52 protein-coding genes and 1 pseudogene (2 of these 53 running past the window's edge) are annotated in these 55,766 nt (G+C 70.2%); 31 read left to right on the forward strand and 22 right to left on the reverse strand.

Features of this window, described 5'->3' with window-relative positions:
• From IF655_RS08615 to IF655_RS08625, 3 genes are all read left to right on the forward strand, one after another.
• Positions 1-528, forward strand: partial view of a hypothetical protein gene (locus IF655_RS08615; RefSeq protein ID WP_199583514.1) — the end only. Its footprint begins 825 nt before the window's first position; only the last 528 of its 1,353 coding nucleotides appear in the window; the start codon falls outside the window, past its left edge; the stop codon is at positions 526-528.
• Positions 529-667: 139 nt separating this feature from the next.
• Positions 668-1,588, forward strand: coding sequence for a zinc metalloprotease HtpX (gene htpX, locus IF655_RS08620; protein WP_199583515.1), 921 nt, complete (start codon positions 668-670; stop codon positions 1,586-1,588).
• Between the two features lie 2 nt (positions 1,589-1,590).
• Positions 1,591-2,187 carry a hypothetical protein gene (locus tag IF655_RS08625; protein ID WP_199583516.1) on the forward strand — a complete coding sequence of 199 codons (597 nt, stop codon included), beginning with the start codon at positions 1,591-1,593 and terminating at the stop codon, positions 2,185-2,187.
• A gap of 37 nt (positions 2,188-2,224) precedes the next feature.
• Here IF655_RS08625 and IF655_RS08630 read toward each other — a convergent pair whose 3' ends face one another.
• Positions 2,225-3,106, reverse strand: a complete 882-nt coding sequence (locus tag IF655_RS08630; RefSeq protein ID WP_199583517.1) for an alpha/beta fold hydrolase — start codon at positions 3,104-3,106, stop codon at positions 2,225-2,227.
• An 83-nt stretch (positions 3,107-3,189) separates the two neighbouring features.
• Between IF655_RS08630 and IF655_RS08635 the strand changes: the two genes are divergently transcribed.
• On the forward strand, positions 3,190-4,824 hold the full coding sequence (locus IF655_RS08635; RefSeq protein WP_374100223.1) for an alpha/beta fold hydrolase: 1,635 nt from the start codon (positions 3,190-3,192) through the stop codon (positions 4,822-4,824).
• A 211-nt stretch (positions 4,825-5,035) separates the two neighbouring features.
• Here IF655_RS08635 and IF655_RS08640 read toward each other — a convergent pair whose 3' ends face one another.
• From IF655_RS08640 to IF655_RS08655, 4 genes are all read right to left on the reverse strand, one after another.
• Positions 5,036-5,350: a hypothetical protein gene (locus IF655_RS08640; protein ID WP_199583519.1), complete on the reverse strand. Its 315-nt coding sequence runs from the start codon at positions 5,348-5,350 to the stop codon at positions 5,036-5,038.
• A 210-nt stretch (positions 5,351-5,560) separates the two neighbouring features.
• Positions 5,561-6,214: a bifunctional 2-polyprenyl-6-hydroxyphenol methylase/3-demethylubiquinol 3-O-methyltransferase UbiG gene (locus tag IF655_RS08645; RefSeq protein ID WP_199583520.1), complete on the reverse strand. Its 654-nt coding sequence runs from the start codon at positions 6,212-6,214 to the stop codon at positions 5,561-5,563.
• A gap of 23 nt (positions 6,215-6,237) precedes the next feature.
• On the reverse strand, positions 6,238-6,741 hold the full coding sequence (locus IF655_RS08650; protein WP_199583783.1) for a hypothetical protein: 504 nt from the start codon (positions 6,739-6,741) through the stop codon (positions 6,238-6,240).
• A gap of 278 nt (positions 6,742-7,019) precedes the next feature.
• Positions 7,020-7,226 (reverse strand): hypothetical protein, encoded by a 207-nt coding sequence (locus tag IF655_RS08655; protein WP_199583521.1) that lies wholly within the window; start codon positions 7,224-7,226, stop codon positions 7,020-7,022.
• A 173-nt stretch (positions 7,227-7,399) separates the two neighbouring features.
• On the opposite strand from IF655_RS08655, the gene IF655_RS08660 reads away from it, so the two are divergent.
• The 4 genes from IF655_RS08660 (at position 7,400) to IF655_RS08675 (ending at position 10,274) form a co-directional block, all read left to right on the forward strand.
• Entirely contained in the window at positions 7,400-8,158 is a 759-nt protein-coding gene (locus tag IF655_RS08660) for a DUF6879 family protein (protein ID WP_199583522.1), read from the forward strand.
• Positions 8,159-8,173: 15 nt separating this feature from the next.
• Complete coding sequence (locus tag IF655_RS08665) at positions 8,174-9,025, forward strand: helix-turn-helix transcriptional regulator (protein WP_199583523.1); 852 nt, start codon at positions 8,174-8,176, stop codon at positions 9,023-9,025.
• Between the two features lie 32 nt (positions 9,026-9,057).
• The gene (locus IF655_RS08670; protein WP_199583524.1) at positions 9,058-9,441 is read left to right on the forward strand and encodes an ArsC/Spx/MgsR family protein; all 384 of its coding nucleotides are present in this window, start codon (positions 9,058-9,060) and stop codon (positions 9,439-9,441) included.
• 116 nt (positions 9,442-9,557) lie between these two features.
• Entirely contained in the window at positions 9,558-10,274 is a 717-nt protein-coding gene (locus tag IF655_RS08675; RefSeq protein ID WP_199583525.1) for a hypothetical protein, read from the forward strand.
• 12 nt (positions 10,275-10,286) lie between these two features.
• Here IF655_RS08675 and IF655_RS31755 read toward each other — a convergent pair.
• Positions 10,287-10,633, reverse strand: a pseudogene (locus IF655_RS31755) (alpha/beta fold hydrolase); the annotation flags it as partial.
• Between the two features lie 286 nt (positions 10,634-10,919).
• Here IF655_RS31755 and glnII point away from each other — a divergent pair.
• The 4 genes from glnII to IF655_RS08690 all read left to right on the forward strand — a co-directional run bounded on the left by glnII (position 10,920) and on the right by IF655_RS08690 (position 14,947).
• Positions 10,920-11,951 carry a glutamine synthetase gene (glnII, locus tag IF655_RS08680; protein ID WP_199583526.1) on the forward strand — a complete coding sequence of 344 codons (1,032 nt, stop codon included), beginning with the start codon at positions 10,920-10,922 and terminating at the stop codon, positions 11,949-11,951.
• A 332-nt stretch (positions 11,952-12,283) separates the two neighbouring features.
• Positions 12,284-12,406, forward strand: coding sequence for a hypothetical protein (locus tag IF655_RS31450; RefSeq protein ID WP_277952664.1), 123 nt, complete (start codon positions 12,284-12,286; stop codon positions 12,404-12,406).
• A 121-nt stretch (positions 12,407-12,527) separates the two neighbouring features.
• Positions 12,528-13,169, forward strand: coding sequence for a winged helix-turn-helix domain-containing protein (locus IF655_RS08685; RefSeq protein ID WP_199583527.1), 642 nt, complete (start codon positions 12,528-12,530; stop codon positions 13,167-13,169).
• Between the two features lie 212 nt (positions 13,170-13,381).
• Positions 13,382-14,947: a DUF1996 domain-containing protein gene (locus IF655_RS08690; protein WP_199583528.1), complete on the forward strand. Its 1,566-nt coding sequence runs from the start codon at positions 13,382-13,384 to the stop codon at positions 14,945-14,947.
• A gap of 109 nt (positions 14,948-15,056) precedes the next feature.
• Here the strand turns inward: IF655_RS08690 and IF655_RS08695 are convergent, their stop codons facing one another.
• Positions 15,057-15,461, reverse strand: a complete 405-nt coding sequence (locus tag IF655_RS08695) for a hypothetical protein (protein ID WP_199583529.1) — start codon at positions 15,459-15,461, stop codon at positions 15,057-15,059.
• A 141-nt stretch (positions 15,462-15,602) separates the two neighbouring features.
• Between IF655_RS08695 and IF655_RS08700 the strand changes: the two genes are divergently transcribed.
• The 5 genes from IF655_RS08700 (at position 15,603) to IF655_RS08720 (ending at position 20,884) form a co-directional block, all read left to right on the forward strand.
• A complete protein-coding gene (locus IF655_RS08700) occupies positions 15,603-16,103 on the forward strand; it encodes a tetratricopeptide repeat protein (protein WP_199583530.1) in 501 nt (166 codons plus the stop codon).
• 48 nt (positions 16,104-16,151) lie between these two features.
• The gene (locus IF655_RS08705) at positions 16,152-18,071 is read left to right on the forward strand and encodes a hypothetical protein (protein WP_199583531.1); all 1,920 of its coding nucleotides are present in this window, start codon (positions 16,152-16,154) and stop codon (positions 18,069-18,071) included.
• A gap of 86 nt (positions 18,072-18,157) precedes the next feature.
• Positions 18,158-19,063 carry a metal-dependent hydrolase gene (locus IF655_RS08710; RefSeq protein ID WP_199583532.1) on the forward strand — a complete coding sequence of 302 codons (906 nt, stop codon included), beginning with the start codon at positions 18,158-18,160 and terminating at the stop codon, positions 19,061-19,063.
• Positions 19,060-20,118: a PDR/VanB family oxidoreductase gene (locus IF655_RS08715; protein ID WP_199583533.1), complete on the forward strand. Its 1,059-nt coding sequence runs from the start codon at positions 19,060-19,062 to the stop codon at positions 20,116-20,118. The genes IF655_RS08710 and IF655_RS08715 overlap by 4 nt, the downstream gene beginning before the upstream one ends.
• 67 nt (positions 20,119-20,185) lie before the next feature.
• Entirely contained in the window at positions 20,186-20,884 is a 699-nt protein-coding gene (locus IF655_RS08720) for a TetR/AcrR family transcriptional regulator (RefSeq protein ID WP_199583534.1), read from the forward strand.
• Between the two features lie 13 nt (positions 20,885-20,897).
• Here the strand turns inward: IF655_RS08720 and pulA are convergent, their stop codons facing one another.
• The 6 genes from pulA to IF655_RS08750 form a co-directional block, all read right to left on the reverse strand.
• Positions 20,898-26,294: a pullulanase-type alpha-1,6-glucosidase gene (gene pulA / locus IF655_RS08725; RefSeq protein WP_199583535.1), complete on the reverse strand. Its 5,397-nt coding sequence runs from the start codon at positions 26,292-26,294 to the stop codon at positions 20,898-20,900.
• Between the two features lie 218 nt (positions 26,295-26,512).
• Positions 26,513-27,901, reverse strand: coding sequence for an alpha-amylase family protein (locus IF655_RS08730; protein ID WP_199583536.1), 1,389 nt, complete (start codon positions 27,899-27,901; stop codon positions 26,513-26,515).
• Positions 27,902-28,045: 144 nt separating this feature from the next.
• A complete protein-coding gene (locus tag IF655_RS08735; RefSeq protein WP_199583537.1) occupies positions 28,046-29,728 on the reverse strand; it encodes a glycoside hydrolase family 13 protein in 1,683 nt (560 codons plus the stop codon).
• A gap of 58 nt (positions 29,729-29,786) precedes the next feature.
• Entirely contained in the window at positions 29,787-30,695 is a 909-nt protein-coding gene (locus IF655_RS08740; protein ID WP_199583538.1) for a sugar ABC transporter permease, read from the reverse strand.
• 19 nt (positions 30,696-30,714) lie between these two features.
• Positions 30,715-31,719 (reverse strand): carbohydrate ABC transporter permease, encoded by a 1,005-nt coding sequence (locus IF655_RS08745; RefSeq protein ID WP_199583539.1) that lies wholly within the window; start codon positions 31,717-31,719, stop codon positions 30,715-30,717.
• A 115-nt stretch (positions 31,720-31,834) separates the two neighbouring features.
• On the reverse strand, positions 31,835-33,106 hold the full coding sequence (locus IF655_RS08750; RefSeq protein ID WP_199583540.1) for an extracellular solute-binding protein: 1,272 nt from the start codon (positions 33,104-33,106) through the stop codon (positions 31,835-31,837).
• A 456-nt stretch (positions 33,107-33,562) separates the two neighbouring features.
• On the opposite strand from IF655_RS08750, the gene IF655_RS08755 reads away from it, so the two are divergent.
• The gene (locus IF655_RS08755; RefSeq protein ID WP_307814890.1) at positions 33,563-34,606 is read left to right on the forward strand and encodes a LacI family DNA-binding transcriptional regulator; all 1,044 of its coding nucleotides are present in this window, start codon (positions 33,563-33,565) and stop codon (positions 34,604-34,606) included.
• 90 nt (positions 34,607-34,696) lie between these two features.
• The gene (locus tag IF655_RS08760; RefSeq protein ID WP_242488625.1) at positions 34,697-35,596 is read left to right on the forward strand and encodes a phosphatase PAP2 family protein; all 900 of its coding nucleotides are present in this window, start codon (positions 34,697-34,699) and stop codon (positions 35,594-35,596) included.
• 13 nt (positions 35,597-35,609) lie between these two features.
• On the opposite strand, the gene IF655_RS08765 is transcribed toward IF655_RS08760, so the two are convergent.
• Entirely contained in the window at positions 35,610-38,603 is a 2,994-nt protein-coding gene (locus IF655_RS08765) for a bifunctional [glutamine synthetase] adenylyltransferase/[glutamine synthetase]-adenylyl-L-tyrosine phosphorylase (RefSeq protein WP_199583542.1), read from the reverse strand.
• Positions 38,604-38,951: 348 nt separating this feature from the next.
• Here IF655_RS08765 and IF655_RS08770 point away from each other — a divergent pair, with 348 nt between their 5' ends.
• Both IF655_RS08770 and IF655_RS08775 read left to right on the forward strand, forming a co-directional pair.
• On the forward strand, positions 38,952-39,458 hold the full coding sequence (locus IF655_RS08770; protein WP_199583543.1) for a pyridoxamine 5'-phosphate oxidase family protein: 507 nt from the start codon (positions 38,952-38,954) through the stop codon (positions 39,456-39,458).
• Positions 39,455-39,865 carry a VOC family protein gene (locus tag IF655_RS08775; protein ID WP_199583544.1) on the forward strand — a complete coding sequence of 137 codons (411 nt, stop codon included), beginning with the start codon at positions 39,455-39,457 and terminating at the stop codon, positions 39,863-39,865. Before IF655_RS08770 ends, IF655_RS08775 begins: the two co-directional genes overlap by 4 nt.
• Positions 39,866-40,108: 243 nt before the next feature.
• On the opposite strand, the gene IF655_RS08780 is transcribed toward IF655_RS08775, so the two are convergent.
• Together IF655_RS08780 and IF655_RS31070 are read right to left on the reverse strand one after the other, a co-directional pair.
• Positions 40,109-40,345 carry a hypothetical protein gene (locus IF655_RS08780; RefSeq protein ID WP_199583545.1) on the reverse strand — a complete coding sequence of 79 codons (237 nt, stop codon included), beginning with the start codon at positions 40,343-40,345 and terminating at the stop codon, positions 40,109-40,111.
• A complete protein-coding gene (locus tag IF655_RS31070; protein ID WP_307814895.1) occupies positions 40,345-40,527 on the reverse strand; it encodes a hypothetical protein in 183 nt (60 codons plus the stop codon). Before IF655_RS31070 ends, IF655_RS08780 begins: the two co-directional genes overlap by 1 nt.
• Between IF655_RS31070 and IF655_RS08785 the strand changes: the two genes are divergently transcribed.
• From IF655_RS08785 to IF655_RS08805, 5 genes are all read left to right on the forward strand, one after another.
• On the forward strand, positions 40,522-41,217 hold the full coding sequence (locus IF655_RS08785) for a DUF6879 family protein (protein WP_199583785.1): 696 nt from the start codon (positions 40,522-40,524) through the stop codon (positions 41,215-41,217). The genes IF655_RS31070 and IF655_RS08785 overlap by 6 nt on opposite strands.
• Positions 41,218-41,229: 12 nt before the next feature.
• On the forward strand, positions 41,230-42,081 hold the full coding sequence (locus tag IF655_RS08790) for a helix-turn-helix transcriptional regulator (protein WP_199583546.1): 852 nt from the start codon (positions 41,230-41,232) through the stop codon (positions 42,079-42,081).
• A gap of 632 nt (positions 42,082-42,713) precedes the next feature.
• Entirely contained in the window at positions 42,714-43,973 is a 1,260-nt protein-coding gene (locus IF655_RS08795) for a nucleotide sugar dehydrogenase (RefSeq protein ID WP_199583547.1), read from the forward strand.
• A gap of 26 nt (positions 43,974-43,999) precedes the next feature.
• Positions 44,000-44,158: a hypothetical protein gene (locus tag IF655_RS08800; RefSeq protein WP_199583548.1), complete on the forward strand. Its 159-nt coding sequence runs from the start codon at positions 44,000-44,002 to the stop codon at positions 44,156-44,158.
• Entirely contained in the window at positions 44,148-45,422 is a 1,275-nt protein-coding gene (locus IF655_RS08805; protein WP_199583549.1) for a glycosyltransferase, read from the forward strand. Before IF655_RS08800 ends, IF655_RS08805 begins: the two co-directional genes overlap by 11 nt.
• 38 nt (positions 45,423-45,460) lie before the next feature.
• Here the strand turns inward: IF655_RS08805 and IF655_RS08810 are convergent, their stop codons facing one another.
• From IF655_RS08810 to IF655_RS08825, 4 genes are all read right to left on the reverse strand, one after another.
• Positions 45,461-45,898: a type II toxin-antitoxin system VapC family toxin gene (locus tag IF655_RS08810; RefSeq protein WP_199583550.1), complete on the reverse strand. Its 438-nt coding sequence runs from the start codon at positions 45,896-45,898 to the stop codon at positions 45,461-45,463.
• Positions 45,895-46,164 (reverse strand): CopG family transcriptional regulator, encoded by a 270-nt coding sequence (locus IF655_RS08815; protein ID WP_199583551.1) that lies wholly within the window; start codon positions 46,162-46,164, stop codon positions 45,895-45,897. Before IF655_RS08815 ends, IF655_RS08810 begins: the two co-directional genes overlap by 4 nt.
• A 40-nt stretch (positions 46,165-46,204) precedes the next feature.
• Positions 46,205-47,032 carry a M55 family metallopeptidase gene (locus IF655_RS08820; protein WP_199583786.1) on the reverse strand — a complete coding sequence of 276 codons (828 nt, stop codon included), beginning with the start codon at positions 47,030-47,032 and terminating at the stop codon, positions 46,205-46,207.
• Between the two features lie 126 nt (positions 47,033-47,158).
• Complete coding sequence (locus IF655_RS08825) at positions 47,159-48,520, reverse strand: glutamine synthetase family protein (protein WP_018545441.1); 1,362 nt, start codon at positions 48,518-48,520, stop codon at positions 47,159-47,161.
• A gap of 374 nt (positions 48,521-48,894) precedes the next feature.
• On the opposite strand from IF655_RS08825, the gene IF655_RS08830 reads away from it, so the two are divergent.
• Positions 48,895-50,079 carry a globin domain-containing protein gene (locus IF655_RS08830; RefSeq protein WP_199583552.1) on the forward strand — a complete coding sequence of 395 codons (1,185 nt, stop codon included), beginning with the start codon at positions 48,895-48,897 and terminating at the stop codon, positions 50,077-50,079.
• A 10-nt stretch (positions 50,080-50,089) separates the two neighbouring features.
• Here IF655_RS08830 and IF655_RS08835 read toward each other — a convergent pair whose 3' ends face one another.
• Positions 50,090-50,536: an Rrf2 family transcriptional regulator gene (locus IF655_RS08835; RefSeq protein ID WP_199583553.1), complete on the reverse strand. Its 447-nt coding sequence runs from the start codon at positions 50,534-50,536 to the stop codon at positions 50,090-50,092.
• A 105-nt stretch (positions 50,537-50,641) separates the two neighbouring features.
• Positions 50,642-51,046, reverse strand: coding sequence for a hypothetical protein (locus tag IF655_RS08840; protein ID WP_199583554.1), 405 nt, complete (start codon positions 51,044-51,046; stop codon positions 50,642-50,644).
• Between the two features lie 193 nt (positions 51,047-51,239).
• Here IF655_RS08840 and IF655_RS08845 point away from each other — a divergent pair, with 193 nt between their 5' ends.
• From IF655_RS08845 to IF655_RS08860, 4 genes are all read left to right on the forward strand, one after another.
• Positions 51,240-51,947 (forward strand): DUF3105 domain-containing protein, encoded by a 708-nt coding sequence (locus IF655_RS08845; RefSeq protein ID WP_199583555.1) that lies wholly within the window; start codon positions 51,240-51,242, stop codon positions 51,945-51,947.
• An 11-nt stretch (positions 51,948-51,958) separates the two neighbouring features.
• Positions 51,959-52,570 (forward strand): DUF305 domain-containing protein, encoded by a 612-nt coding sequence (locus IF655_RS08850; RefSeq protein ID WP_199583556.1) that lies wholly within the window; start codon positions 51,959-51,961, stop codon positions 52,568-52,570.
• Positions 52,571-52,773: 203 nt separating this feature from the next.
• The gene (locus IF655_RS08855) at positions 52,774-54,741 is read left to right on the forward strand and encodes a protease pro-enzyme activation domain-containing protein (protein ID WP_242488626.1); all 1,968 of its coding nucleotides are present in this window, start codon (positions 52,774-52,776) and stop codon (positions 54,739-54,741) included.
• 83 nt (positions 54,742-54,824) lie between these two features.
• On the forward strand, positions 54,825-55,766 hold the 5' portion of the coding sequence (locus IF655_RS08860) for an NAD+ synthase (protein ID WP_199583557.1). Its footprint extends 813 nt past the window's final position; the window shows 942 of its 1,755 coding nt (coding positions 1-942); it begins with the start codon at positions 54,825-54,827; its stop codon lies off the right edge, out of view.

Here is a 55,766-nt window from a genome sequence, read left to right on the forward strand (position 1 = left end):
CCGCCCGGCGCCGTGATCGGGCTCGCGGAGTGCGGGGAGCGGGCGGACGCCGGGCTGTTGTGGCCGCTGCTGGACCATCCGGAGGCGCGGGTACGCGCGCGGGCCGTGGCCGGGCTGCGGGTGCTGGACGTGACGGACGTACCGCGGATGCGGCGGCTCCTGGACGATCCGGCACCCGGCGTGGCCGGCGCGGCCACGCTCGCGCTGCTGCCGTCGGCCGGTGCGCTGCCCGAGGAGTGGCTGCTGGAGCGGCTGGGCGCGGACCGTCCCCGGTGGGAGCGGGTGTCGGCGTGGCGGCTGCTGGAGGCGCACGGTGGGGTGGCCCGGCTGCGGGCGGCGGTGGCACTGCTGGAGGACGGGGACGTACGGCTGCGGGCGCGGGCCGAGCCGGTCGTACGGCGGGGGATCCGGTGGGGGACGTACTGGCCGGGGATGTCCGGCCGGTCGGTGGCGGAGGCAGCCGGGCTGCTGGAGCGGGGGCGGCTGATCCTGGACGCGGCGGCCCGACGGCAGGACACCCCGGCCTGACGGCAGTACGGCCCTCGCCTGACGGCAGCGCGCCCCCGCCCGACGGCTTTGCCCGTTCCGGGTCGTATCGCGGCTCCCCCATGGCCCGCCCCGGGTGCACACTGGACAGCACAGGGCGCTGAGTGCGGGGTGATGCGAGATGCGGAGCCGCTTTCGGAGTGATCGGCGGCTGACCGTGCGGATGACGGTCACGCTGTTTCTGCTCGGGCTGCTGTACGTGGGGTTCGTGGCCGCGCTGATCGTGCTGCTGAAGTCGTGGCTGCTGGTCGTCGTGCTGGTGGGTGCGCTGTTCGTGGCGCAGTTCTGGTTCTCCGACAAGATCGCGATGTTCGCGATGCACGGGAAGGTCGTGGAGCCGGAGGAGTATCCCGAGCTGCACGCGGTGGTGGACCGGCTGTGCGCGATGGCGGACATGCCGAAGCCCGTGGTGGCCGTGTCGTCCATGGACATGCCGAACGCGTTCGCGACCGGGCGGAACCCGGATCACGCGGTGGTCTGTGTGACCACGGGGCTGCTGCGGCGCCTGGAGCCCGCCGAGCTGGAGGGCGTGCTCGCGCACGAGCTGTCGCACGTGGCGCACAAGGACGTCGCCGTGATCACGGTCGCGTCGTTCCTCGGGGTGCTCGCGGGGCTGATCGTACGGTTCGCCTTCTACTCGTCGGTGCTCGGCTCGGGGCGCCGGGACCAGAACACGGCGGCGGTGTTCGCGGCGGTGATCGGGGTCTCGGTCGCGGTGTACGCGATCAGTTTCCTGCTGATCCGCGCGCTGTCGCGCTACCGCGAGCTGGCCGCCGACCGCGCCGCCGCGCAGCTCACCGGGCGCCCCTCGGCGCTGGCGTCGGCGCTCACCAAGGTCTCCGGGGACATCGCCCGTATCCCGACGAAGGATCTGCGGACGGCGCAGGCGTTCAACGCGTTCTACTTCACCCCCGCCACCGGCAAGGAGCCCGGCATCGAGCGGTTCTTCTCGACCCACCCGACGCTGGAGCAGCGGCTGAGCCAGTTGGGCCGGATCTCGGCGGAGCTGGGCGAGGCGGCGACCCCCGAGTCGGCGGGCTGAGCATGGGGCTGCTGGACATTCTCCTGGGACGTACGAAGCCGGTGCCGCCGGATCTGGACCGGCTGTTCGGGCTGCCGTCGGCGGCGGTGACGCTGGAGGTGGTCTCGGGGTTCACCCCGACCGGCACCGGCGCGGTGTGCTTCGCGACGGTCGAGGGCGCGGCCTTCGAGCAGACCCACCGCGAGGTCCAGGCGCTCCTCGACGCGGACACCGAGCGCACCGGACCCCGGGTGGAGCTGGTCCAGGACGCCTTCGGCTACTCCTGGCTGGTCTCCCGCCGCACCCCCGACCAGCTCCCCCAGTTGGTCAACGACCTGCACGCGGTCAACAGCTCCATGGAGCTGAACGGCTTCGGCCCCCAGCTCCTGTGCTCCCTGGTCACCTTCACCCGCGACAACCCCACCGACGACCGCTCCCTCGCCCTCGTCTACCTCTACAAACGCGGCAGCTTCTACCCCCTGTGCACCCACGCCGGGCGCCAGTCCCGCGACAACGCGATGGAACTCCAACTGGCGTCGGCGCTGGAGAACGATCTGCGGATGGAGCCGGACACGTCACGGTGGTTCCCGTTGTGGGACGCGCCGGGGATGCAGGGCTGAGGGGGACGCCGGGTGGCTTCGCACGCGCGGTCCGCGTTCAGCCGGTGTGGTCCGCGAGCGCGTCGATGATCTCGGGCCACAGCTCACGCGGGCGGTCGTGTCCCATGTCGGGTACGAGGAGGAGCCTCGCGCCGGGCACCAGCTCGGCGGTGCGCCGCCCCCCGCTGACGTCGATCAGCGTGTCGTCGAGACCGTGCATCACCAGAGTCGGCACGCGCAGCTCGCGGAGCGCGTCCGCGCGTGAGCCGCTGAGGATCATCGCGCCGAGCTGCCGTCCGGCTCCGGCGGGGTAGTGGGCGCGGTCGTAGCTGCGGGCGGCTAGTTCGCGCAGGGCGGCGGGATCGCCGTAGCGCTTGGACGCCCACACCAGTTCCCGCTCCGCCGCCGCGATGTACTCCTCGCGGTTGCCCGGCTTCGGGCCGAACAGCACCGCCTGGGCCTCGGGGGTCGACCGGCCGTACTCGCTCTCGCCGGTCGAGGACATCATCGACGTCAGCGTCAGCACCCGCTCCGGGCGGGTGAGGGCCATCGTCTGGGCGATCATTCCGCCCATCGACGCTCCGACGACATGCGCGCGTTCGATGCCGAGCACGGTGAGCAGACCGAGACCGTCGTCGGCCATGTCCCGCAGTCGGTAGGGGACCATCGCGAGGGCGGAGGTGAGGTCTCCCGAGCTGACAGCGGTGACGAACTCGCCCATGTCCACGGGGTGTTCGTCGAACTTGGTGGACAGCCCGCTGTCACGGTTGTCGTACCGGATCACATGACGACCACGTCCCGCCAGCGCGCGGCAGAAGTCCTCGTGCCAGGCGATCATCTGGGCGCCGAAGCCCGCCACCAGCAGGACGGGCGGGTCACCGGGATCACCGAAACTGTCGTAGGCGAGGGACACTTCGGGTGACACGGCGGCAATCGGCATACGTGGATCCTGCCAGGTCGGAACGGGCGGACGCACTCCGGTTGTCGGCACGCGGCAGACCGGGGTGTGAGTGAATGGCCCGCATGCGCGAACTCTCCCTTGACCAAGAGGAATTCACCCATGCCTGCGACGGCGAGCGGCTCAGCGTCGTACGTGCCGGGAATCCGCTGGGACGCGCCACCGTCGTCCTGCTGCACGGCGCGGGCACGGGGAGCAAGGACCGCCTCCTGCCTCTGGCCACGGAATTCGCCGCGCAGGGCTGCCACACGCTCGCCTTCGACTTCTCCGGCCACGGCGACAGCACGGGCGCCCTCGCGGAGCTGAGCCTGCGGCGCCGCTGCGAGCAGGCGGTCGCGGTGATCGACGCCCACGCCCCGGCGGACTCACCCCTGATCCTCGTCGGCTTCAGCATGAGCGGCCAGACGGTGGCGGATCTCGTACGGCACTACGGCCCCCGCGTCGCCGCCCTCGCCCTGGGCGCCCCGGCGGTGTACGCCCCGACCGCGTGGGACGTGCCCTTCGGCACGGGAGACGGCCGCTTCACCGAGATCATCCGCACCCCGAACGCCTGGCGCACCTCCCCCGCCCTCGCGGCGCTGCGGTCGTACGAGGGACGCGCGGTCCTGGTGGTCCCGGGCACGGACACGGTGATCCCGGCGGCGGTGACGGAAGCGGTGCAGGACGCGCTGGCGACGGGGGCGCAGTACACACGCCTCGAACTGCCGGATGCTGAGCACAGGTTGGGGCTGTGGTTCCGGGATCACCCGGAGGACTGCGGGGAGTTGGTACGGCTCCTGCTGGGCGGGCTGGATGAGCAGGGCTGGGCGGCGACCCGGGAGTGGGTGAGCGGGCAGCTTCCGGAGGGGCGGGTGGTCGTGGACTCCCGTTGGCTACAGGGCGGTTGGTCCTCCCAGATGCGCGCGCTCGGGCTGGACGACGGTACGGACCTCGTCCTGCGATCCTTCGTGAAGCCCTTCTATCGGCGGCACGCTCCCGCGCTGTTGTCGCGGAAGGCGGCTGTGTTGGAGCTGCTGGCGGACGAGGCGGGTGTCCCGGCGCCGGGTCTGGTCGCCGTCGATGCCGTCGGTCAACACTGCGACCATCCCTCCCTGTTGATGACGAAGCTGCCCGGTCGGCTTCGCGTGGAGGAGCCGGACGCCGCCGTACTGGACCTGCTCGCGGCGCAGTTGGTACGCATCCACGCGGTCGTGCCGGAGCTTCGACCGCGTACCTATGAGGCGTGGACATCGCCTGAGCGGGTGCGGGCGGTGATGTCCGGTGGGGTGTGGGAGCGGGCGGTGGAGGTGATCGAGCGCGAACCGCCGTCGTACCGGGGTCGGTTCCTGCACCGGGACTACCATCCCGGGAACGTGCTGTTCACCGGCGAGGGCCGGGAGTTGCGCGTCGGGGGGGGCGTGGACTGGGTGGAGACCTCCTGGGGACCCGCCGACCTGGACGTGGCCCACTGCTCGACGGCGCTGGCGCTGCTGCACGGCCCGGAACACGGACTGGCCTTCCGGGCACGGTACGAACACCAGGGCGGCCACGGCCTCGCGGACGGCCCGGATCACCTGTACTGGCGCCTGCTCGACGCGCTCGCGTATGTCCCTGATGCGGCGAAACTGGCGGATCTTTGGCGGGCGTTGGGCCGGACGGACCTGACGCCCGAGGTGCTGAGCGGGCGGCTGGAGGCGTACGTGGGCGCGCTGCTGAGCTGAGGGGGCGGGGGCCCGGTGTCGTGTGGCGAGTTCCTCCTTGAGGTGCTCGCCGGTACGACCTCCTCGTTCCACCTCACCGACGTGGACGACATCGTCGCCCCCGAGGACAGGACGCACGCACCTCGTCCCCAACGCGGAGATCCTGAACCGGTGACGGAGGGGTGGCGCAGGGTCCTGGGGGCTCCGACGCCATCCCTCCCCCTCTCCTCGCCTACCGCATCAACGCCCGCACCATCCGGCACGTCGCCGCGGACGGCGGGTGGACGCCGAGCTTCTCGGCCGTGCGGCGGATGGTCGCGTCGCGGGCCTGGGTCGGGCGGTAGATCCCGGAGTCCAGCAGGGCTATGGCCAGACGCATGGCCTTCAGCCGCCGGTTGTGCGTGACGTACCACTCGCGCGGCTGCCCGGCCGGCAGCGGACTCTTCGCCACGGGCACATACGGCGAGTCGAGCGGCACGGCGCGCCTGGCGGTGGACTGGGTGGGCGACGGCTTGTTCTTCACTACAGCGGCAGCGGGCACGGGCATCCTCCTGTCGCGACCGGAGCACCCACCGGAAACCCCGGTACGCGCTCTCGAACACTGCTTCAATTCTACTGCGGGGCACTGACATTCAGAGGTCTCCGAGAGGGGTAAATCCCCAGGTGACAGTAGGAGTTGGCGCGCGGTCACCTCAGCCCCACGTAGCGCCTCAGCAGCACCAGAAATTCGAACACGCACAGGTCGGCCGACCCGCGGTCACGCGCTCGCCCGGACAAGGAGCGTCCCGATGTGCCCGGGATGCGGCGCCTCCAGGACCCGAGCCTCCGCCGTGGCGAATCCGGCCCGGGTGAGCAGGCGTTCCCACACGGCGGGGCGATAGCTGTAGCGGTAGGTGAACATCGCCTTGCCCGCGAAGCCTCCCTTGTACATGCCTTGCGGGCCGTAGGCGCCGGGGATCGCGGGCGGCTGGGAGAAGACGAAGACACCGCCGGGGTTGAGCCGTCGGCGGACTAGGGGGAACAGCCGGGCCGGTTCGGTGAACCAGGCGGCTCCGAAGACGGAGTACACGGCGTCGTACGTCTCCTCGTGCGCGCCCAGATACTCCAGCACCTCTGCGCACACGGACTCCGCACCCGTACCGCCCCACTTGGCGGTCGCCTTCTTCACCATGACGGGCGACAGATCCACGCCCCGGGCGATGACACCGCGCCGAGCCAGGTACGCAAGCGCCCGCCCCGTACCGCAGCCGATCTCCAGCACCGAGCGCGCGTCGCCGAGCAGCTCGATGCCTGGTCCGTGACCGGCGTACTGGGTCCAGCAGAAACCGGGCTCGGCGTCGTCCTTGAAGGCGGAGACGGCGTACGCGTCCCAGAGCTCGGTCTCGGCGGCGATGTCGTGCTGGGCGGGCACGGGGCTCCCTTCGGGCAGGTGGTTCAGTGGCTGTCGGGGACCTTGTTGTCACACGGCGAGCAGTCGGTGCCGTCGATCGCCCACAACTCCTCGTCGACGGCGAAACCGATGGACTTGAGGAAGTCCGCCGTACGCAGACACAGGCCGTCGCGGCGGCGCTCGATGAACGGGGCGTGATGCTTGTAGCGGCCCCCGTTGTACACCTCGCACAGCGCCCACCAGACCGGTGTGTCGAGGATGAGCTGATGGACACCGATGTCGACGAGCTTGCCGACTCCGAGGTGGACGTCCGGGTGTTCCATGCAGCCGATGGTGTACATGACTGCGTTGCCGAGGACGCGTTCGGCCATGTCGCGGACCATCGTGTGGTCGCGCAGCAGCAGGGCCACCTCCCGGTCCCAGAGGGTCATGCCGCTGTCCAACACGTTGATGGTCAGGTGCCGCACGCGTGACTGGACGGCGTTGAGCAGGTCCTTCGGTTCGCGGGTGCGGGGGCCGGTCGCGGGCCGGTCGAACGTGATGGTCAGGGGCTCAACGGTCATGGGTTTACCTGTCCTTTCAAGTGATTGATGCGTGACACGGTGCCGTTCTCGCAGAGGTCATCGCGCTGGTCTCATCACCCGGTGGCGCGGGCACCCGCAGGGCGGGAACTCTTGCCCCAGACCTGTCACCGCCCAGGGTTCCGCACCTTCGATCCCGCGTGTCCCCGAGTCGCTCGTGATGCGGCCCGCGCGGTTGACGGTGTAGACGCGCAGCGTCATCCGGGGCGGGAGACCGTCCTCGTCGCAGGGGGCCCTCAAGGCGCTCATGCGGTGTCGTCCCGCCGTAGCGCCTCCGCCAGCCGCATGGCCACGTCGGCGCGTACGCGCCCCAGTTCGACGAGTCCGAGAGCGGGCGAGGCGGTGTCGGCTCCGAGCGAGGGCAGCACGATGCCTGCCTGGGACAGGGCCGACCTCAGAACCTCGCTGGCCACGTGGGGGTCGGCGTCATGCGCCTGCTGTACTCCAGTCATGAACGCGACGGTAGGGAGCGGCACTTCCGGTGCGCCATGGAAGTTGCTCGAAGTTGCGAAACCCCATCGCCGAGTTGCGTAAGGTTGTCGATTCGGGCGAACCGAACGCGGGGCGCGGGGCGTTGACCTCGTGGAAGCTTGAGGGATCAGTCTCCCGAGGGAAGGACGTGATCATGACCCGACGACTGCGGTTCAACGGAACGGGCAGCGGTGTCAACGGATGCCCGTCCGTCCATGAAGACCTCGATACGGGTGAGGTCATCGTGCACGGTCCCGCTCTCACCGACCCCGACGACATCGCCCAGCTCCGGCACTTGCAGGACGGCGAGGTGCCCGTCGTCGTACCGCGCGAGCTGCTGGTGGACTTCGGCCCCAAGGAGGTCACCCGCGTGCCGAATCTCATCGGCCTGGACGAGTTCGACGGACTCTTCACACGGCTCGAGCACACCGCATGGCGCCTGGAGACACGTCGCCGCTATGCATCGGACGAACTCACCGATACATACGCCCAGTTCACCAGGGGCGAGCCCGTGGACTGGACGGGTGTCGACGCGGAATGGTGCGCCGAGCGCCGTGAGCAGGTCGGGCTCGGCAAGCGGTTCGAGCGGGTCCGTGTCGTCGACAGGCCGCCCACGGCCGGTCAGCTCTATCTGCTCGACAACGCGCGCCGCAACAGCGCCGTCGGCGAGGAGATCCGCAACCTGTGGCGAGACGACGCCGACCGCGCGGGTCTGCCCGCCGAAGACTTCTGGATCTTCGACTCCCGGCTGGTCGCGCTGCTCAACTTCGACGACACCGACAACCTGGTCGGCGTCGAGCTGATCACAGAACCGGCGGCCGTGCTGCGCTACGTCAGAGCACGTGACGCCGCACAGCACTACGCCGTCCCGTACATGGAGTTCGCGGCTCAACTCCCCGCGAAGGCGCACTGAGACAGGAACATCCCCGTGAGCACGGACTACCAGCAGGCGCGAGAGGCGCTCGGGGTGCGATTGCGGGAACTCCGGATCTCCGCACCCGGCGGCCGGCTCAGCGGGGCGGAGCTTGCCGGGCGGTACGGGTGGCACAAGTCCAGGGTCAGCAGGCTGGAGAACGGCAGGCAGACCCCGACCTCCGACGACCTGCGCAAGTGGGCGGAGGCGACCGGGCGCCCCGAGGCGTACGACGAACTGGTGGCGCGGCTGAGGGGCTTCGAGTCTCATATCCGTTCGTGGCGGCGGCAGTTGGCGGCAGGACACAAGGCCGTGCAGGACACCCACCTCACCGCTCACGCCGACGCCTCCGTGTTCCGGGGCTGGGAGTCCGCCATGGTCTTCGGGATCCTCCAGACACCGGACTACGCCCGCTCCGTCTTCACGCGGTACGCGGAGTTGCAGCGGTCGCCGCGCGACACCGAGGAGGCGGTGCGGTCCCGTATGAAACGGCAGGAGGCGCTGTACGACTCCTCGAAGCGCTTCCACCTTCTCCTGTGGGAAGCCGCCCTGCACGCCTTGATCTGCCCGCCGCCGGTCCTCGCCGCCCAGCTCGACCGGCTGACGGGGATCATCGGCCTGGACACGGTGGAGTTGGGCATCGTCCCGCTGTCCGCTCCCCTCAAGATCCCTCCGGCCACCGCCTTCTGGGTCTACGACGACCGTCAGGTGATCGTCGAGAACTGGCACGCGGAGTTCTGGATCGACGACGCCGACAGCGTGGACACCTACCTGCGGACCTGGAGCACGCTCCGGGAGTCCGCCGTGTACGGCACGGCCGCGCAGAGCCTCGTCAGCGCGGCCCGGCAGCGGCTGAACGCGCGCTGAAGAAGCCGGGGGCGCCCGCGTACCGTTCCCCCATGGAGATCTGGATCAACCCGAGCTGTTCCAAGTGCCGTAGCGCCCTCGGCGTGCTGGATACCGAGAAGGCGGGGTACACCGTGCGGCGGTATCTGGAGGACGCGCCCAGTGAGGAGGAGATTCGGGAGGTGTTGGGGCGGCTGGGGCTGGAGCCGTGGGACATCACTCGGACTCAGGAGGCGGAGGCGAAGGAACTCGGGGTCGGGGAGTGGGCGCGGGACGCGGGGGCGCGGGAGCGGTGGGTGGCGGCGCTCGCGGCGCATCCCCGGTTGATTCAGCGGCCGATCATCACGGCAGACGACGGGACGGCGGTGGTGGGGCGGACCGAGGAGGCGGTGCGGGAGGCGGTGCGGCGGAGCGCGGAGTCACAAGGCACCCGGTGACAGTCTCAACTCAGGTGTGACACAGGTTACTTGGACGAGATCGGTAACCGCTGAGTAACGGCGCCCGGTGGCCCGTACATAGCGGCGTACGCTCCCCTACCTCGCAGGAGGCGCGGATGTCGCGCAGGAGACTCGACACCAAGAAGAAGATCGCGCTGCTGGTCAGCGCGGCGGCGGTGGCGGGTGGTGGTGCCTTCGCGCTGGCCACCACCTCCAACGCCGCGCAGGCGCCGAAGGACGCCAAGACGCTGTCGTCGGCGGCGGATTCGACCGTCTGCCAGGGCTTCGCCACGGCGCTCGGCAACAACCAGAAGTTCATCGCCGACCAGAAGGCGAACCCGGACGCGCAGTCCAACGCCCGGATCGCCAACCGTGAGGCGGTCATCGAGCAGATCAAGGTCCAGCAGAAGGCTGCCGGATGCACCGTTGGGGAGTCGGCTCAGGGCTCCCAGGCGGCGCAGGGCAACCAGCAGGGCCAGGGCAACGCTCAGCAGGGCAACCAGCAGGCCGGTGGGGCGGCGCAGCAGAGCGCCCCGCCCGCGCAGAACGGCGGCGGCAACAACAACGCCGGTGGCGCGGCCTCCGGACAGCAGGTCTGCAACGGCTCCACCGTCACGCTCTCGGGTGAGGGCGGCGCCCCGGCCGCGTCCAGCAACCAGTTCCCGGCGGGTACGACCCTCAAGGTCACCAACCTGGACAACAACAAGTCGACCACCGTCAAGGTCACCTCGGTGTCCGGCAGTTGCGTCCTGCTCAACAACGAGGCGTTCGAACAGGTCCGGGAGCCGGGCAAGTTCCTCATCCGCCGCGCCGTGATCGAGAAGGTGGGATAAGGGTCGGCCGACCGACAGGAACGCGGTGAGGCGGCGCGCCGCCTCGGCCGGTCCCGCGTGCGGCAGCGCGTGGTGGGAGACGTCCGCCAGTACGGCCGTCTCCATCCGCGGCAGCACCGCACCGGTCCGCGCGAGCACTCGCGCCGCGTCATGGGTCCTGCTGTTCGCGGCCACGAGCAGCAGGACCGGCTTGTCCAGGGACCGCAGTTGGGCCGTCGTCGAACGCGGTTCCGTCGGCGACCGCGCGGCATCGGCAGGGCGTGGAGCGGGTACGCCGCCTTGTACCCGGCGAAACACTGGGTCGGGTCCAGGAGGAACAGGCGGCGCACCCGCTCCGGCCCGCGCAGGGCGTGACCGAGGTCGCTCCGCCGCCCGGGAACAGGAGCAACGGGAGTGCCGTCAGTGCCTCGCGGCCCGCGGGCCACTTCGCCAGCACCTTGCCGTAGGCGATCCCCGCCATCCCGCCCAACTCCCCCCACAAGGTGAGCCACGCCACAAAAGGCGCCAGGTAACACGGGGTTCACACAAGGGCAACGGACGGGAAATCGCCTGTTGACAGGCTGCCCCGCAGATCGGCGCGGCACCCAGAGCCGCGGCATCGCGGCACCGAGCGTGCGCCCGAACCACCCCGGAGGAAGTGGCCCCGTGACCTTCAAGGCTGAGTACATCTGGATCGACGGCACCGAGCCGACGGCCAAGCTGCGTTCCAAGACGAAGATCATCGCGGGTGCTCCGGCCGGTCTCGACACGCTGCCGATCTGGGGCTTCGACGGCTCCTCCACCAACCAGGCGGAGGGTCACGCCTCCGACCGCGTGCTGAAGCCGGTCTTCACCTGCCCGGACCCGATCCGCGGCGGCGACGACATCCTGGTGCTGTGCGAGGTCCTCGACATCGACATGACGCCGCACTCGTCCAACACGCGTGCCGCGCTCGCCGAGACCGAGGAGCGCTTCGGCGCCCAGGAGCCGATCTTCGGCATCGAGCAGGAGTACACCTTCTTCGACGGCACCCGTCCGCTCGGCTTCCCGGAGAACGGCTTCCCGGCTCCCCAGGGCGGCTACTACTGCGGTGTCGGCGCCGACGAGATCTTCGGCCGCGAGGTCGTCGAGGCACACCTGGACAACTGCCTCAAGGCCGGTCTCGGCATCTCCGGCATCAACGCCGAGGTCATGCCCGGCCAGTGGGAGTTCCAGGTCGGTCCGCTCGCCCCGCTGGAGGTCTCCGACCAGCTCTGGGTCGCCCGCTGGCTGCTCTACCGCACCGCCGAGGACTTCGGCGTCTCCGCCACCCTCGACCCCAAGCCGGTCAAGGGCGACTGGAACGGCGCGGGCGCGCACACCAACTTCTCCACCAAGGCCATGCGCGAGGGCTACGACGCGATCATCACCGCGTGCGAGTCGCTCGGCGAGGGCTCCAAGCCGCTGGACCACGTCAAGAACTACGGCGCCGGCATCGACGACCGCCTCACCGGTCTGCACGAGACCGCCCCGTGGAACGAGTACAGCTACGGCGTCTCCGACCGCGGCGCCTCGGTCCGCATCCCGTGGCAGGTCGAGAAGGACGGCAAGGGCTACATCGAGGACCGCCGTCCCAACGCCAACGTCGACCCGTACGTCGTGACCCGCCTCCTGGTGGACACCTGCTGCTCCGCCCTGGAAAAGGCCAACCAGGTCTGACCCCACCGCACCACCCCGGACGGGCGCCCGCTGCCACAGCGGGCGCCCGTTCGCGCGTTCCGGCGACGGCGCCCAGCCGACACACCCCGGCCGCCCGTCCATCCTGCGGCCCGGCTGCCCTGTCATCCCGCCGTCCCCGCCGCGCCCTGCCGCCACGCCACCCCGCACCACCCCACCGTCCAAGGACTGAGACGCCCCCCGCAGTCCGCCCCCGCCCCCAGCGGCGCATCCGCACCCCGTCCCAGGTGAGCGGCGGTCGATTCCGGCCAACCAGGCGTCCGATCGGTGAGAGACGGCTCCTGTCCGGCGGCCGGTTCTGCTTCAATGGGCACATGGCCAGCTTCCAGCAGAGCAACGCGACGGGTCGCCATGACCTCGAGCCGTTCTGGCCTTCCCGTCAGCACGACGACTTCGACCGGGTGTGTTGCCGCGCGAGCAGCGCGCGGGCCTTCTGAAGCCGTAACCCCGGCCTCCAGGCACCCGCGCGGTACGACGAACGTCCCGAGGCGCGCCCGACCACGAATCGCGGCCGTCGCCCTGTCCGACGCACTCCTCGCGCGAAAGAGCTGACCTCTCATGGCGACCCATCGTCCGCAGTCCACCGCCACCCCCCTCGCCGCTCCCCCGGCCCCCGCCCCGGCACCCCGTTCCGCCCCGCTCCCCGCGAGCGGCGCCCGGCACCGGCTGCGCTCCGTCGACCGGGACGAGGCATGGGCGCCTGCCCACCCGACCGGCGCCGGGCACCCGGCCACCGTCGCGGATCTACTGCCGCCGGGGGCCACCTGGCTGCCCGCCCCGCCGCACACCCTGCCCGACCTCCCCGGCCGGCCTCCGATGATCGGCTACCTGGTGCTCGTACCGGCCGACCAGCGCCCCCCGTTCGCCCCGGTCGCGGTCCCCGACCGGCCCGCGTCCGCCGAGGGCGGCGGTCCGCTGGTGCGGATCGACTCCGCGCGCCGTACAGCCTCCGTGGAGGGGCGCGAACTCGACCTGACCTACCTGGAGTTCGAGCTGCTCGCCCACCTGGTGGCGCATCCGCACCGGGTGCACACCCGCGATCAGCTCGTCACCACGGTGTGGGGGTACGGCCATGTCGGCGACGGCCGCACCGTCGACGTGCACATCGCCCGGGTCCGCCGCAAGCTGGGCATTCACCGGCACACCATCCAGACGGTGCGTCGCGTCGGCTACAAGTACATTCCGCCGACCGGGAGCTGAGCGGGACCCGAGCGGGACCCAACCGGCAGCCGAGCGGGAGGAAATCTCAACTCCCGCTGCTCAGAGGGCATTTCATGCCCCCACTCGGGGTAGTCCTCTGAATTATTTGTGAGAAGGCTGAACACCTCTGAGGCGGCGTCCGTATGGATGGACGCCGCTTCACTCCTGTCGGGCGCCTCGATGCTGCCCCGCAAGGAAGTCAGAGGAGTTCCATGGGAAGCAACACACGTAAACGCCGTACGCCGCTGGCTGTGAAGGTCACCGCAGCATCGGCGGCCCTAGCGCTCGGTGGGGGCGGGCTGATCTGGGCGAACTTCTACGCCTCCGCGCACGAGGCGAACAACGGGGGCAAGTGGGGAGGCAACTCGACCAAGGCCGCCGCCGCCCAGGTGGCGACCATCTCCTGCCCCGACGTCGGCCAGAAGCTCACCAACGTGCCGAACCAGGCCCGCAAGGACGTGGACGGCGAACTGGCCAACCTGGACCGCCAGATCACCGAGGCGTACCAGCGCCTGGCGACCACCCGCGACGCCCAGACGCGCGACGCGAGCTTCGTCCAGAACACGATCCTCCAGCCGCTCAAGGAGCGCCGCCAGAACATCCTGGACCGGATCAAGCTGGAGATCACCCGCGTGGGCGGCACCGCCCCGGGCGATCTGGACACCCTCGCCAACTGCACCGGCACGCCCGCCAGCCAGACCACCCCCGGCGGCCAGAACGGCGGCCAGAACGGCGGACAGCAGCAGGGCGGCCAGAACAACGGCGGCCAGGACCAGAACGGCCAGCAGAACGGCGGCCAGAACAACGGCGGTCAGCAGCAGGGCAACGGCGGCCAGCAGGGCAGCATCGGCGGTCAGGCCGGCAACGGCCCCGTCGCGGCCGACTTCGTGGACATCACCAAGGTCCAGCCGAACGTCAAGGCCAAGCCGCGCAACAACCGCAACGCCTCGCGGGGCACCTTCACCACGCGCTGCGGTGTGAACGCCAACAAGAACCACAACACCGACAACGTGATCGTGGCGCCCGGCGTGAAGAACGGCGCGCACCACCTGCACGACTACGTCGGCAACCAGAAGATCGACGCGTTCGCCAGCAACGACACGTTCCTGCAGGGCGGCACGAGCTGCCAGAACAAGAACGACCTGTCGTCGTACTACTGGCCGGTCGTCCGCGTCCAGGACGGTTCGCAGGACTTCGACCAGAACAGCGACGGCGGCGGCAAGGAAGGCAACGTCGGCAAGATCCTGACGCCGGTCCAGGCGCAGATCAAGTACGTCGGCAGCCCCACCGGCAAGGTCGTCGCGATGCCGCAGTTCCTGCGGATCATCACCGGTGACGCCAAGACCACCACCAACGGTCTGGCCAACGCCAACGCGCACTGGAGCTGCACCGGGTTCGAGAACAAGGTCCAGTTGACCGAGCAGTACCCGGTCTGCCCGCAGGGCAGCAAGGTCGTGCGGACGTTCGCCTTCCAGAGCTGCTGGGACGGACAGAACACCGACAGCGCCAACCACCGCACCCACGTCGCCTTCGCCGACGCCAACGGCAACTGCCAGAACGGCTTCAAGGCGATCCCGCAGCTCACGATGCGCCTGGTGTACAACATCACGCCGCCCACCCTGGCCAATGGCCAGGTGAAGAACGCGTACGCCGTCGACGGTTTCCCGGAGCAGTTGCACAAGGCGGCGACGGACCACGACGACTTCATCAGCATCACCCAGGGCAATCTCGCCAACAAGATCGCCAACTGCGTCAACCGCGGTCAGAACTGCTCGTGATCCCCTGATCCCCCCACCCGGGGAGCACGAGTAGAGGCCGGTGACGGGCCCCACCCCGTCACCGGCCTTCGTCGTGTCCCGCCCCCTGGGGGGCGTCTCCTCCAGGCGCTCAGCCGGTGTGCGCGTGGTGGTCCGTGCCCACCTCCAGGTCGCCGCCGAGCGTCCCGCGCAGCGCCTTGACCGTGCCGTTCTCGCCCACGGCCACCCACTTGCGGCCGACGAGGTAGAAACCGCCGTAGTCCTTCGCGTCGTTGATCCACTCGCGCTGTCCGCGGTCGGTGGCGAAGGTGGCGAGGACAAACTTGCCGTCCTTGTTCTTGCACAGCGCCTGGCGGATCTCGTCGGCGTCGGTCTGCATGTCCGGGGTGCACTTGACCTCGGCGGCCAGGCTCTCCAGGCTGCCGGTCGCCGTCACCGGCACCTTCTTCTCCTGCTGCCCGGACCCGCAGCCCGCCAGCGCCAGTACGGCCACAGCGGCACCCGCCACGGCGAGCGCCGCCCTCGTCACCTTCATCTGCCCTGCTCCTCCGGTCCTGGTACGCCCACATGCCGCACGGAGCCCCCGGCGCGGGGGCCCGCACCGACGGATACGGCTGCGGGCGCCGCACCGCTCAAATCCGGTGCGAAAGCGGATCACTTGTGCGAGGGTGACGCGGTGAACAAGGACTGGGAAGAGCGCGTGAACACCCTGTGGGCCGGCTTCGCGGACCGCCCCGAGGAGGAGGCTCCGGCCTTCCGCGCCGAAATAGCCGCGTTGACCGCCGAGTTGCCGGAGGGCAGCCCGCTGGGCCCCTTCGAGGAGGCGTGCGCCTGGGACTCCACCGGTCACTCCGACAAGGCGGTGCCGCTGTACCGGGAGGCGCTGGAGCGGGGGTTGCGCGAGGTGAGCCCGTACCGGGGGCGCCGGACCGCGATCCAGCTCGCCAGCTCGCTGCGCAACACCGGGCACCCGGAGGAGGGCGTACGCCTTCTCACGCCCGAACTCGACTCGCACTCGGACGAGTTGGACGACGCCGTGCGCGCCTGTCTCGCGCTGTGCCTGTCCAGCCTCGGCCGGGACCGCGAGGGACTCTCCCTCGTGCTCGGCGCGCTCGCCCCTCATCTGCCGCGCTACCAGCGGTCGATGGGGAACTACGCGCGGGCGCTGGTGCCGTAGTCACCCACCCGGCGGTAACCCGCGGGCGTTTCGCTCGTTCTCCCCGATGTGCAGTCACAGGATGTAGCCCAGCGTCACGCAGCCACCCACGGGTCCCGGGGACCCGCCGCCGATGTCGAGCAGGCCGAGGCCGCGCTCGTCGAGCACTATCCGCGGCTGGTCCGGCTCGCCTATCTGGTGCTGCCGCCCGGACTCGGCCGTGGGCGGCGCGTGCTGACCGCCCACGCGCTGGCCCAGCGGGCGCTGCCCACCGGGCGCAAGCAGCGCTCCCTCATCCCGGCGCAGGCGTCCGGGCGGGACGGCGACCCGGCGTACGGCTTCGTGCGGGAGCGGGTGCTGCGCTCCGCGCTTGAGGCGTGCCGACCGCGCAAGGGGCTGCCCAAGCGCTCCCAGTTGCCCGCACTGCTGCCCCGGGCGTGGGGGCTCAGGCTCTTCCCGCGCTCCGGCGGCGCCGCCGAACTCGCCCTGGAGCAGCGGCTGTCCGCGCTGTCCGCCCCCGCCCGCGCCGCCTATGTGCTGCGCGGTCTGGAGGGGCTCGCGGACGGCGACGTGCGCAAGATCCTCAAGTCCGCCGGGGTGACCCGCGTGGAGTCGGCGCTGTCCGAGGCGAACGGCGTCCCCGCGCAGTACGGGCTGCTGTCCTCCCCGGAGTTCGACGCCTGTTCGCTCCAGGCGCGCCCCACCGATCTGATGCGGCGCCGTCAGCACACCAAGGCGGCGCTCGCGGCGGGCGCCGCGCTCCTGGTGTGCTGCGCGCTGGTGGCGATGCCGGGCGGCGGCTGGGGTCCCGAGGGCGCCGCCGCGCCGTCGTACGCGTCCAACCCCGCCGCCGAGGCGGCCCTGGACCCGGCCAGGCTCACCCGGGTGACCCCTGCCGCCTGGAAGACCTCGGCGCGCACCGACTTCTCGGTGTGGCCCGCGCGCGGTCCGCTCACCGGTGACAAGGACCTGCTGCGCCGCGCGCTGGCGGTCTGGGCCCGCCCCGGCGCCACCGTGCGCGTCTCGGCGACCCCGGGCACCCAGACCGGCGGTCCCGCCGGACCGCCCCAACTGCTGTACGCGGGGCAGGTGGATGCCGCCCGCGTGGTGATCCTCTACGACGGTCTGCGCATCGCCCGCTACGCCGAGCCGGTGGACGGCACGGAGGGCGCCGCCCTCGACTTCGCCCGGGTGGACGGGGCGGGCCGCGCCGAGGCGAGCGCGCTGGTGCTCGGGCGTGCGGACGGCAACGTCCGCTATCTGACGGCGCCCTGGGTGAAGAAGGCGACCGAACGCGACCTGACCAAGCCGGAGTCGGCGCCCCATGCGCTCACCCTCACCGACGGCGTGACCTCCCCGCTGGCCAGCCCCGCACTGCGGACCGGGAGTTGCACCTCGTGGAGCGTGCTCGAGTTGACCGACGGCACCGGCTCCCGGCTCGCCACCGATCTCGGTGAGCTGGTCCCCGCGCACCTCACGGCGGGACGTCCGGGCTCGCCGCAGGAGGCGTCCGGCGCCGAAGGGCTGCGCGACTGGGCGCCGTTCGCCTGTTCGCTGGGTGCCGAGCGCTCGGCGGGTATCCGCGAGGTGAACGCGTGGGCGTACGCCGAGCAGGCGCTGCCGGACGCGGGCGGGAACGGCACCTGGGTGTGCACCCGGGCGGAGACCTGGCGCGGCGACGGCACGGCGGCGCTGGCGCAGTTCCGTACGCCGGGCGGGGCTGCCGGGGCGGTCGTGGCCAAGGCGACGGACACCGCGGCGTGCGGTCCGCGGGAGCCGCGTGTGCTGGCCGGGGTGCTGTGGAAGTCCGGTACGGGCTCCTGGTATCTGCTCGCGGCGGGCAGCGAGGACGTGGCGTCGGTCCGTTCGACCGGCGGGGTGAAGGCCGAGGGGACCGGGCGTCTGCTGGCTGCACCCGCCGAGCGCGGGGCGCAGGCAGACCTCAAGGGCACGCTGGCGAGCGGGCGGGAGATCAGCGGGCTCGGGTGAGCGGGCCCGCGCGCTTGCTGACGGAGGAGTCAACAAGCTCTGTCCCAGGGGTTCTCACGCGGCTCGCGCCTCAGTACATTGACGCCATGTCTAACAAGCAGGCCGGGCCGGTGGAGTCCGAGCGCGTCGCGCTCAAGGCCCGCAACGTGTCCTTCTCCTGGGCGGACACCCCGCTGCACTGGGTGCCCGGCGACCCGTTCACCACGCACACCATCAACGTGCTGCATCTGCTGCTGCCCGCGGGCGAGCGCTGGTTCGTGCACGTCTACAAGCAGGCGCTGCCGCTGATCGGGGACGAGCGGCTGCGCGAGGACGTCATCGGGTTCATCGGGCAGGAGGCGATGCACTCCCAGGCTCATGACGAGGTGCTGCCGCATCTGCGCGAGCAGGGGCTCGACCCGACGCCGTACACCGCGCAGGTCGACTGGTTCTTCGAGAAGCTGCTCGGGGACCGCACCCTGCCGCCGGGCCGGGCGCGGCGCTGGTGGCTGCTTGAGCGGATCGCGCTGATCGCGGCGATCGAGCACTACACCGCGTTCCTCGGCGACTGGGTGCTCAACGCCGCCGAGCTGGACCGCAAGGGCGCCGATCCGACCATGCTGGACCTGCTGCGCTGGCACGGCGCGGAGGAGGTCGAGCACCGCTCGGTCGCCTTCGACCTCTTCGTGCACGTGGACGGCGACTACCGGCGCCGGGTGCGGACCTGGGCGCTGGCGTTCGGGGCGCTGATGTTCCTGTGGCAGCGCGGGGCGCGCTTCTTCATGGAGAACGACCCGACGCTGGTGGACGGCAAGGCGTCGTTCGCGGAGTTCTACCGCAGCGGTCGCCGGGGCACGCTGCCCGCGACGGGCGCCCTGCTGAAGTCCATCCCGCGCTACCTCAGCCGCGCCTACCACCCCTCCCAGGAAGCCTCCACCGCGCAGGCGGTCGCCTATCTGGCCACCTCCCCCGCCGCCCTGGCGGCCGAGCAGCACGAGAAGGAGGCGTCGTGACGCCGAAGCCCCGCACACTCCTGCTGCTCGCGGGCGGTGCCGCCGCGCTGCTGACCCGGCGGGCGCTGCGTCGCCGGGTGAAGAACTCCCCGCTGTGGCCACTGCCCGCGCTCGACCCGCCGATCTCGGGGCGTCCGCGCACGGGGGCGCTGCGGCTGCTGCTGACCGCGCGGGAGGAGGTCGCGGACGGTGTGGTGCGGCTGCGCCTGGAGGGCGACGGGCTGCCGGTCTGGGAGCCGGGCGCGCATCTGGACCTGGTGCTGCCCTCGGGTCTGGTGCGGCAGTACTCGCTGTGCGGCGACCCGGCGGACACGACCTCGTACGCGGTGGCCACGCGGCTGGTCGCGGACGGGCGGGGCGGCTCGCGCGAGGTGCACGAGCAGTTGGCGGAGGGGATGGAACTCCAGGTGCGCGGACCGCGCAACCGCTTCCCGCTGGTCGAGGCGCCCGCGTACGTCTTCGTGGCGGGCGGGATCGGCATCACCCCGGTGCTGCCGATGCTGCGGGCGCTGCCCGAGGGCGCCGAGTGGCGGCTGCTGTACTGCGGGCGGTCGCGGGACTCGATGCCGTTCCTCGCGGAGGTGGAGAAGCTGGCGGGCGACCGGCTGACCGTGGTCGCGGAGGACGAGGACGGACGCCCCGACCTCACCGCGCTGTTCGCGGACACCGCGCCCGGCACCGCGGTCTACTGCTGTGGCCCGGAGGGGCTGATGGACGCGGTGGAGGAGCGGCTGCCGGAGGGCGCCACGCTGCACCTGGAGCGGTTCGCGCCGCGTACGACAGCCGGGGGCGACAGCACGTTCGAGGTCGAACTGCGGCGCAGCGGACGGACGGTGACCGTACCGGCGGACTCCACCGTGCTGGCGGCCGTACGGCGTGAGCTGCCGGACACCGTGTTCTCCTGCGAGCAGGGTTTCTGCGGGACCTGCCAGCAGCGGGTGCTGGAGGGCGAGGTGGACCACCGCGACGAGCTGCTGACCGACGCGGAGCGCGGGGACTCGATGCTGATCTGTGTGTCGCGGTCCCGGGGTGAACGTCTGGTGCTCGACATGTGACGGAAGTGCGCGCCTCGATGCGGAACCGGATCGTCCAACTACCGGTTCCGATCGGTAAGGTGGGTGCATGAGCACCGGGGTTCGCCGCAGGATGGGCGTCGAGGAGCGACGGCAACAGTTGATCAAGGTCGCGCTCGATCTGTTCAGCCGCCGTTCGCCCGACGAGGTCTCCATCGACGAGATAGCGTCGGCGGCGGGCATCTCCCGCCCGCTGGTCTACCACTACTTCCCCGGCAAACTCAGCCTGTACGAAGCCGCGTTGAAGCGTGCCTCGGAGGATCTGGCGGGGCGGTTCGTGGAGCCGCTGGAAGGTCCGCTGGGGCTGCGGCTGCTGCGGGTGATGCGGCGCTTCTTCGACTTCGTGGACGAGCACGGTCCCGGCTTCTCCGCGCTGATGCGCGGCGGTCCGGCGGTCGGTTCCTCGGCGACCAACGCCCTGATCGACTCGGTGCGCCAAGCCGCCTACGAGCAGATCCTCACCCACCTCGGCATCGAGGACGTGGAGGCTGCTCCCCCGCGCCTGGAGCTGGTGGTGCGCTCGTGGATCTCGCTGGCGGAGTCCACCGCGCTGATCTGGCTGGACGGTCGGCGGGTGCCGCGCGCCGAGCTGGAGGTCCAGCTCGTGGACGACTTCGGGGCGCTCGCCGCGGTGAGCGCGGCGCGGGACGCGGAGATGGCCGCGCTGGTGCGGTCCCTGGTCAAGGACGAACCGGCCGACGGTCCCTTCGCGGAACTCGCCGGCCGGCTCATCGCCCTGGCGTCCTGAACGCCCCTGCCGTTTACCGGGTGAAGACGGCCACGGTCCGCGCCGGGACACTGAAGGTGCCCGAAGCAGCCCGGTAGCTCGCGGACTTGACCATCTGGTCCGACCCGGACGCCTGCACCGGGTGCAGCCGGTAGTGCTCGCCCGCGAGCGCGCTCACCTTCTGCTCCTGGCGCTCGGGCGTGGCGTTGAACACCACGACCAGGTCACCGAGTTCCATGGTGATCACGCCGGGCGTCTCGTCCTTGCCGGAGAGCGGGAAGGCGAGCTTCCGCTGCACCTGGTCCGCCGTGGCGAGCGAGAACGCGGGCTCGGTGGTGCGGATGCGCAGCAGATCGCGGTACGCCGCCGAAGTCCCGGTGATCTGCGGGCAGCCGACCTTCACCTTGGTCAACAGGGGAGCGGCGTAGGGCCACTTGTCCTTGTTGTCCGCCGCCGGGGGCAGTCCCCGCCCGAAGCCGTTGCCGTCGGCGCAGTTCCAGTGGATGGCGTTGAACCAGTCGCCGCTGTCGAAGGAGTTGCGGTCGAGCGACTTCGAGCGCAGCAGGTCGGTGCCCGCCTGCGAGAGCGCCGGACCCTGGGAGAGGGCGGCGGTGGCCATCGCGAGGACCTGCATCCTGGCCCGGTCCGACGCGCTGGTCTTGGCGGGCAGCTTGTAGGCGAGGGCGTCGAACAGCGACTCGTTGTCGTGGGCGTCCACATAGGCGAGCGCGTCACCGGGGGCGTCCGCGTATCCGGCGGGGGCGCCGTTGTAGTCGATCCCGGCGCCGGTGACCTCCTTGCCGTCGGTGCCGGTGAAGCGGTACTTAGCCAGGTTGCCGCTCAGACCCACCTTGATGAGGTCCTGGTAGTGCAGAAGGCGCGCCTTCTGCTCGGCGGGAGTGCCGTTCTCCTTCGAGGAGTTGGGGTCGGTGTACAGACCGGAGGCGAAGCCCTGGACGCCGGGGTCCTCGTCGAAGGGGCTGCCGCCGCGCACCGCGTCACGGGCGCGGTCGGAGAAGGTGGCGATACCGGTCCCGGCCATGTTCTTCTGCGTGGCCTGGACGAAGCGCGCGTCGTCCGCGACCTCGCCGAAGTTCCAGCCCTCGCCGTAGAGGATGATCTTCTTGCCGTCGACGCCGTCCTTGGCGAGAGTCAGCCCGTCCAGCGCCTTGCGCACGGCGAGGATGTTGGCCTTGGGGTGGTGCCCCATGAGGTCGAAGCGGAAGCCGTCGACCTTGTACTCCTTGGCCCAGGTGACGATCGAGTCCACGACGAGCTTGCCCATCATGGCGTTCTCGGTCGCGGTGTTGGCGCAGCAGGTGGAGTTGGCCACGCTGCCGTCCGCGAGGAGCCGCTGGTAGTAGCCGGGCACGACCTGGTCGAGCACGGAGGTGTCGGCCTGGCCGCTGGCGGCGGTGTGGTTGTAGACGACGTCCATGACGACCCGCAGACCGTCCTGGTTGAGCCCCTGCACCATCTTGCGGAACTGCACGGTGCGCCCGGTGCCGTCGGGGTCGGTGGCGTACGAGCCCTCGGGGACCGTGTAGTGGTACGGGTCGTAGCCCCAGTTGTAGGCGTCCTTGGCGGCGGTCTTCGCCACGCACTCCTGCTGCTTGTCGGAGTCGGCCGGGTAGGCGGCCAGGTCGCAGCCGGGGACGGCCTGGTCGGTCTTCTTCTCGGGGATGGTCGCGATGTCGAACGCGGGCAGCAGGTGCACGTAGGACGTGCCCGCCTTCGCCAGTGCGCGCAGGTGCTTGGAGCCGTCGCTGTTCTTGTCGGTGAAGGCGAGGTAGGTGCCCCGGTCCCCCGCCGGGACGGTCTTGTCCGCCACCGAGAAGTCCCGGATGTGCAGCTCCTGGATCTGCGCGTCCCGCAGCGGCACCGCCTTGGGCTTCTGGAGCCCGGTCCAGCCCTTGGGGGCGAGCGAGCGGTCGGCGAGGTCGACGACGAGGCTGCGCTCGGAGTTCGCGGTCAGGGCGACCGAGTAGGGGTCGGTGACCTTGTTCGTCACGATCTCGCGGACGCTGGGCGCCCACACCTTGACCACGTACCGGTAGGACCTGCCCTTCCAGGACGCGGGTCCGGTGACGGACCAGACGCCGGTGGCGTCGTCGCGGCGCATGGTCTTGAGCGAGCCGTCCAGCTCCAGCGCGACGCTCTGGGCCGTGGGCGCCCACACGGAGAGGGTGGGCTTGCCGTCGTGGAAGACCGGACCGAGCTTCGCCTTGGTGGCGCCCGGGTACAGGTCGTCCAGGGCTCCGGCGATCTGCACCCCGGTCGCGGCGAGCACGGCGCCGTTGCCGGCGCGCTGGGAGGCGACGAGCTGACCGGTGAGCGCCTCGCGCACCCGGCTCCGGTCGCGCGGGTCGACGGACCAGGCGGTGTAGTCCTTGAGGTACGGGAACTTCGCCTTCTGGGCGTCGGTGAGGCTCGTCCTGTTCAGCCGCAGCCAGCGCTCGTCGTCGCTCGTCAGGGCGCCGTCCTTCACGGCGATGGAGCCGTCGTGGGAGGCGAGCAACTGGGTGGAGGCGGCGCCGTCCACGCCGTTCCAGGCGACGGTGTCCCGGTCGATCCAGACCGCCTTGGAGGTGGTCAGGTCGAGCGCGGCAGCGCTGCCCTTCGGCTGCGGGAGCAGATAGGTCTCCTGGCCGTTCAACAGCCACACCTCGTGGCCGTTCGCGGTGAGGTCCAGGGACTGGTCGGTGGGCAGATCCTTGTCGTCGCCCTTGTGGATGATGTAGCTGAGGCTGGTGGCACCCTCGGTGAGCGGCACCTCGTAGACCGCGCCATAGGCGTCAGTCTTCACCGGCTGCAGGGGCTTCGACCAGTCGGTGGGGTTCGCGGCGCCCGTCCAGACGTGCAGACCCCAGCCGTCGTAGTTCCCGTCGGCGCGGTGGTAGTGCAGGACGGCCTTGGTCTTGTCCTGGGCGGGCTGGTCCGGGTTCTCGGTGAGGACCTCGGGCTTGCCCTGCTGCAGCCAGACCTCACCCGTCTTGGTGACGTCGATGGACCGGTCGGCGGACACGTCCTTGTCGCCGTTCTTGTCGACGACCAGGAAGCCGACGTTCGAGGCGCCCGGCTTCAGCTTGACCCAGGCGAAGGCGCCGTAGGCGTCGCGTCCGGTGAAGGGGTGCCCGGCGGGCCAGGTGGTGGACTCGCCGTCGGCGAGGTCGCCCCAGGCGTACAGACCCCAGTCGGCGTAGTCGCTGTCGGCGCGCTTGTAGTGGACGACCACGTAGTCGCGCGAGGAGGCCGAGGGCGTCTCGGGCGCGGCCGGGGTACCGGTGGCGGAGGCACCCTGAGCGCTCGCGGTGCGACCCGCGGAGTCGATCACGACAGCCTTGTAGCGCAGCGCGGTACCGGCGGGCACGTCCTTGCCGATGCTCTGGGTGACCTTGTACGGCGCGTGGTCGGCCGAACCCAGCGTCTTCCAGGGTCCGTTGCCGACCTGGGCGGCGAAGACGACCCGGTTGAGCTGCCCGCCGTCCACATCGGCGCCGATCTCGACCGTGCCGGTGGCACCGGCGGCCGGGGCGGTCAGGGTGAGCGTGGGCTTGGCAGCGGGAGCGGCGAGACGGCCGCCGGCCTTGTAAACGACGGCGGACTCGGGCGGGACGGTGAGCGTGAGCTTGCGGTCGGCGTCCGTCTTCACCGTGCCGTGGGCGCCGTGGAGACCCCGGTATGTCATGCGAGCCGAGCCGGTCGTGAAGGAGGCGGACTTCGCCTCACCGGCGTTGTTGACGGCGACGACGTACTCGGCGCCGGTGCGGGCGTCCGTGCGGGTGAAGGCGTAGATCCCGGCGCCGTCGGCGGCGTAGCGCTCGGTCTGCACGCCGTCGGTGAGGGCGGGGTTTGCCTTGCGGAGCCGCGCGAGGGCGGCGATGTCCTTGTAGAGCGGCGCCTTGGTGTCGTAGGAGTCGCTCGCGTGGGTGCGGGTGGTGCCGATCTCGTCGTCGTCGAGGTAGTCGGCGACCTTGGAGGCGAACATGGTCTGGCGGGCGTCCTTGTCGCCGCCGGAGCCGGTGAAGCCCTGCTCGTCGCCGTAGTAGACGACCGGGTTGCCGCGGCTGAGGAACATCAGTTCGTTGGCCAGCTTGTCCTTGCGCAGGATCTCGGCGTCGGACGCCTTCGGATTGTCCTGCTTGAGGAAGTACCCGATGCGGCCCATGTCGTGGTTGCCGAGGAAGGTGACCTGCTCGTAGGCGTTGGCCTTGTCGGTCGTGTACTTGTAATCGTCCCCGAAGACGCCCGCGAGCTTCTTGGCGCTCGCGCCCTGGGAGGCGTAGGCGCGGGCGGCGTCCTGGAAGGGGAAGTCGAGGGTGGCGTCCAGGCGTCCCTGGGTGACGTACGGGGAGGTCACCGAGGTGTCGGCGGAGTAGACCTCGCCGAACATGAAGAAGTTCTTCCTGCCGTGCGCGGCGGCGTACTTGTCCAGCGCGGTGGCCCACTGGGTCCAGAACGGCATGTCGACGTGCTTGACCGTGTCGATGCGGAAGCCGTCGACCGCGAAGTCCTTCACCCAGCGCTGGTAGATCTTCTCCATGCCGGTGACGACCTCGGGACGCTCGGTCCACAGGTCGTCCAGACCGGAGAAGTCGCCGTACTCGGCGGACTCGCCCGCGAAGGTGGAGTCGCCCCGGTTGTGGTACATCGTCGGGTCGTTGAGCCAGGCGGGGACCTTGCTCTTACTGGTGACGACGGGGGTGCGCGGGAAGGACGAGGTGTCCACGGCGGGGAATGTCTTCCGCCCGTCCGCGTAGTCGGAGTCGTCGAAGGGGCGGCCGTCCTTGGTCAGATAGGGGAAGGCGCCCTTGGAGAGGTAGTCCTGGGACTTCTCCTTGTAGTCCACGACGTCGGCGGTGTGGTTGGTGATGACGTCGAAGAAGACCTTCATGCCCTTGCCGTGGGCCTTGGATATGAGGTTCTTCAGGTCGGCGTTGGTGCCGAAGTGCGGGTCGACCTGGGTGAAGTCGGTGATCCAGTAACCGTGGTAGCCCGCCGAGGCGTCGTCGCCGGTGCCCTGCACGGGGCGGTTCTTGAAGATGGGGGCGAGCCAGATGGCGGTCGTGCCGAGACCCTTGATGTAGTCGAGGCGGTGGGTCAGACCCTTGAGGTCGCCGCCCTGGTAGAACCCCTTGTCGGTGGGGTCGTAGCCGGTGCTCATGCGCGAACCGGTGAGCCCGCCGCGGTCGTTGCCCTTGTCGCCGTTGGCGAAACGATCCGGCATGACGAAGTAGAACTGCTCGCGGGTGTCGTCGTGCCGGGCCGGCTGGGCGGCCAGGGTCGCGTCCGACGGGGGCGCGGGCGGGGCTGCCGCGTGTGCCGCCAGCGGCGGTACGAGGGCGGCGGCGAGGGCCACGGCGACGACGGCCGCCGCTCTCCTCCGGACGGGGGTGCGGCGCGCTGGGCGCGCCTGCCAACTCGGTCTCACGGGCACAGACTCCTTGCGCTCACGGCTCGTTCGGGTCCGGCCCCTGGACACGGCTTCGTTGCCGGACGCCGCGCGACCGTACCGCCGCCGCAAGCCTTGCTGCAAGACTCTTGAAACCCGAAGAAAGAAATTTCATCGCTGAACGACGGACGAACCGCCCGTATACGACGGGCGGTTCACCGGTGAAGCGTTCAACGGGCGTTTCGGGGAACCCGCGTTCAGCAGCTCGACTTGCCCGCGTACAGCGCGAGCGCGGTGTTGGCGCCGAGCGTGGCCGTGAACTGGCCGCTCGAATTCACCGTCACGCTCGTGTTGTTCTGCACGTTGCAGTACGTGCCCGCCGCGAGCGAGGTCTGGTAGGTGCGGGTCAGCGAGGAGGTCTCGTGGTTGATCGCCACGTAACCCTTGTTGCCGCGTCCGAAGGCGATGGCGTCGTTGCCGTTGTCCCACCAGTTGGAGACCGCCTGTCCGCGTGTGGCGTTGCGGAAGGCGACCATGGACTTGATCTCCGGCCAGGCGTGCTGGCACTTCCAGCCGTCCTGCCAACAGGCGTTGACCTTGCCGTTGTTGGGCGGTCCCGCGTCCACGTCGGACCACTCGTAACCGGAGTTGATGTCCGGCGCGCCGTAGGGGTACGCCAGCATGAAGACGTTGGCCAGCGTGTAGTTGGCGCCGTCCTTGTAGTTGAGGGTGCTGCCGTTGCGCTCGGTGTCGTGGTTGTCGACGAAGACACCGGCGACCGAGCTGCTCATGTACCCCCAGCCCTCGCCGAAGTTCTTCAGATAGGCGAGGTTCTCGTTGTTGAACACCCGCTTCAGGTCGTAGGCGTAGCGGAACTCCTGGACGTCGCCGTTGCCGGTGTACTCGGTGGGCTGGACCGCCTCGCCCGCGCCGTAGATGACCTCCTGCTTCCAGTACACGGACGGGTTGGTCAGGCGGGACTTGATGTTGGCCAGGTCGGCGGCGTCGATGTGCTTGGCCGCGTCGATGCGGAAGCCGTCGACGCCGAGGGAGAGCAGGTCGTTCATGTACCCGGCGATGGCCCCCCGGACGTACTCCTCGCCGGTGTCCAGGTCGGCCAGACCGACGAGTTCGCAGTGCTGGACGTTCCAGCGGTCCTGGTAGTTGCTGACCTGGGAGGTGCAGTCGTCGAAGTCCGGCGGGGAGTACAGACCCGGGTAGTTGTACTTCGTGTACGACGAGCCGCCGGTACCGGTGCCGCTGCCCGCCGACATGTGGTTGATCACGGTGTCGGTGACGACCTTGAGACCGGCCGAGTGACACGTGTCGACCATGTTCTTGAAGGCGGTGCGGTCGCCGAGCCGGCCCGCGATCTTGTAGGAGACGGGCTGGTAGGAGGTCCACCACTGCGAGCCCTGTATGTGCTCGGCGGGCGGGGAGACCTGGACGTAGCCGTATCCGGCGGGACCGAGGGTGGTGGTGCACTCGCGGGCGACCGAGGCGTAGTTCCACTCGAAGAGGACGGCGGTGACGTCCTTGGTGCCGGGCGGGGACGCCTGCGCGACAGTCGGGTACATGCCAACCGACATACCGAGCGACACCGCTGCCGCGAGGGCGAACGCCGTGGGGAGGGTTCTGCGTGCCATGTGGGGGTTCCTTCGTCGTTGAAGGCTTGAAGGCGCTTGCTGAAACATTTCAGCAAACTTGCGGTGACGCAGATGTTAAAGGCCCGCCGCCTGAAAAGGCAGCGGGCCGAGGGAAGTTGATGCAAGAACTTTTCGTAAAGGCCGTCAGGCCGTGGTCCACCACACCGTGGTGTCCGCCGGGAGGGTCGTCTCCGTGCCGGTCGCCGTGACCTCGCCGCTGGTCAGCAGGACGCGGCCGGGGGACGGGACGGTCACCGGGGTGGTCGTGGTGTTGGCGGCGCAGACGAACTCGCCGCGGCGGAAGGACAGGACGCCGTCGGGGGCGGGCAGCCACTCCAGCGACTCGCCCGCGCCGAGCGAGGGGTGCTCGCGGCGGGCGGCGAGGGCGGCGCGGTACAGCTCCAGGGTCGAGTGCGGGTCGCCGGTCTGCGCCTCCACGCTCAGCTCGCCCCAGTTCGCCGGCTGGGGCAGCCAGCTCCCTCCCGTGCCGAAGCCGTACGAGGAGCCCGTGCGGGTCCACGGGATCGGCACCCGGCAGCCGTCGCGGAAGCCGTCCTGGCCCGCGCCGCGGAAGTAGGCGGGGTCCTGGCGCACCTCGTCGGGCAGGTCCACCACGTCGGGCAGACCCAGTTCCTCGCCCTGGTAGAGGTACGCCGAGCCGGGCAGCGCCAGCATCAGCAAGGTGGCGGCGCGGGCGCGGCGCAAGCCCAGTGCGCGGTCGCCCTCGGTGCGGATCTGGGTGCCGAGCCCGGGCGGGTTGGCGAAGCGGGTGGCGTGCCGGGTGACGTCGTGGTTGGAGAGCACCCAGGTGGCCGGGGCGCCGACCGGGCGCATCGCGTCCAGGGTGCGGTCGATGACCACGCGCAGCTCGTCGGCGTCCCAGTCGGTGCTCAGGTACTGGAAGTTGAACGCCTGGTGCAGCTCGTCGGGGCGGACGTAGTGCGCGGTGCGCTCGACGGTGGGCGTCCATGCCTCCGCGACGAAGATGCGGTCACCGGCGTATTCGTCGAGGACCGTGCGCCACTGGCGATAGACCTCGTGCACGCCGTCCTGGTCGAAGAACGGCATCACGTCGTTGCCGAGCAGCTTGAGCTGGTCGTGGTCGCCGAGGTCCGGCAGACCTTCCGCCTTCACCAGACCGTGCGCCACGTCGATGCGGAAGCCGTCCACGCCCATGTCGAGCCAGAAGCGCAGGATGGAGCGGAACTCGTCCCCGACCGCCGGGTGTTCCCAGTTGAAGTCGGGCTGCTCGGGCGCGAAGAGGTGCAGATACCACTCCCCGGGCGTGCCGTCGGGCTCGGTGACCCGGGTCCAGGCGGGACCGCCGAAGATGGACTCCCAGTCGTTGGGCGGCAGTTCGCCGTTCTTCCCCTTGCCGGGGCGGAAGTGGTAGCGCTCGCGCAGCGGCGATCCCGGACCCTCCGCGAGCGCCCGCTTGAACCACTCGTGCTGGTCGGAGGAGTGGTTGGGCACGAGGTCCACGATGATGCGAAGACCAAGACCGTGCGCGTCGCGGATCAGCGCGTCGGCGTCCAGCAGGTTGCCGAACATCGGGTCCACGGCGCGGTAGTCGGCCACGTCGTAGCCCGCGTCCGCCTGCGGGGAGGCGTAGAACGGGCTGAGCCAGACGGCGTCCACGCCGAGGTCGCGCAGATACGGGAGTCGGGCGCGTACGCCTTCCAGGTCGCCCATGCCGTCGCCGTTGCTGTCGGCGAAGCTGCGCGGATAGACCTGGTAGATCACCGCGCCGCGCCACCAGTCGCGGTGCTGGGCGACGGTGGCGACGGCGGTTTCGTCGGCCGGGGCTGCGAGGTGCTGCTGGCTCATGGCGTCCTTGGTGCGTGACGAGGTTCGGTTCGTAGGCGTGGGGTGCGGCGGGGCTGCCTCAGCCCTTGGTGCCGCCCGCGGTGAGGCCGGTGACCAGGTTCTTCTGCACGAGGTAGAAGAACACGGACACGGGTATCGCGATCAGCACCGCGGTGGCGGCCATGTAGTTCCACTGCGCGTCGTGCTCGCTGACGAAGGTCTGCAGACCCACGGCGAAGGTGTACTTGGAGTCGTCCAGCATGAAGGTCGTCGCGAAGGCGACCTCGCTGACCGCCGTGATGAAGTTGTAGAAGGCGGCGACGGCGAGCCCGGGGCGGGCCAGCGGCAGGATCAGCCGGAAGAAGGTGCCGAACGGGGTGAGCCCGTCCACCCGCCCCGCCTCGTCGATCTCGAAGGGGATGGTGTCGAAGTACCCCTTGAGCAGCCAGGCGCTGTACGGCACGGCGGTGGTGCAGTTGATGAGGATCAGCGCCCAGTAGGTGTCGATGAGACCCAGCTCGCCGAAGATGTCGTACATCGGCACGATCAGGATGGCGATCGGGAACGCCTGGGTGAGCAGCAGGACCCACATGAGCTGCTTGTAGCCGGGGAAACGCATCCGGGACACGGCGTAGCCGGTGGTGGCGGCGACGAAAACGCCGATGACGGTGGTGCCGAGCGCCACGATCAGCGTCGACTTGAACCAGTCGAAGAAGCCGCTGTGCTGGAGCACGTAGGCGTAGTTGGAGAAGTCCGCGGTGCTCAGGATCTTGCGGGGGTGGAGATAGGCGTCCTTGTCCGGGCCGAGGGACAGGAAGAACAGCCAGGCCACCGGGGCGAGCGCGATCAGGCTCGCGAGGATCAGCCCGGCGTGCAGCAGGGCGCTGCCGAGGGGCCCGCGCTCGCCGCGCCGGCGGACCGCGCGGGCGGCCGGGACGGCGGCGGGCGTGCTGTTCCCGGACTTCTCGACGAGGGTCGTGGTGCTCATGGCGGCGGCTCCTGCGGCGTCAGACGGCGAGCTGGTCATTGCGCTTCAGCCAGCGGAAGTAGAAGGAGGTGAAGACGGTGAGGATCGACAGCAGCAGCACGCCGTAGGCGGCGGACTGGGCGAAGTCGCGCGGCTGCTGTCCGAAGCCGAGCTGGTAGGCCCAGGTCACGAGGATCTGGGCGTCCGGCGCCGAGGTCTTGCCGAACAGCAGGAAGATGATCACGAACTGGTTGAAGGTCCAGATCACGCCGAGCAGGATCACGGTGGAGCTGACCGAGCGCAGTCCGGGCAGGGTGACGTGCCGGAAGCGCTGCCAGGCGGTCGCGCCGTCCATCTCGGCGGCTTCGTAGAGCGTGGAGTCGATGGACTGGAGCCCGCCGAGGAGCGAGATCATCATGAACGGCACACCGCACCAGGTGTTGACCATGATGGCGGCGAACCGCTGCCAGAAGGAGTCCTCCAGCCACTCGGGCTGGGGCAGATGGAGCGCGCCGAGCACCTGGTTGAGCACACCGCCGTCGGCGAGCATGATCCGCCAGGAGAAGACGGTGACGAAGGTCGGCACCGCCCAGGGCAGCACCAGGAGCACCCGGTAGAAGGTGCGTCCGCGCAGCTTCTGGTCGAGCATCATCGCGAGGCCGAGCCCGATGACGTAGTGCAGGGTCACACAGGCGACGGTCCACACGACGGTCCACAGGAAGTGCGACCAGAACCGGTCGTAGGCGGTCGGCCCGAACAGGATGTCCTTGTAGTTGTCGAGCCCGATGAACTTGTACGTGGCGTCGATGTGGTTGACGCCGATCGTGCGCGCCGAGTTGAGGCTGTTGGCGTCGGTGAGGGTGAGGTAGACACCCCGCACCAGCGGGTAGCCCACCAGGACACCGAGGACGACGACGACCGGGGCGATCATCGCGTACGCGTACCAGTACCGCTGGTAGCCGTTCTTCAGGCGCTGCGCCAGCCCGGGACGGGGCGCGCGCTCACCTCGGCGTTCGCCGGTCGCGCGGTCGATGGCGACTGTCATGGTTCGACACCTTCTGGAAAGTTCGGGTACGGGCCGGGACGCGCGGGGCGCCGTCCGGTGACCGCCGGACCCTCCCCATCCCCCACGGCGAGGAGGGTCCGGCGGTCACGCGGGCTCACTTGCCGAAGCCGGGAACCAGCTTGGCGATGGCCACTTCGGCGTTGCCGAGGCCCTTGTCCAGCGACTCCTTGCCACCGGCGACCTTGGGCAGCTCGGTGTCCAGCGGACCCCACAGGGAGCTGTACTCCGGCAGCGCCGGGCGCGGCTGGGCGGCGGAGAGGACGCCCTGGTAACCGGCGATGCCCGGGTCCGCCTTGACCTGGTCGGTGTAGGCGTCCGTGCGCGTGGGCAGCGTGGAGTTCTTGAGCGCGATGGTCTCCTGCGACTTGGCCGAGGTCATGAAGTTCACGAACTTCAGGGCCGCCTTCTGGTGCGCCTTGTCGGAGCCGGCGTAGACCGAGAGGTTGTGACCGCCGGTCGGGGCGGCCGCCTTGCCGGTGGAACCGGCCGGGACGGTGGCGATGCCGAGGTTGCCCTTGTCCTTGAACGCCGAGCCCTTGTAGAAGTTGGTGATCTCCCACGGACCCTGGACGATCGAGGCGACCTTGCCGTTGACGAACGCGTCCTGGATGTGGGCGTAGGCGTCGGCGGTGGCGTCGGCCTTGTGCAGACCCTTGCCGGAGAACAGGCTCAGCCAGGTGCCGTAGCCCTTCTTGGCCGCGGCGGAGTCCACGGTGATCTTCTTGGCGGAGGCGTCGACGGTGTCGGTGCCCTCGCCGTAGAGGAAGCACTGCGCGTAGTACGCCTGGGTGGAGCCCCAGTAACCGTCCACGCCCGTCTTGGACTTGACCTTGGCGGCGTCCTTCTTGAGGTCGTCCCAGGTCTTGGGCGCCTCGGTGATGCCGGCCTTCTTGAACAGCGCCTTGTTGTAGACGAACGCGAGGGTGTCGGTGACCAGCGGCACGCCGTAGGTCTTGCCCTCGTACTGCGCCTGCTTGATCAGGTTCGGCTCGAACTTCGCCTGGTCGGCGAGGGCTTCGGTGCCGTCCAGCGGCAGCAGGTAGCTCTTCTTGGCGAACGTGGGGGTCCAGCCGACCTCGGAGCGCAGGATGTCCGGGGCGCCCTGGGAACCGGCCGCGGTGTCGAACTTGTTCTGCGCCTGGTCGAAGGGCACGTTGACGTACTTGACCTTGATGCCCTTGTTGGCGGCCTCGAACTGCTTGATGAGGGCCTTGTAGGTCGGCGCCTCGTTCGTGGCGTTGGAGGTGTCCCACCAGGTGACGGTCACCGGTCCGCTGGACTTGCTGTCGCTGTCGCTCCCGCCGCACGCCGTCGCCGTGAGGGCGAGGGACGCCACGAGCGCGGAGGCCGCTATGCCACGCCGCATGAGTTCTCCTTGAGGGTGAAAGCCCGAGTTTGCAGGAGCGGCCCCGTCTGCCGCCGCCTGCGACTTGCCGACTGCGCCATTGCCGCGGCCGGGCGACTGGGAACGTAACAGCGATGCAATCCTGGCGAAAGACCTTGCAGAAAAAAAGTGCAAGAACGCCGTGGGGTTACCGTGTCGTGACCTGCGCCAGACCTTGTCGAAATACTGGTCTTACGCCGGTGGGAGGGTTGACGGACACTTGTGCAAGACTCTGCAAGCTCTTGCCGCAGGGTGTCGCCGCCGGGATCATCCCCTTGCGGCCGTGCGCCGGGGAGACCCTCCGGCGGGCGAAGCGATGAGATTCCCAGAGGGACGAGGAGCGCGATGACGCGGCAATCCACGGCGGGCCGTTCGGCGAGCCGTGCACGACGTCCCGCCGGTGTGCAGGGCAGGCCCCGGCCGGTACAGTCCGGTGGCGTGACCACACGGCTTGCCGACATCGCAGCGCAGGCGGGGGTGAGCGAGGCGACCGTCAGCCGTGTCCTCAACGGCAAACCGGGCGTCGCGTCCGCCACCCGCCAGTCCGTGCTCGCCGCGCTGGACGTGCTCGGCTACGAGCGCCCGGTACGGCTGCGGCGGCGCAGCGAGGGTCTGGTGGGCCTGATCATCCCCGAGCTGGAGAACCCGATCTTCCCGGCGCTCGCCCAGGTCATCGGGCAGGCGCTGACCGGGCAGGGATACACCCCGGTGCTGGCCACCCAGACACCGGGCGGCTCCACCGAGGACGAGCTGACCGAGATGCTGGTGGACCGGGGGGTGGCCGGGATCATCTACGTCTCCGGACTGCACGCCGACACCACCGCCGACATGCAGCGCTACGAGCGGCTGCGCGCCCAGGGCGTGCCCTTCGTCCTCGTGGACGGCTTCTCGCCCAAGGTGCAGGCGCCGTTCATCTCCCCCGACGACCGGGCGGCGACGACGCTCGCGGTGACCCACCTCGCCTCCCTTGGTCACACCCGGATCGGGCTCGCGCTCGGACCGAAGCGGTTCGTGCCGGTGCAGCGCAAGATCGAGGGCTTCGTGCGCGCGATGCAGGAGCAGTTCGGGCTGGACGCGACGACGGTGACGACCGAGCTGGTGCAGCACTCGCTGTACACCCTGGAGGGCGGTCAGGCGGCGGCGACCGCGCTGATCGGGCGCGACTGCACGGCGATCGTCTGCGCGAGCGACATGATGGCGCTCGGCGCGATACGCGCGGCGCGGCAGCTCGGTCTGGAGGTCCCGCGCGACGTCTCCGTGGTCGGCTTCGACGACTCCCCGCTGATCGCGTTCACCGACCCGCCGCTGACCACCGTCCGCAAGCCGGTCCCGGCGATGGGGCAGGCGGCGGTGCGTACGCTCCTGGAGGAGATCGGCGGGACGCCCGCGCCGCACAGCGAGTTCGTGTTCATGCCGGAGCTGGTGGTGCGCGGCTCGACCGCGTCGGCGCCGGGGCGTGGCGGTTCGGAGCGCGGGCACTAGCACAAGGGGGCTGCGCACGCAGAACATGCGTGCTGGAACCCGCCTTGGGATGATCAGTCAGGCACCCTTTGTCTGGCAGACTCGGTGGCTATGAGTGACTCGACCGTGACAGACCCGGAAGGTCGCGAGAAGGTGACCGTTCCGCGGACCGTCACGGGCGAGCGCGCGAGGAAGGTGCGGGAGCGGCTGCGCCGTCGTCCCGGGCGCCCCCGGCTGTGGTTCGAGATCCTGCTGACCGGGGTGAGTTACTGGGTCTACTCCCTGATCCGCAACGCGGTCCCGGAGCAGAAGACCGAGGCGCTGCGCAACGCCGACGGGATCTGGCGCCTTGAGCACCATCTCGGCATCGCGGTGGAGGCGTCGGTCAACCACGCCGCCGACGCGGTGACTTGGCTGATCATCGCCATGAACTACTACTACGCCACGCTGCACTTCGTGATCACGATCGCCGTGCTGGTGTGGCTCTACCGCTGGCATCCCGGGCGCTACGGCGCCGCCAGACTCGTCCTGTTCGCGACCACGGGCGTGGCCCTGCTCGGCTACTACCTGTTCCCGCTCGCCCCGCCCCGCCTGATGCGCGGCGGCCACTTCACCGACACGGTCATGGTCCACCAGACCTGGGGCTCGATGGCCTCCGGCGACCTCAAGCACATGTCCAACCAGTACGCGGCGATGCCGTCCATGCACATCGGGTGGTCCCTGTGGTGCGGGCTGACCGTCTTCGCGCTGGCCTCGGTCCCGTGGGTGCGCGTCCTGGCGCTCCTCTACCCGGTGGCGACCCTGGTGGTGATCGTCGCCACCGCCAACCACTTCTGGCTGGACGCGGTGGGCGGCGTGGTCTGCCTGTCCTTCGGGTTCGGGGTGGCGTGGCTCTGGTACGGGCGGCTGCCGGGGGCGCTGCCCCGGAGGGCGGACGACGGGGCGGACGACGGGGTGGAACGGGCGCCGGACGCGGGTACGACGCCCCGGTCCGGAGCCGGGTCCCGGTGACTCGGTCCGCGGCTCAGTCCGCGTAGAACCGCTCGTCCACGACCGCGCGGGCACGGCGGGCGGTGCGGCGGTAGGCGTCGAGCATGGTGCCCGCCTGGCCCGCGCCGTGACCGAGGTAGCGACCGACGGCGGCCAGTTCGCGGGGCTCGGTCGGGAAGGTGTCCCCGGCCCTGCCCTTGACCAGCATCACCGCGTTGCGCACCCGGCTGGCCAGCACCCACGCCTCGTCCAGGACCGCCGCGTCCTCCTCGCTCAGCAGCCCCGCCTCGCGCGCGGCGGCCAGCGCCTCCCGGGTACGGGTCGTACGCAGTCCCGGCACCTCCCAGGCATGCCGCAACTGGAGCAACTGCACGGTCCACTCCACGTCGGACAGCCCGCCGGGACCCAGCTTGGTGTGCAGCTTGGGGTCGGCGCCGCGCGGCATCCGCTCGGACTCCATGCGCGCCTTCAGGCGCCGGATCTCGCGCACGGCGTCGTCGTCCAGACCGTGGCGCGGGTAGCGCAGCGGGTCGATCAGCTCGATGAACCGGCGCCCCAGATCCTCGTCCCCCGCCACCGGCTCGGCACGCAGCAGCGCCTGCGACTCCCACACCAGCGACCAGCGGCGGTAGTACGCCTCGTACGACTTCAGGGTGCGCACCAGCGGTCCCGACTTGCCCTCCGGGCGCAGGTCCGCGTCGATCAGCAGCGGCGGATCGGCGCTCGGGATCTGCAGCAGGCGGCGCATTTCAGCCACGACCTTGTTCGCGGCGCGGTTCGCCTCCTGGTCGTCCACGCCCTCGCGCGGCTCGTACACGAACAGCACGTCGGCGTCCGAGCCGTAGCCCAGCTCGTGCCCGCCGAAGCGGCCCATGCCGATGATCGCGAACCGGACCGGCAGGGTGTCGCCCCAGTGCTCGCGCACCACCGCGCGCAGGGTGCCCGCCAGGGTGGCGGCGGTGAGGTCGCTGATCGCCGCGCCGGTACGGTCCAGCAGGGCGCCCTCGTCCGCCTCGGCGGGGGTGGTCTCGGTGCCGTAGGAGCCGACGATGTCGGTCGCGGCCGTACGGAACAGCTCGCGGCGGCGGACCCCGCGCGCCGCGGTGACGCCCTGCTCGGCGTTCTCCGCGCGCCCCACCGCGGCGAGGATCTCCTGCTCCAGTTGGGTCCGGCCGCGCGGCTCCAGACCGCCGCCGTCGCCGTCCCCCAGCAGGGCGACCGCCTCCGGGGCGCGCAGCAGCAGGTCGGGGGCGAGGCGTCCCGCCGACAGGACGCGGGCGAGGTTCTCCGCCGCCGCGCCCTCGTCGCGCAGCAGCCGCAGATACCAGGGGGTCTTGCCGAGCGCGTCGGAGACCTTGCGGAAGTTGAGCAGCCCGGCGTCGGGGTCGGCGGAGTCCGCGAACCAGCCGAGCAGCACGGGCAGCAGGGTGCGCTGGATCGCCGCCTTGCGGGTCACCCCGGAGGCGAGCGCCTCCAGGTGGCGCAGGGCGGCGGCGGGGTCGGCGTACCCGAGCGCGACCAGGCGCTCGCGCGCCGCCTCCGGGCTGAGCCGCGCCTCGCCGGGGGCGAGCTGGGCGACCGCGTCGAGCAGCGGGCGGTAGAACAGCTTCTCGTGCAGCCGTCGTACGACGCCGGTGTGCCGCTTCCACTCGCGGCGCAGCCGGGTCACCGGGTCGGTGCGCAGTCCGAGCGAGCGGCCGAGGCGTCGCAGGTCCTCCTCCGCCTCCGGGACCAGGTGGGTGCGGCGCAGGCGGTAGAGCTGGATGCGGTGCTCCATCGCGCGCAGGAAGCGGTACGCCTCGTCCAGGCGGGCGGCGTCCTCGCGGCCGACGTAGCCGCCCGCCGCCAGCGCCTGGAGCGCGTCCAGGGTCGTCCTGCTGCGCAGGGTCGGGTCCGTGCGGCCGTGCACGAGCTGGAGGAGCTGGACCGCGAACTCGACGTCCCTCAGTCCGCCGGGACCCAGCTTCAGCTCGCGGTCGATCTCGGCAGCGGGGATGTTCTCCACCACCCTGCGGCGCATCTTCTGCACGTCGGTGACGAAGTTCTCCCGCTCCGCCGCCTGCCACACCATCGGCGCCAGCGCCTCGATGTACGCCTCCCCCAGCTCCGCGTCCCCCGCCACCGGGCGCGCCTTCAGCAGCGCCTGGAACTCCCAGGTCTTCGCCCAGCGCTGGTAGTAGGCGACGTGGCTGCTCAGCGTGCGGACGAGGGGGCCGTTGCGGCCCTCGGGGCGCAGGTTCGCGTCCACCGGCCAGATCGAGCCCTCGATCGTGGTCTCCGAGCAGATGCGCATCATGTGCGAGGCGAGTTTCGTGGCGGATCTGAGAGCCTTCGCCTCGTCCGTGCCTTCCGCCGCCTCGGCTACGAAGATCACGTCCACGTCGGAGACGTAGTTCAGCTCGTGGCCGCCGCACTTGCCCATCGCGATGACGGCGAGTCGGCAGGCGGCGGCGTCCTCGGGGGCGGCGGACCTTGCCATCGCCAGGGCGGCGCGGAGGGTCGCCGTGGCGAGGTCCGCGAGTTCCGCCGCCGTCTGGGCGAGGTCCGTCGTGCCACAGACGTCCCTCGCGGCGATGGAGAGGAGGCAGCGGCGGTACGCGACGCGGAGTGTGACCGGGTCCGTCGCCTCCGCGAGTTCTCGCTCGAACTCCGCGACTCCCGGGTGCAGGTCCCTCGGTTCGTACGTGACCAGGGTCTGCCAGTCGTGGGGGTGGCGGGCGAGGTGGTCCGCGAGGGCTTCCGAGGCGCCGAGGATGCCGAGGAGGCGGTCGCGGAGGGGTTTCGCCGCGATCAGGGTGTCGAGGAGTTCTCTTCTGTCCGTGGGGGCGGGCTGCGCCTCCAGGAGTCTGACCATGCCGTGCAGGGCGAGGTCGGGGTCCGCGGTCTCGCCGAGCGCCTCCAGGAGGACGGGGTCGTCGCGTACTCCCGCCAGCTCGGGGGTGTCGAGGCTGCGTTCCGCGGCGGAGGGGTCGGTGAAGCCGTGCCTGAGCAGTCGGGTGAAGGTGCTGCTTCTGCGGCCCGGCGTCATCTTCTTGGGCTCCCCATCTGTTTCGGGACGGTGCTGGCCAGAGCGTAACGCTCGCGGCGCGTCGGGGTTGGGGCGGTGAGCTGGGTGCCGGTACGTGGCATCGCGCCCTCGGTCGTGTCGTGGTCGGGGCCGCGGCGGGAGGTATCCGTCCTCGGTCCGGCGCACTGTTCGCTGAACAGATGCTGTCTGCTTTCGCCGGCCGCTGCGGGCGGACACCTCCCGCCACGTCCCCTTCTCGCCGTACGCGGGTGCGGGTCCCGGTCCCTTCCGGTCCCTTCCGCCGGTTGCGATGAGTTTCGGGGGCGGGCAGGGTCCGAATTGGTGGGATATCTGTCGGAGGTGTTGTCCATGGCTGGGCCTGTTGGTGAGCTGGATGCTCGGTACAGCAGCGAGGGGACGGTCGCTCACTCCTGGGACGAAGTGGTGGGGGTGCTGGAGGCGGCGGAGTTGTTCTGGGTGTCCAGCGTGCGGCCGGACGGGCGACCGCATGTCACCCCGACCCTGGCCGTGTGGAGTGCGGGGGCGTTGCACTTCGGGACCGGGCCCGGGGAGCGCAAGGCTCGCAACCTCGCCGAGAATCCGCATGTCGTCCTCACCACCGGGGTCAACACCTGGACCGTCGGGTTCGACGTGGTCGTGGAGGGGGACGCGGTCCGTGTCACCGACGAGGGGCGGTTGCGGGAGCTGGCGGCTGCCTGGGAGGCGAAGTACGGGTCCTTCTGGCACTACGAGGTACGGGACGGGTGCTTTCAGCACGGGCCCGGTCCCGCCTACGTCTTCGCCGTCTCCCCGGTCACCGTCTTCGGCTTCGGCAAGGGCGAGCCGTTCAGCCAGACCCGGTGGAGGTTCTCGTGAGCGGGCTGGCGCGGGGGACTGTGGCGACTCGGTTGCCCGCTCAGGATCTGTCGCGGGCCCGGCGCTTCTACGCGGAGAAGCTGGGGCTGGAGCCCGTGGATGAGCGGCCCGGGGGTCTGTTGTACCGCTGCGGCGGCACCGACTTCGTCGTCTTCCAGTCCACGGGTGCCTCCCCCGGCACCTTCACCCAGATGGGCTTCCAGGTCGACGACCTCGCCGCCGTGGTCTCCGAGCTGCGCGCCAGGGGCGTCGTCTTCGAAGACGTCGACTCCCCCGGCTTCCGCACCCGGGACGGCATCGCCGAGATCGAGGGCAACTACCCGAGCAAGGGGGCTCGGGGAGAGCGGGGGGCTTGGTTCCGGGACAGTGAGGGGAATTTGCTGGGGGTGGGGGAGCTGGTGCGGTGAAGCCTCACGGCGGATTGCGGTCCTGGTCGATCGCGTTGGGGGCGCCCTACGACCTCTTCGCGTGAGGTCTGTGGTTGTAGGCGTGGTGGGTGCAGGCGCAGCGGCGTACCAGTAGAAGCCCGCGGCTGTGAGGCAACGGGATGTCTTCCGTTTGAAGGCACAGGGAGTGCATGTCCTCGCAGCCCGGCTGTCGGGCGAGGGCGCACTCGGGGGACAGGGCCGAGGTGTCCTCAGTGCTCACGCTCACAAGAAGATCCCTCTGCTGCTCATCGCGTTCAGAGCGCGGGTCCGCTCCTGCACGGCTCTCAGCCGTTCCGCGTCCGTGGCGCGGCGGACGTGCGCGGGGTCGGCGTCCCACTCGCGTCCGCCTGCCAGCGGGCGGAGTCGGACGTACGGGCCGACGTGTCCCATGACGTAACCGAGCTTGTCGCGCTCCGTGTCGATGGCCAGAGAGCCCTCCGGCGGTTCCTCCTCCGCCATCACTCGCGACCCTCTTGCTGAAGTGCTCGGGCCACGCGGGCAGCCACGTCGGCGCGCACGCGTCCCAGTTCGATGAGCTGCAACTCAGGGGACGCGAGGTCAACCCTCAGAGACGGGAGGACGACCCCGACCTCGGTCAGGGCTGTCCTCAGGGTCTCCGCTGCCGTGTACGGGTCCTGCACACGGACGAAGGAACCGGCGAGATCATCGTTCAGGGCACACCCGTCACCGATCCCGAAGACCTCGCTCAGCTCCGGCACTTGGGGCCGGACGACGCGGCGGTGGCCGTGCCGCGCGAACTGCTCGTGAACTGGGGACCGAAGGAGAGGGAACGAGTGCCGGAAATCGTCGACCGAGACACCTTCCGGCGTCTCTTCCAAACCTTCGAGCACACCGCCTGGCGGCTGGAAACGCGGCGCGGCTACGCGTCGGACCGGCAGGACCCCGATTTCCAAGCCTTCCTGGCCACCGGCTCCTCGCTGTGCGACCCCGACGAGCCCTGGTTCATCAACATCAAGGCGCAGACGGACGCGGGCAAGACGGTCGGTCGGGTCCGCGTGGCCGACAACCCGCCCACCACCGAGCAACTGTTCCTGCTCGACTACGCCCGGCACAACGCGGCTGTCGGTGAGGACATCCGGTACCTGTGGCGCGCGGACGCCGAACGGGCGGCTCTGCCCGCCGAGGACTTCTGGATCTTCGATTCGCGGTTGGTCGCGCTGCTGCACTTCGATGACGACGACAACCTCCTGAACATCGAGCTGATCACCGAACCGGCCGAGGTCGTGCGGTACTGCATCGTTCGCGACGCGGCCATGCACCGCGCCGTCCCGCGTGACGAGTTCGCCGTGCAGGTGGCACCGAGCGAATAGCGTGGGTGACCGGTGAGCACCGACTATCAGCAGGCACGGGCGGCTCTGGGGGCGCGACTTCGCGAACTCCGGTTCACCTGCCCCGGCGGCCGGCTCACCGGTCAGCAACTCGCGCAGCGGCTGGGCTGGCCCGGTTCCAAGGTCAGCAAGCTGGAGAACGGCAGACAGACCGCCACGCCGGAGGACCTGAGGGCGTGGGCCGACGCGACCGAACAGCCGGGCGTGTACGCCGAGCTGGCCGCCCGGCTGGCGGGGTTCGAGTCCCACATCAGGTCATGGCGCAGGGCACTGGCGAACGGCTTCAAGCCGATGCACGAGGGACTGAGCGCGGAGATCGACCGCACCTCGGACATCTGGATCTGGGAAGAGTCAGTGATCGCCGGACTGATGCAGACACCCGAGTACGCGCACCATGTCATCCAGCGGTACTCGGAGCTGCTGGGAGGCGCCAGCGACATCGAGGACGCCGTGCGCGCCCGGGTGCAGCGACAGGAGTGGCTGTACCGGCCCGGCCGCACACTCCACGTCCTGATGTGGGAGGCCGCACTGCGGTCCCTGATCTGCCCGCCCTCAGTGCTGGCCACCCAGCTCGACCGGCTCACCGGCATGCTCGGTATGGACACGCTGGAGCTGGGCATCGTCCCATTCGCCACACCGGTCAAGATCGTGCCCGCCAACGGCTTCTGGATCCTCGACGACCGCCTGGTCGTCGCCGAGGACTGGCACGCCGAGCTATGGCTGGACGACGCCGACAGCATCGCCTTGTACGCGAAGGTGTGGAAGACCCTCCGCGAGTCGGCGGTGTACGGCACCGAAGCGCACGACATCATCAACTCGGCCCGCCGCGCCCTGAATCCACGCTGATGTGCCGCCCCCGAAGGAGCTGACGGACTGGTTAGGGATGCCAGTCCGTATGTTGCGGAATGCAACCGGTTTTGTGGTGCGCGAGAGGGCATGGGGCATGTGGTCCCCGAGGGGCTGTTGAGCCCGTTGCACTCGCCGTGAATTGTGAAGATTTGTTGATCACCGGTCAACCTCAGAGACCCTCTCGGGTCACGCATGCGCCGTACACCGTAGGGGTCGCCTGACGTGCGTATACAACCTCCAGGATGACCCAAATACACGCAAGCGCTGGGCACTTGACATCCGTTTCGCGCCGACTTCCACGGGCAGCCCCCAGGTCTCGGATCGGTAAAGCGGGCTTCCCAACTCGCGTGGGCTGTTGAACTCTTAAGGTCCACGAATGAGGGGGGTTCGTGAAGATCGCCGTACGTCTCTGACGTGTCCGGGCAGGGGGTCGGGGCCGTCGTCGAGTCGGCGGTGAGCCGTCGTGAACGGCTGCTGCGATCCGAGGGGGGTTTGCAGCAAAGGATTCGCAGCACTGTGCAGTGCCCGACGCCGCGCCCGTCTGCTTCAGGAACAGACGGGCGCATTTCAGGGGCGCCGTTTTCCGGTCCGCCACGTCCGCGGACCGGCTCAAGGGTGAGGAAATCGCCATGGACATCTGTGTTCTGGGACAGGGGTATGTCGGCCTGCCGCTGGCCTTACGGGCCGCGGAGGCAGGTCACAGCGTCATCGGTTACGAGCCCGACGAGCGCCGGTGTGCTCGGCTCGCCGCCGGGTCGTCGTACATCGAGGACATCGACTCCGGCAGACTCGGGCGCCTGCTGCGCTCCGGCGCCTACAAGCCCACCAGCGACCCGGCGGATCTCAAGGGCTTCGACGTCGCGGTGATCACCGTTCCGACCCCGCTCACCGACCGCACCCCGGACCTGAGCTGCGTCCGCGACGCCGCCCGGGAACTAGCGCGGCATCTGGAGGCGGGCGGGACCGTGGTGCTGGAGTCCACCACGCACCCGGGCACCACCCGCAACGTGCTGATCCCGCTGCTGGAGGAGGGGTCAGGACTCGTCGCCGGGGAGGACTTCCACGTCGGCTTCAGCCCCGAGCGGATCGATCCGGGCAACGCGGAGTGGCGGCTGGAGAACACCCCGAAGATCGTCGCCGGGCTCACCGGGGCGTGCCTGGAGCGCGTGAAGGCGTTCTACGACGCGGTCACCGAGGTGACCGTACCGGCGTCCGGCCTGGAGGAGGCGGAGCTGGCCAAGGTGTTCGAGAACACCTACCGCCACGTCAACATCGCGCTGGTCAACGAGCTGTCCCGGATCGCCCACACCCTCGGCGTGGACGTGTGGCACACGCTCGAACTCGCGGCGTCGAAGCCGTTCGGGTTCACGAAGTTCCAGCCCGGTCCGGGCGTCGGCGGCCACTGCCTGCCCATCGACCCGGTCTATCTGAGCCACCACGTGAAGACCCAGCACGGCGAATCGTTCCGGCTCATCGAGCTGGCCCAGGACATCAACGACAGCCAGCCCGAGTACGTGGTGCGCCGCCTCCAGGACGCGCTCGGCCGGCGCTTCTCCCGCAGCGTCCATGGCGCCCGGATCCTCGCCCTCGGGGCCGCGTACAAGCCCGGTACCGCCGACTCCCGCCAGTCCCCGGCGGTCGACGTGGTCGACCGGCTGCGGGCCATGGGCGCGCAGGTCACCGTGATCGACCCCTATCTGCCCGCCGTCAGCGACCGGGACATCCCCTTCGCCGCCGCGCGCGCCGGTACGAGCGTCGCCGACTTCGACGCCGTCGTACTGCTGACCCCGCACGACGAGTTCGACCTGCCCCGGCTGGCCGACGAGGCGGCCTACGTCCTGGACACCCGTGGCGTCATGGCCAGCGCACCGCACATCGAACGCCTGTAGGACACGAGAGAGAACAGGGCATCCACATGTATGACAAGGGCACCCTCGCCAGAACGGGCAGCGCCGTGGCGCTGTTCGGCGGAACAGCCGCCTTCCAGTGGACCATCGCCACGATCGTCGGCCTGGTCGTCCTCGGCGCGGTGCTGTACCGCGTCGCCAACCGAGGGAACCGGTATGAGGCGTAGCAGGCTCGTCGCCTGCGTCCTGGGCGCGGTGGGGGTGGCTGTCTGGGCAGCCACCTACCACCTCGCCCTGGGCGGGAGCGACCGCAAGTTCCTGACCGCCCTCTACCTCTTCGACGCCGCGCTCATCGTCTTCTACATCTCCTCGCTGGAGGTGAACACGCAGTGGCGCAAGCGGCGTCCGGCAACAGGCCGCATCGTCGCCCTGGTCCCCGCCTACGAGGAGGAGCCCCAACTGCTGCGCGCCGCGCTCGAGTCGCTGTTACGGCAGACCTGTCCCGTGGACGAGATTCACGTCATGGACGACGGCTCTTCACGGCATCCGGTCGAGCCGTTCGACCACCCCAAGATCCACTGGCACCGCCAGGCCAACGGCGGCAAGCGCTACGCCCAGGCCGGCATCCTGCGTCAACTCGACCCGGACCAATGGGACTTCGTCCTGACCGTCGACTCCGATTCCGTGCCGGCCGACGACGCGGTCGAGCACCTGATGCGGGCCATGAGCAAGCACGAGGTCATGGCCGCCACCGGGCTGATCCTCACGCGGAACTTCGGGGACAACTGGCTGACCCGGATATCCGACGTCAACATCGGCACCAGTTGCCTGATGATCCGCTCCTCCCGGTCCGTCCTCGGCGCGGTGGAGACGACGTCCGGGGCGCTCGCCCTGTACCGCGCTCCCGTGGTCTTCGACAACCTGGCCGACTACGTCAAGTCGGGCACCAACGGCGACGACCGCCGTCTGACCATGTACGCCCTGCTGCGCGGGGACGTCGTGGTCGTCAACGACGCGCTCGTGCACTCCGCGATGCCCGACACCGTGCGGGGTCTGTTCAAGCAGCGCCTGCGCTGGGGCAAGTCCTCCTGGCAGGCACTCCCCTTCGCCGTGATCAACCTGGCGTGGCGCAAGCTCCTGTTCCCGCTGCTCGCCGTCACCCAGTGGATCATGCTTCCGGTCCTGCTGGTCATGACGCTGAGCGGCGTCTTCTTCCGCGCCCAAGGGCCGTACATCTGGCTCGCCTTCGGCTCCTATCTCGCCATCCGTTACGCCGAGACGGCCCAGTACCTCATCCGCCGTCCCCACATGAGCCGCACCACCAAGCTGATCACCTGGCTGTGGGCCACACCCGTGGAGCTCCTGGTCAAGATCCTCGTCATCTACCCGGCGAAGTACTGGGCCGTCCTCAAACTCCGCGAACGCGGCTGGCACACCCGGGGCAACGCCCACGCGAACACCTCTGCCGCACCGGTCGCATCCAGGGCCTGACCGGCGAGGATCGGCGGTCACGGACGGACCGTCGGCCCTCAGAGGTCGTCCGGCAGCACGCGGAAGTGGGTGTGTCTGCCGTCCAGGGGGCGTACGGTCCGGAAGTCGCGCAGGTCCCGGGTGAGGACGGCGTCCGTGCCGTACTCGGCGGCCAGGGCTACGTTCACCGCGTCCACCAGGTCCAGGTCGAGGTCGCTGTAGCGGGCTCGTACGGTCAGGGCGGCGTCCAGGATCTCCGGGGTGGGGGGCGCCAGGACGAGGCGCAGGTCCCGTACGCGTTCGGTGAGGCTGCGCAGGATCGCGTCGGCCGCGCGGCGCCCGGCCCTGCTGGTGGCCACCTGGTGCACCTCGGTCAGGGCCAGGGGTGTGGCCACCAGGAAGCCGCACTGGTCGGCTGCCTTGCGGGCCGCGTGGTGCGCCGGATCGGAGCGGTTGTACAGGGCGAGGATGCCCGAGGTGTCGGCGATGGCGATCACGCGGCGTGGTCCCGGTTGCGCCGCTCGCGTGCCTCATGGCCCTCGGTGACGGCCCTGCGGATGTCGTCCGCCTCCACAGGACCGCCCAGGTCGAAGGTCTCCTCGTCCGTCACGAACGGCTCGTCCCAGACGCGGTGGGCCAGCGCGATGCGATGGATGCCCTCGCGGATTATCTCCGCCTCCGAAAGACCGAGGCGGCCCGCCGCCTCCTTGATCAGCGCCAGGTCGCTGTCGTCGGCGTAGACGTTGGTGCGCTTCAGTGCCATGAGTCAACGGTACAGGTTGTGTACCACTCGCGCCCGGGCATCAGCAGTACGGCGCCTGGTTCGTCAGTGCCGTCGCCACCCGCATCCACACGCCGAACAGCCGGTACAGGTCCGGGAGCGTGCCCTCGGCGTGGACCGTGCGGCTGTCGGTCCGGGTGACGCCCGGGATGCCGAGGAGGGTCGAGGCGACCGAGGCCGACTGCCAGCGGACCGTGAGGGTGGAGGGAGCCGACGGCTCCGGCAGGATTGGTATCGAGGAGAGGCTTGTGGTGACCGCCTGTTCGATCGCCTTGCGGGCTTCCTCCACGGGGCGGAGGGCGGCGGTGAAGCGGTCGTGGGCGTGTTTTACGGGGACGGTGGTCACCGAGGAGTCCCAGTCGGTCATCTCCGTGCAGGCGTGGTCGTCGCCGGTGAGGGCGGTCACCGGGACGCCGAGGGACGCCGCCGTGGCGTGGGCCAGGCCGATCTCGCCCACGGGGCGGTCGTCCAGCCACATGTCCTCGATCTCGTGGCCCATGAAGCTGTGGCTCAGTACGCCGAGGGCGCCGGCGCGCGCGTGGTAGCCGACGCAGATCATGGCGTCGTACTCGGGGCCGAGCCCTTCGAGCATGCCCATCTGCTTGGGCCTGCCGCGGATGAGGCGGGCCGCCGGGTGCAGGGACTCGGGGAGGATGTTGCGCATGGGGCCGTGCGCGTCGTTGACGGTGATGTCCGTGGCCCCGGCCGAAATCGCGCCCCGGACCGCCGCGTTGACATCCTCCGCCATCATCCGGCGCCCGCGCTCGTAGTCCCTGCCGCCGGGCTGGACGTCGTCGGCGTCCACGAGCCCCGTGACGCCCTCCATGTCCGCACTGATGTAGATCCGCACCGCGACCGTCTCCTCACGCTTGATCACCAGGGAGACGCGCGACGATCTTCGGACGGTTCCCGCACGGCACGGCGCCCATCACCGCCGAGCACGGTGCAGGCGCCGAGCACGAGGCAGGCAACCCCCCTACAACACCGGCAAGTTCTTCCGCAGCTCAAAAGCCGTGACCTCGCTCCGGTACTCCTCCCACTCCTGCCGCTTGTTCCGGAGGAAGAAGTCGAAGACGTGTTCGCCGAGCGTCTCGGCGACCAGGTCGCTGCGTTCCATCAGGGTCAGCGCCTCGCCGAGGTTCTGCGGGAGAGGCTCGATGCCCATCGCTCGGCGTTCGGCGTCGGAGAGGGCCCAGACGTCGTCCTCGGCGCCCGGGGGGAGTTCGTAGCCCTCCTCGATGCCCTTCAGACCGGCGGCCAGGAGGACCGCGTAGGCGAGGTACGGGTTCGCGCCGGAGTCCAGGGAGCGGACCTCCACGCGGGCGGAGCCGGTCTTGCCGGGCTTGTACATGGGGACGCGGACCAGGGCGGAGCGGTTGTTGTGGCCCCAGCAGATGTACGAGGGGGCTTCGCCGCCCGCGCCTGCCGTGCGCTCGGAGCCGCCCCAGATGCGCTTGTAGGAGTTGACCCACTGGTTGGTGACCGCGGAGATCTCGGCGGCGTGCCGCAGCAGACCCGCGATGAAGGAGCGGCCGACCTTGGAGAGCTGGTACTCGGACCCGGATTCGTAGAACGCGTTCCGGTCGCCCTCGAAGAGGGAGAGGTGGGTGTGCATGCCCGAGCCGGGGTGCTCGGAGAAGGGCTTGGGCATGAAGGTCGCCTGGACGCCCTGTTCGAGGGCGACCTGCTTCATGACCAGGCGGAACGTCATGATGTTGTCGGCCGTGGAGAGCGCGTCGGCGTACCGCAGGTCGATCTCCTGCTGGCCGGGTCCGCCCTCGTGGTGGGAGAACTCCACCGAGATGCCCATCGACTCCAGCATGGTGATCGCCTGGCGCCGGAAGTCCAGTCCGATGCTGGTCGGCGTGTGGTCGAAGTAGCCGGAGTTGTCGGCCGGGATCGGGCGGGAGCCGTCCAGCGGGCGGTCCTTGAGCAGGAAGAACTCGATCTCGGGGTGGGTGTAGAAGGTGAACCCGAGGTCGGAGGTGCGAGCGAGCGCGCGCTTGAGGACATAGCGCGGGTCGGCGAAGGACGGCGAGCCGTCCGGCATGAGGATGTCGCAGAACATGCGCGCCGTGCCGGGGCTCTCCGCGCGCCAGGGCAGCATCTGGAAGGTCGACGGGTCCGGCTTGGCGATCATGTCGGACTCGTAGACGCGGGCGAAGCCCTCGATGGCGGAGCCGTCGAAGCCGATGCCCTCGTCGAAAGCCTGTTCCAGCTCGGCGGGGGCCACGGCCACGGACTTCAGGAATCCCAGCACGTCCGTGAACCACAGACGTACGAACCGGATGTCCCGCTCCTCCAAGGTCCGGAGCACGAACTCCTGCTGCTTGTCCATCTTCCGCTTCCCCATCCTTGCTGGTCAGGCCGCCTTCCCCCGGTGCCGCGGGTCGCGGTCGGGCACCTGAGCATCCCACCACAACCGCGTTTCGCGCGCGTTGCGGACCTCGGTCGCCCGGGCTTCGACGGCCCGAACGGCTCGCGTACGGCTCTCGTACGGCGGGTGTACCGCTTTGCCGCCCATCTTGCCTGCTCGGACCCGCATGCGTAATGCCCGGACGAGTGGCCGGGCAGGTGGCCGGAATCCATCGGATCACACCGCCACGTGAGCGAGGACACGCCGTTTAAATTTGCATCTCAGATGCAAGTTTTCATAGCGTCGAAGGTGAAGACAGGCAGAGCCTGCCGGCCGTCCCGTCGTGAGGAGCCCCGATGCTGTCCCCGCAGTCCGCAGCCACCGTCCGCGCCACCCTGCCCGCCGTCGGCGCGGCGATCGGTGAGATCACCGAGCGGTTCTACGCCCGTCTCTTCGAGGCTCACCCCGAGCTGCTGCGGAACCTGTTCAACCGGGGCAACCAGGCTTCCGGCGCCCAGAAGCAGGCGCTCGCCGGTTCCATCGCCGGGTTCGCCGTGCATCTGCTGGACCACCCCGACCAGCGCCCCGACGCCCTGCTGGACCGCATCGCCCACAAGCACGCCTCGCTCGGCATCGCCCCCGAGCAGTACGACGTCGTCCACGAGCACCTCTTCGCCGCGATCGTGGAGGTGCTCGGCGACGCCGTCACCCCCGAGGTCGCCGCCGCCTGGGACGAGGTGTACTGGCTGATGGCCAACGCCCTCATCGCCATCGAGAAGCGGCTCTACGAGCAGAGCGGCGGGCGCGGCACCCGTGAGTGGGAGGTCGTGGAGCGGGTCACCGAGACCGCCGACGTCCTCACCCTGCGGCTGCGCCCCGTCGACGGTGGTCCGGTCTCGCCCTTCCGTGCGGGACAGTACGTCTCGGTCGGCGTCGACCTGCCCGACGGCGCCCACCAGATCCGCCAGTACAGCCTCTCCGGCGCCCCCGGCGAGGGCGTGCGCCAGATCAGCGTCAAGCGGGTGCGGGGCGGCGCGGGTCCCGACGGCGAGGTCTCCGACTTCCTCCACACGCGCGTCGCGGTCGGCGACCGGGTCAGCCTGTCCGAGCCGTACGGCGACCTCGTGCTCGACGGCGACGACGAGCACCCGCTGCTGCTCGCCTCGGCGGGCATCGGCGTGACCCCGATGGTGGCGATGCTCGCCGCGCTCGCGGACGCCGGTCACCGCGCCCCGGTCACCGTGGTGCACGGCGACCGCTCCCCCGCCGACCACGCGCTGCGCGCCGACCACGAGGCGTACGCCGCCAAGCTGCCGGACGCCGCCTGCCACTTCTTCTACGAGAACGACGCGCCCGCGAACGCCCGTACCGGTCTGGTCGACCTCACCGGCATCCCGGTCGCCTCCGGCACCCGCGCCTACCTGTGCGGTCCGCTGCCTTTCATGCGCGCGGTGCGCGCCCAGTTGATCGAGAAGGGCGTGGCTCCGGCCGACATCCACTACGAGGTGTTCGGGCCCGACCTCTGGCTCGCGCAGGGCTGAGCCGGAACCCTCAACCGGCGGGCGGGCCGCTGGAGATGCCCAGCAGGACGGGTCCGGTCGGGTCCGCCACCATGTCCTCTATCGTCAGCGGGTCCAGCGAGGCGAAGAACGCCTCCTGGGCCCGTCGCAGCGCGCCCCGCAGACGGCAGGCGGAGTTGAGCGGGCACGGGGTCGGACCCTCGCACTCGACCACGTCGCCGTCGCCCTCGAAGACCCGGACCACCGAGCCGACGGACGCCTTCCGCCCCCGCTCGGTCAGCGTGAGCCCGCCGCCCCGCCCCCGGCGCGCGTCGACCAGACCGAGGTGCTGGAGTTCGGCGACGACCTTGGTGGTGTGCGTGTAGGGGACGCCCATGTCGGTCGCCACCTCGCGGGTCGTGGGGTTCGCGTCGGCACCGGCGACCGCGAGGCGCATGAGGACCCGGAGCGCGAGATCGGTGGAACGCAGCAGCCGCATACGGACAAGCCTAATGAACGCGGATGTGTGGACCGGACCCGTCGGCGCCCGCACGAGGGCAGGCACGGTCGGTCCGCTCAGCACCTTCGGCTCAGGACCTTCGGCTCAGCGCGCCGCCGCGCGCCGCCTGCGGTCGAGCACCAGGAAGGCCAGGAATCCGGCGGCCAGCAGGAGCACGCCGACGGCCAGGAACGGCTGCGGGGCGTACTCCTCGGTGCACGTGGTCGAGGTGGCGGTGGAGTGGCACACGTCTCCCGGACCGTCCCAGTTCGAGGCGGCGAGCCACAGGAGCGGCAGCCCGAGACCCGCGATCACGCCCGTGAGGGCGTTGCGGTGCCCCTTCCGCGCGAGCAGCCACGCGCCCGCTGCGCCGACGGCGATCAGCGCGATGCCCACCGAGAGCAGCGCGGCCAGTCCGAGTGCCAGACACCCGCCGACCGCGAGCCAGCCCAGGAACCAGCCCCACTCCGATCCCTGCTCGTCCGGTACCGCATGGGTCTCGCGTCGCACGGTGCCTCCCGTGGCAGGTGGGACTGCGCTGACCGGGCAGCGACTCCCCGGCACCCCGAGGGTACGGTCCGGCACGGTCCCGGCACAGGGGGCGCCGTACGGATGCTCGGGGATCTCGCCCCCGCGAGAGGGGGCTCCCCACTACGATCAGCGCGACCCGTCCTCCCCCGACCCGAAGGACACACACCACACCATGGGTTCCGCCAACAACACAGCCGGTGCGGCCCGCAAGGCGCGCATCGAGGAGATGCGGCGCGCCGATCGGGCCCGTGAGCGGCGCAACCGGACGCTCGCCGTCGTCGCGAGCGTGATGGTCGTCGCCGGGCTCGTCACCGGTGGGGTGTACGTGCTGCACCGGCAGTCGGACGGCTCGGACACGGCGGCGGCGAAGGACGCCTCCGCGAGTGGTGACGCCAAGAACGCCAAGAACAGCGCGGGCGACTCCGGGCACTTCACCACCGGCAAGGACGGGGTGCGGACCTGGTCGGGCAAGCTGTCGCGCACGCACGTCACGACCAAAGTGACGTATCCGATGCACCCGCCGGTCGGCGGCAACCACAATCCGGTGTGGCTCGACTGCAACGGCACGGTCTACGACAAGCCGGTGCACGACGAGAACGCGGTGCACGCCCTGGAGCACGGCGCGGTGTGGGTGACGTACACCGGCGCGGCGAAGAAGGCGGACGTGGGCGCGCTCGCGGCGAAGGTGAAGCGGACGCCGTACTCGCTGATGAGCCCGTACGAGAAGCAGGACGCCCCGCTGATCCTGTCGGCGTGGGGTCATCAGGTGGCGGTGAAGAGCGCGAAGGACCCCGAGGTGAACAAGTTCTTCGCCACCTATGTGCAGGGCGCGCAGACGCCCGAGCCGGGAGCCTCGTGCACGGGCGGGGTCATGCAGTGAGGCGTGCGCTCATGGGATGGGCCGCCGGGGCGGCGGTGCTCGCGGTGGTGGGCGCCGGGGCGGCGGGGTACGCGGCGGGCGGGGAACCGGAGACGACGGGTGCGCCCACGGCGGCGTCCGCCGACGCCGGGTTCGCGCGGGACATGGCCGTGCACCACCAGCAGGCGGTGGAGATGTCGTACATCGTGCGCGACCGCACGAAGGACACCGAGGTGCGCAGGCTCGCGTACGACATCGCGCAGACCCAGGCAAATCAGCGCGGGATGCTGCTGGGCTGGCTGGATCTGTGGGGGCTGCCGAAGGTGTCGGCGGATCCGCCGATGACGTGGATGGGCATGGGCGACATGCCGCCGGGACAGGACGGCGCGCTGATGCCGGGGATGGCGACCAACTCCGATCTGCGCAAGCTGGGTTCACTGAGCGGGAAGAAAGCCGAGGTCTTCTATCTCCAGCTCATGACGGAGCATCACCGGGGTGGCGTCCACATGGCCGAGGGGTGTGTCCAGCGGTGTGCGGTGGGTCCGGAGAAGCGGCTCGCGCGGGGCATGGTCGCGGCGCAGCGCTCCGAGATCCAGTTGATGGCCGAGATGCTCAAGGCGCGTGGCGCACAAGCGGGTTCGTAAGCCGCCGGGCGGACGAAGTGCTCAAATCCCCCATGAATAAGCTCACTTGGGTTTCTCTTGACCCTCCCGTTTACCTGACATGAACGGTTCATCACAAGAGTGGCCCCATCGTGTGATCGCTCCGCCGGTCCCAACCGCCGCGGGCAGGCGCGTCGCGCACGACGATCCGGCCACTACATGCGAACCGCATCGCAGGGGGTTTTATGAGATCCAACCGCGCCAGGACGCGCGCCGGTGTGAGCATGGCGGCGACGCTTCCGATGATCGCGGGCGCGCTGGCGCTCGGCATACCCGCGGCCCACGCCGCGGACGGCCCGGCCCGTGACGCGCTGGCGGGCACCCGTCCCGCGTGGGCCACGGCCAAGGCGGACAAGGGCGCCACCGCCGACAGCGCCCGGGTGCAGGCCCGCGTCTACCTCGCCGGGCGTGACGCCGCGGGGCTCGCCGCCTACGCCAAGGCGGTGTCGGACCCGGCCTCGCCGCAGTACGGCAAGTTCCTCAGCGCCAAGCAGACCGCGTCCCGCTTCGGGGCGACCAAGGCACAGGTGTCCGCGGTGAAGTCCTGGCTGAAGTCGGCCGGGCTCGACGTCACCGAGGTCACCGCGCACTACGTCTCCGTGTCCGGCGATGTCGCCGCCACTGAGAAGGCGTTCGGCACCCAGCTCCACAACTTCACCAAGGGCAAGCGCACTTACCGCGCCCCGCAGCGCACCGCCTCGGTCCCGGCCGCCCTCCAGGGCGCCGTGCTGACGGTCACCGGTCTGGACAGTGCGCCGCACAAGTCGCACCGTGCCGACCAACTGCCCGGTCCGGGTGCCGCGTTCAAGAACGCCGGTCCGCTCTCCTCGTACTACGGCGAGAAGATCGCGACCAAGCTCCCGGCCGCGTACGGCCAGAAGGTCCCGTACGCGATCAAGGGCTACACCGGCAAGCAGCTGCGTGCCGCCTACGGCGCCGGCGACTACACCGGCAAGCACGTCCGCGTCGCCATCACGGACGCCTACGCCTCGCCGACCATCGCCTACGACGCGGGCCGCTACGCCAAGCGCAACGGTGACGCGGCGTGGAAGACCAGCCAGTTGCACCAGGTGCTGCCGAAGAAGTACACGCACACCTCGGCCGACGAGTGCGACGCCTCCGGCTGGTACGGCGAGGAGACCCTCGACGTCGAGGCCGTGCACGCGGTCGCGCCGAACGCGGACGTGACCTACGTCGGCGCCGCCTCCTGCTACGACGACGACCTGCTGGACTCGCTCAGCAAGGTCGTCGACCAGCACCTGGCGGACATCGTCTCCAACTCGTGGGGCGACATCGAGGCCAACCAGACCCCGGACCTGGCCGCCGCGTACGACCAGGTGTTCCAGCTCGGCGCCGTGCAGGGCATCGGCTTCTACTTCTCCTCGGGTGACAACGGTGACGAGGTGGCCAACACCGCCACGGACACCACCCCCGGCGTGAAGCAGGTCGACACCCCGGCCAACTCCGCCTGGGTGACCGCGGTCGGCGGTACGTCGCTGGCCGTGGGCAAGCGCGACGCCTACCAGTTCGAGACCGGCTGGGGCACCGAGAAGGCGACCCTGTCGGCCGACGGCAAGAGCTGGACCGGCTTCCCCGGCCCGTTCACCTCGGGCGCGGGCGGCGGCACCAGCCGCACCGTGGGGCAGCCTTCGTACCAGAAGGGGATCGTCCCGGACGCGCTGGCCGACGTGCACCACAAGGCCGGCAACCGCGTGGTCCCGGACATCTCGGCCGTGGCCGACCCGAACACCGGTTTCCTCGAGGGCATCACCCAGACCTTCCCCGACGGGACCGTGAAGTACGGCGAGTACCGCATCGGCGGCACCTCGCTGGCCGCCCCGGTCATCGCGGCGGTCCAGGCGCTGGCGCAGGAGGCGCGTGGCGGCAAGGCCATCGGCTTCGCCAACCCGTCGATCTACCAGCGCTACGGGAAGAAGGGCGTCTTCCACGACGTCACGGACAAGCCGACCGGCATCGACCTCGCGGTCGCCCGGCTCGACTTCGTGAACGGCGTCGACAAGACCGACGGCGTGACCACCTCGGTCCGCAGCCTGGGCAAGGACAGCTCGCTGTCCGCGGTCAAGGGCTACGACGACGTGACCGGCGTGGGCTCGCCCTCGAACGGCTACGTGCAGTCGTACAAGGGTCACTGATCCCTGCCCGTTGCCGTGGGGGCGTGAGGTGTCAGACACCTCGCGCCCCCACATCGCGTCGCTCTGACGATTACACTGGGCGCGTGCCTCAACTTCGTCTCGCCCTGAACCAGATCGACTCGCGCGTCGGCGACCTCGCGGGGAACGCCGAGGCGGTCGTCCGCCGGACCCGGGACTCCGCCGGGCGCGGCGCGCATCTCGTCGCCTTCCCGGAGATGGTGCTGACCGGGTATCCCGTCGAGGACCTGGCCCTGCGCTCCTCCTTCGTCGAAGCCTCCCGCGCCGCGCTGCGCGCGCTGGCGACCCGGCTGGCCGAGGAGGGTCTCGGCGAGGTGCCGGTGGTCCTCGGCTACCTGGACCGCTCGGAGTCCGCGCAGCCGAAGTACGGCCAGCCGGCCGGCGCCCCGCGGAACGCGGCGGCGGTGCTGCACCGCGGCGAGGTGGTCCTCACCTTCGCCAAGCACCACCTGCCGAACTACGGCGTCTTCGACGAGTTCCGCTACTTCGTGCCCGGCGACACCATGCCGGTGATCCGCGTGCACGGCGTCGACGTGGCCCTCGCCATCTGCGAGGACCTGTGGCAGGACGGCGGCCGGGTGCCCGCCGCGCGCTCCGCCCACGCGGGACTGCTGCTCTCGATCAACGCCTCGCCGTACGAGCGCGACAAGGACGACACCCGCCTGGAGCTGGTGCGCAAGCGCGCCCAGGAGGCGGGCTGCACCACCGCCTACCTCGCCATGACCGGCGGGCAGGACGAGCTGGTCTTCGACGGCGACTCGATCGTGGTCGACGCGGACGGCGAGGTCGTCGCCCGCGCGCCGCAGTTCGAGGAGACCCTGCTGCTGCTCGACCTGGACCTGCCCGCCGCCGACGCGGACGCCCCGACCGGTGTCGTGGACGACGGTCTGCGCATCGACCGCGTGGTGCTGTCCGAGGACCCGGTGCCCGCGTACGCGCCGGAGTTCCCCGGCGGGTGCGCCGAGCACCTGGACGACGACGCCGAGGTGTACGGCGCGCTGGTGACG

Source organism: Streptomyces sp. DSM 110735, assembly GCF_016482685.1.
GTDB lineage: Bacteria > Actinomycetota > Actinomycetes > Streptomycetales > Streptomycetaceae > Streptomyces.

What these genes read in the sequence shown, in the direction of transcription:
- htpX (WP_199583515.1), top strand. Translation starts at nt 668, where the DNA reads ATGCGGAGCCGCTTTCGGAGTGATCGGCGGCTGACCGTGCGGATGACG.
- IF655_RS08625 (WP_199583516.1), top strand. Translation starts at nt 1,591, where the DNA reads ATGGGGCTGCTGGACATTCTCCTGGGACGTACGAAGCCGGTGCCGCCG.
- IF655_RS08630 (WP_199583517.1), bottom strand. Translation starts at nt 3,106, where the DNA reads ATGCCGATTGCCGCCGTGTCACCCGAAGTGTCCCTCGCCTACGACAGT.
- IF655_RS08635 (WP_374100223.1), top strand. Translation starts at nt 3,190, where the DNA reads ATGCGCGAACTCTCCCTTGACCAAGAGGAATTCACCCATGCCTGCGAC.
- IF655_RS08640 (WP_199583519.1), bottom strand. Translation starts at nt 5,350, where the DNA reads ATGCCCGTGCCCGCTGCCGCTGTAGTGAAGAACAAGCCGTCGCCCACC.
- IF655_RS08655 (WP_199583521.1), bottom strand. Translation starts at nt 7,226, where the DNA reads ATGACTGGAGTACAGCAGGCGCATGACGCCGACCCCCACGTGGCCAGC.
- IF655_RS08660 (WP_199583522.1), top strand. Translation starts at nt 7,400, where the DNA reads ATGACCCGACGACTGCGGTTCAACGGAACGGGCAGCGGTGTCAACGGA.
- IF655_RS08670 (WP_199583524.1), top strand. Translation starts at nt 9,058, where the DNA reads ATGGAGATCTGGATCAACCCGAGCTGTTCCAAGTGCCGTAGCGCCCTC.
- IF655_RS08675 (WP_199583525.1), top strand. Translation starts at nt 9,558, where the DNA reads ATGTCGCGCAGGAGACTCGACACCAAGAAGAAGATCGCGCTGCTGGTC.
- IF655_RS31450 (WP_277952664.1), top strand. Translation starts at nt 12,284, where the DNA reads ATGGCCAGCTTCCAGCAGAGCAACGCGACGGGTCGCCATGACCTCGAG.
- IF655_RS08685 (WP_199583527.1), top strand. Translation starts at nt 12,528, where the DNA reads ATGGCGACCCATCGTCCGCAGTCCACCGCCACCCCCCTCGCCGCTCCC.
- IF655_RS08690 (WP_199583528.1), top strand. Translation starts at nt 13,382, where the DNA reads ATGGGAAGCAACACACGTAAACGCCGTACGCCGCTGGCTGTGAAGGTC.
- IF655_RS08695 (WP_199583529.1), bottom strand. Translation starts at nt 15,461, where the DNA reads ATGAAGGTGACGAGGGCGGCGCTCGCCGTGGCGGGTGCCGCTGTGGCC.
- IF655_RS08710 (WP_199583532.1), top strand. Translation starts at nt 18,158, where the DNA reads ATGTCTAACAAGCAGGCCGGGCCGGTGGAGTCCGAGCGCGTCGCGCTC.
- IF655_RS08720 (WP_199583534.1), top strand. Translation starts at nt 20,186, where the DNA reads ATGAGCACCGGGGTTCGCCGCAGGATGGGCGTCGAGGAGCGACGGCAA.
- IF655_RS08730 (WP_199583536.1), bottom strand. Translation starts at nt 27,901, where the DNA reads ATGGCACGCAGAACCCTCCCCACGGCGTTCGCCCTCGCGGCAGCGGTG.
- IF655_RS08735 (WP_199583537.1), bottom strand. Translation starts at nt 29,728, where the DNA reads ATGAGCCAGCAGCACCTCGCAGCCCCGGCCGACGAAACCGCCGTCGCC.
- IF655_RS08740 (WP_199583538.1), bottom strand. Translation starts at nt 30,695, where the DNA reads ATGAGCACCACGACCCTCGTCGAGAAGTCCGGGAACAGCACGCCCGCC.
- IF655_RS08745 (WP_199583539.1), bottom strand. Translation starts at nt 31,719, where the DNA reads ATGACAGTCGCCATCGACCGCGCGACCGGCGAACGCCGAGGTGAGCGC.
- IF655_RS08750 (WP_199583540.1), bottom strand. Translation starts at nt 33,106, where the DNA reads ATGCGGCGTGGCATAGCGGCCTCCGCGCTCGTGGCGTCCCTCGCCCTC.
- IF655_RS08760 (WP_242488625.1), top strand. Translation starts at nt 34,697, where the DNA reads ATGAGTGACTCGACCGTGACAGACCCGGAAGGTCGCGAGAAGGTGACC.
- IF655_RS08765 (WP_199583542.1), bottom strand. Translation starts at nt 38,603, where the DNA reads ATGACGCCGGGCCGCAGAAGCAGCACCTTCACCCGACTGCTCAGGCAC.
- IF655_RS08770 (WP_199583543.1), top strand. Translation starts at nt 38,952, where the DNA reads ATGGCTGGGCCTGTTGGTGAGCTGGATGCTCGGTACAGCAGCGAGGGG.
- IF655_RS08780 (WP_199583545.1), bottom strand. Translation starts at nt 40,345, where the DNA reads ATGGCGGAGGAGGAACCGCCGGAGGGCTCTCTGGCCATCGACACGGAG.
- IF655_RS08795 (WP_199583547.1), top strand. Translation starts at nt 42,714, where the DNA reads ATGGACATCTGTGTTCTGGGACAGGGGTATGTCGGCCTGCCGCTGGCC.
- IF655_RS08800 (WP_199583548.1), top strand. Translation starts at nt 44,000, where the DNA reads ATGTATGACAAGGGCACCCTCGCCAGAACGGGCAGCGCCGTGGCGCTG.
- IF655_RS08805 (WP_199583549.1), top strand. Translation starts at nt 44,148, where the DNA reads ATGAGGCGTAGCAGGCTCGTCGCCTGCGTCCTGGGCGCGGTGGGGGTG.
- IF655_RS08815 (WP_199583551.1), bottom strand. Translation starts at nt 46,164, where the DNA reads ATGGCACTGAAGCGCACCAACGTCTACGCCGACGACAGCGACCTGGCG.
- IF655_RS08825 (WP_018545441.1), bottom strand. Translation starts at nt 48,520, where the DNA reads ATGGACAAGCAGCAGGAGTTCGTGCTCCGGACCTTGGAGGAGCGGGAC.
- IF655_RS08830 (WP_199583552.1), top strand. Translation starts at nt 48,895, where the DNA reads ATGCTGTCCCCGCAGTCCGCAGCCACCGTCCGCGCCACCCTGCCCGCC.
- IF655_RS08835 (WP_199583553.1), bottom strand. Translation starts at nt 50,536, where the DNA reads ATGCGGCTGCTGCGTTCCACCGATCTCGCGCTCCGGGTCCTCATGCGC.
- IF655_RS08845 (WP_199583555.1), top strand. Translation starts at nt 51,240, where the DNA reads ATGGGTTCCGCCAACAACACAGCCGGTGCGGCCCGCAAGGCGCGCATC.
- IF655_RS08850 (WP_199583556.1), top strand. Translation starts at nt 51,959, where the DNA reads ATGGGATGGGCCGCCGGGGCGGCGGTGCTCGCGGTGGTGGGCGCCGGG.
- IF655_RS08855 (WP_242488626.1), top strand. Translation starts at nt 52,774, where the DNA reads ATGAGATCCAACCGCGCCAGGACGCGCGCCGGTGTGAGCATGGCGGCG.